Source organism: Paludisphaera soli (assembly GCF_011064595.1).
In the GTDB taxonomy this organism is placed as follows: domain Bacteria; phylum Planctomycetota; class Planctomycetia; order Isosphaerales; family Isosphaeraceae; genus Paludisphaera; species Paludisphaera soli.
In genome coordinates this window covers 1-57,006 of the sequence record NZ_JAALJI010000020.1, presented here as the reverse complement: position 1 = coordinate 57,006, position 57,006 = coordinate 1, and the positions used below count along the sequence as shown (strand labels likewise).

Below are 57,006 nucleotides of genomic sequence, written 5' to 3'. Positions count from 1 at the left end.
CTGCTGGTCAACCAGGCCGGCGGGCAGATCTCGCAGCAACTCAAACTCTACGGGCCGGGCGTCGCGCCGGCGAACGCCTGCGCCTCGGGGGGCCACGCGATCATCCTGGGGGCCATGATGATCAAGGCCGGCGACGCCGACTTGGCCCTCTGCGGCGCGGCGGAGAGCGCGTTCACGCCGGCGATCGTCAACGGGTTCTCGACGATGAAGGCCCTGTTCGGTCCCAAGGCCGGCGACCGCGCCGAGGCCGACCCCTCCCAGGCCAGCCGGCCGTTCAGCCGCGACCGCGCGGGGTTCGTGATGTCCGAAGGGGCCGGCGTGGTCGTGTTGGCCTCCGAGAAGGCCGTCGAAAGCCTGGGCCTGGACGTGCACGCCGAGTTGGCCGGCTATGCGCTCAACTCCGACGGCTTTCACATGGCCACGCCCAGCCCGGACCGGATCCGACGCTGCGTCGCGCTCGCGCTCGAGAAGGCCGGGATCGCCCCGGAGCAGGTCGACTACTACAACGCCCACGGCACCAGCACGACCATCAACGATCAGGTCGAGACCGGCGTCCTGAAATCGGTCTTCGGCGATCACGCCCGGCGGCTGCCGGTCAGCTCGATCAAGGGGGCGATCGGCCACACCCTGGGCGCGGCGTCGGCGATCGAGGCCGCCACGTGCGTCCGCGCGCTACGCGATCAGATGATTCCGCCCACCGTGAACCACCTGCCCGACCCGGAGCTGGACCTGGACTACGTCCCGAACGAGTCGCGGGCCGCCCGCCTCGACACCGTGATGAGCGCCTCGTTCGGCTTCGGCGGGACGAACAACGTGCTGGTCCTGCGTCGCCCCGGCCGCTGACGGCCCGGCCCGGCGCGGAATTTGACGTTGCCAGCGAGGGCCGGGCGTGCCACACTCCCGCCCGGCCGATGCGGGGCGTCACGGCGACGTCGCGCCACGGCCTGGCGCAGCCAAGGGCGAGGTGACGTCGATGGATCGACGCGGGGTCAAGCTCCGGAAGAGGTTCCTGCGGGGGGCGTTGCCGGTGGTCCGGCTGCTCCCCCTGCCCACGGCCGCTCGGATCGTCTCGGGCATCGGCCGATTCGAGCATCGGTGGAACGCGGGCCTGCGGCTCCGGTTCGACGAGGCGGTCGAGCGCGGGGGACGGATCCTGGGATGCGACTGGGACGTCCCGGCCGTGAGCAACCGCCTGGCGGGCAACCACATCCTCTGGCGATCCCGCGACCTGCTGCTCGACGTGGCTTCGGACGAACGCGCGCTGGCCATGTTCGACGTCCAGGGCCGCGAGCATCTCGACGCCGCCCGGGCGCTCGGGAAGGGCTGCATCGTCCTGACCAGCCATTTCGGCGCCCACATGCTGCCGGCCCACTGGCTCTATCGCAACGACTACCCGCTTCGCCTGTACATGGAACGGCCTCGCAGCCTCTCGCGATACATGGCCTCGCGGTTCGAGCGGGAAGGCCCCTTGAGCCAGGACAAGCTGTTCATCTCCCGCAAAGGGGGCCCGACCGACTCGGCCAGCAGCATCCTGCGGGCGGCCAAGGTCCTCAAGTCGAACCTGATGCTCTTCCTGGCCGGCGACGTCCGCTGGACCGGACAACTCACGGCCGAGGCCCGGTTCATGGACCGCACGCTCCGGTTCTCCACGACCTGGATCGCCCTCGGGGCGATGACTCAGGCCCCGATCGTCCCGGTCTTCTGCCGGATGGGCGAAGACTCCCGCTACCACATGGAGTTCCGCCCCCACTTCGTGCTGCCTCGGGACGCCCAGGAGGAGGCGAAGGCCGGCGGCCACGTCCAGGCGTTCCTCGACCTCCTGCAGGAAGAGATCCGGCGTCATCCGGCCGACAGCAACGAATACCTCTTCTGGGAGGACGAGGAGGCCGCGGCCTGACGGCCGACCACGAACCGGCGGGCGGCCGGGCGTGTCCGATCCGACGTGGGAGCCGTCGAGCCCCCGCCGCCAGGCGGGCTTGACGGCCGTCCGACCGTCGCTAGAGTAGCCCTTGACCCGTCCCGATCGCCTCCTCGAACTCGTCCCCGGCCCAAAGATGACACGACCCATCCACCTCAGCGCGGCCACCGCCCGCACCAGCGCCCCCTCGATCAGCAGCCTGATGAAGCTCGCGATCGAACGTCCCGAGATCGTCTCGCTGGCGGCGGGCTTCGTCGATCAGCAGTCGCTGCCGGTCGCGACCACGGCCCACGCCGCCGCCCAGATCCTCGGCGACGCGCCGGCCGGACGCGCCGCGTTGCAATACGGCACGACCATCGGCGACGAGGCCCTGAGGGCGATCCTGATCGAGCGGTTGGAGGTGCAGCACGGGGTCACGCCGGGCGCCTACCGCCGGGCGGTCGATCGGACGGTGCTGACGACCGGGTCGGCGCAGCTCATCTATCTGGTCGGCGAGGCCCTGCTCGATCCCGGCGACATCGTGATCGTCGAGGCCCCGACGTACTTCGTCTTCCTCGGCCCCCTGGAAACCCGGGGCGCCCGCGCGATCCGCAGCCCGATCGACGAGAAGGGGCTGAAGCTCGACGCCCTGGAGGCGACGTTCGACCGACTCAAGGCCGAAGGCTCGCTCGACAGGGTCAAGCTCGTCTACACGATCCCCGAACACTCGAATCCGACCGGCATCAGCCTGGCCGCCGAGCGCCGCAGGCCGCTGGTCGAGCTGGTGCGACGATGGTCGGACGAGGCGGGGCATCGCATCTTCCTGCTGGAGGATTCGGCCTACCACGGGCTCTCGTACGAGCAGGCCGAGACCGAGAGCCTCTGGAGCCTCGACCCCGAGGGGGAGACGGTGATCCTGGCCCGGACCTTCAGCAAGACCTACAGCCCGGGGATGAAGCTGGGCTACGGAGTCCTCCCCGGCGGGCTGGTCGACGCCGTGCTGACCCTCAAGGGGAACCACGATTTCGGGACCTCGAACTTCGTCCAGAAGCTGGTCCGGCTGGTGCTGGCGAACGGGGAGTACGACCAGCACGTCGAACGCCTGCGGGGCGTCTACGCCGGCAAGCGGGACGCCTTCCTCTCGGCGCTGGACCGCCATTTCGAGCCGCTTCGCGACCGCGTGCGATGGACCCGGCCCAGGGGCGGGCTGTATGTCTGGATGACCTTGCCCGAGTCGGTCGATACGGGATTCGACGGGCCCCTGTTCCGACGCTGCCTGGAGCAAGGCGTGATCTACGTCCCGGGGGAGTTCGCCTTCGCCCCGGAGCCGACCGCGCCGCCCCGCAACCACTTGCGGCTGACCTACGGCGTCCCGGACGAGGCCGCGCTGGCGGAAGGTGCGCGCCGGCTCGCCGAGGCCGTCCGCGAGACGCTCGCCGAGGCGGACGGAGGGTCGGGCTGAACCACGCGCGGATCGCCCGGAGCGGCCCCGCCGGATGCGGGGCCCTGGGGCGTGAGGGGCCGCGGATCGAAGAACGAGCCCACCCCCTGGGGGCATGGACGCTGAACCGGGAGGACTCGCCTTGGGTATCCTACAACGCTACGTCTGGGGAGAGGTGTTCCGCGCCTTCGCGATGGCGCTGATCACCATGACGGGCATCTTCGTCCTGTTCATGGTGGCGGCCGAGGCGATGAACAGCCGCATGCTCTCGCCGCGCGACGTGCTCAACCTGATCCCGTACATCATCCCCAGCACCCTCCCGTACACGACCCCGGTGTCGCTGCTGTTCGCGGTGACGGTGGTCTACGGCCGGATCGCCGGCGACAACGAGATCATCGCCGTCAAGACCGCCGGCCTGAGCGTCATGACCGTGATCTGGCCCACCCTCCTGCTCGGCGCCCTCGTCAGCGGCGTGCTCTGGCAGATGAGCCGGACGTGGATCCCGATGAGCGCCCACCAGGCCAAGCTCGTCCTCTTCCGCGACCTGGAGGACGTGGTCTACAAGTTCCTCAAGCGGGACAAGCAGTTCGCGATGCCCGGCAGCCCGTTCTTCATCAAGGTCCTCGACGTCGAGGACCGGGTGCTGATCCAGCCCACCTTCAAGCAGCAGAAGAAGCTGCCGGACGGGAGCGACGCCAACGCCGGGACCATCCAGGCCAAGCGGGCCCGCCTGAAATTCGACCTCGACCGCAAGGTCATCGTCGTCTACCTGGAGGGGGCCGAGGTCCAGAACCATTCCGGCGACCAGGAGGTGACGCTGCTGCCCGACAACGGCCACACCTTCGAGGTGCCGATCCCCGATAAGGACCGCCCGCTCGCGGCCATGTCGATCCAGGAGCACACCAACGACGAGCTGAACGCGGAGCTGGTGAAGTTCCGCGAGCACCTCGCGACCGACCGCCTCCGGGAGGCGATGGGGACGGGCCTGCTGTTCGCCGCCGGCAAGATCGGCGACGTGAAGTGGGAGAACGTCAAGGAGTCGTTCATCAACCACGGCCACTGGCGGAAGAAGTGCGACGAGTTCGAGACCGAGAAGCAGCTCCGGACGTCGATGGCCTTCGGCAGCCTCCTCTTCGTCGTCCTGGGGGCCCCGATAGGCATCCGCTTCGCCAAGCGCGACTTCCTGAGCGCCTTCATGACCTGCTTCCTGCCGATCATCGGCCTCTACTACCCCCTGATGCTGCTTGGCATCAACATGGGCAAGGAGGGGACGATGGCCCCGTACAAGGCGCTCTGGCTGAGCAACCTGGCGCTCGCGCTGCTGGCCGGCTGGGTGTATCCCCGGATCATCAAATACTGATCGGCGTCCGCCGGGAGGCCGTCGCGGACGGTCCCGGTCGTGGAGGGTTGCGGCGTGCGAATCCTGGATCGACAGCGGTTCTGGGCCTTCGGCAAGGCCTACCTGACCTGCTACATCTCGTTCGTCGGCCTCTGGATCGTCCTGGACGCCTTTTCGAACGTGGATGAGTTCACGAAGCGCACGGTCGGCTTCGGCCAGCTCATGTCGGCGATGGGGCGCTATTACCTCGTGCGCCAGGCCGAGTACTTCGACAAGCTCGGCGGCGTGATCAGCATGATGGCCGCGATCTTCACCGTGACCTGGATGCAGCGCGCCAACGAGCAGCTCGCGATGCTGGCGGCGGGCGTGAGCACGCATCGGATGATCCGGCCCGTCGTCGTCTCGTCGATCCTGGTCAGCTTCCTGTCGATCGCCAACCAGGAGCTGATCATCCCCCGGTACGCCGAGGAGCTGCAGAAGTCGCACGCGGACGACGGCACGAGCACGATCGCCGTCCTCTCTTCCCAGTACGACTCGCGGACGCTGATGTTCTCGGGCAAGGAGGCCGACCGCGCGGCCCGGACCATGCTGAAGCGGTTCTTCGTGACCGTCCCCGTGCAGGTCTTCGGCTCGATCCGCGAGATCGAGGGGAAACAGGCCACCTACATCCCCCTCGAAGCGACGCGGATCCCCCTGCGAGGCGGCTGGCTGGTGCGAGGCGCGAAGATCTCGCCGCCGGTCCCGGACGAGGAGCTGGCGAAGCCCGACTCGATCGTGGTGAAGGTCGCCGACCAGAAAGGGTTCCCGCCGCCGGTCGGCGACCCGGGCGCGCTCGAAGGCGACGTGTACTTCGTCAGGACGAGCCTCTCGTTCGAGGCCATGACGAGGAAGACGAACTGGCATCAGTACGGCTCGATGACGGACCTCGTCGGCGGGCTGGTCGACCCCTCCACGGACAGGACCGAGCGGAACAACATCGAGCTGACGATCCACTCGCGGGCGCTGCGGCCGTTCCTGGCGCTGACGCTCATGTTCATGAGCCTGCCGCTGGTCCTCGGCGGATACGGCCGGAACATGTTCATCAACCTCGGGTTCGCCCTGGGCAATTCGGCCCTGTTCTACGGGGCCGGGATCTTCTGCCAGTACCTCGGGGGCGAGGCCGTGCTGTCGCCGGCGCTGGCGGCCTGGCTGCCGCTCTTCATCTTCGGCGCTCTGGCGACCCACCGCTGGGGTCAGATCCGCACCTGAGGCGGCCCGACGTTCAGCTCCTGGACATGTTCCAGATGAGCCATAGGCTGAGCGCCATGCCGAGGCCGTAGCCCACCTCCGCCAGCGAGGTCGCCCCGCCTCGATAGATCAGCGACGAGGCGACCAGCAGCCCCGCAATCACGATCCCGACCGCGAGCGTGTTGCTGGCCCGCGTCAGCTGCCGGACCAGCCTCTCGAAGCCCTGGAGGTCGAACTTGACGTTTAGCTCTCCCCGCTTGATCGACTCCAGCGAATGGCTCAGGAGGTCGGGCAGGAGCGTGGCGATCCGCTGGAGGTCCTCGGCGGTCCCGGCCGCCTGTTCCAGCAGGCGCCGCGGGCCGTAGCGCCGGATCGCGAGCTTGCGGAGGATCGGCTCCAGCTGGCTGGCGATGTCGAATCGGGGGTCGAGGGTGCGGCCGGTGCCCTCGATGGTCACCAGCGAGCGTATCAGGAGCACGAGGTCCGGCGGGATCTGGAGGCGATGCCGGCGGATCATCCCGACCAGCTCGCCGAGCAGGACGCCCAGGTCGATCGTCGCCAACGTCAGATCGCAGTAGGTCTGGACCAGCTCGCCGACGTCGCGCCTCAGCTCCTTCAGGTCGACCTCCTCGCCCCGGACCTCCAGGTCGTCGAGCGCCTTGAGCACCCGGTCCACGTCCTGCGCCAGCAGTCCGATCAGCAGGTCGGCGATCCGCTCGCGGGTCCTCGTGTCGAGCTGGCCGAACATGCCGTAATCGAGCGGGGCCACGATACCGCCGGGCAGCACGCGGAGGTTTCCCGGGTGGGGGTCGGCGTGGAAGAAACCGAACTGGAAGATCTGCTTGATCAGGATCCGCGCCCCCGTGACGGCGACCTGGGCCGGGTCGAGCCCCATCCCGCGCAGCCCCTGCAAGTCGTCGACGCGGACGCCCGCGATGAACTCCATCGCCAGGACACGGGGGGTGGAAAACTCCTCGACGGCGAAGGGGATGTGGGCGGTGGGGTCGGCGGCGAACTGGGTCTGACAGCGTTTGAGCGTGCGCAGCTCGACGCTGAAGTCCAGCTCCCGCTTGATCGTCCGCTCGAACTCCCGGACCAGCGACATCGGCCGGTAGACCGCGAGGGTGGGGATGTGCCGTTCCGCGAGCTGGGCCAGGTTCTTGAGGATGTCCAAATCGGCCGCGACGACCTTGTGGAGGTCTGGGCGGCGGATCTTGAGGGCCACGCGCCGGCCGTCGTGGAGGACCGCCAGGTGGACCTGCGAGATCGACGCCGAGGCGACCGGGACGGGGTCGATCGAGGCGAAACAGGCGTCGAGCGGGCGGTCGTACTCCTCGACCAGGATCGCTTGCGCCTGCTCGAAGGGGAAGGGTCGGACGTCGTCCCTCAGCGCGGAAAGCTCGTTGGTGTAGCTCTCGGGGAGGAGGTCCGGGCGGGTGCTCAGGAGCTGGCCGAGCTTCACGAAAGTCGGCCCGAGGTCCTCGCAGATGAGCCGCAGGCGGCGAGGGCGGTCGTAAAGCGCGACCTCCTCGCCCAGCGCGACCCGTTCCAGGGGCTTGACGACGCTCTCAAGGCGCAGCGCGGCGATGACGTCCTGGTAGCCGTACCGGGCCAACGTGGTGAGGATCTGCCGATAGCGGGGGATGTCTCGGAGATGTCCGACCGTTTCTCGAATCAAGAGTCACCCGGTGGCCGACGGGGCCGTCCGCCAGGGGGACGAGATCGGGGGGGGCGTCCCGGGCGCCCCGCCGACCGTCCGCCTTGCGGATTTCTCACAAATTGATTAAACTCTCGCTTATTGGTCGAATACGATGAGGTCGACCTTGTCCTCTTTGGGGATCTTTCGCATGCCGATCCAAGAACAGGCCGGAATCCACGTCATCGAGTCCCTCGACGATTTCGCCGAGGCCCGCGTGGAGGCCATCGGGTTCATCTATCACGGTACGGTCCCGGTCGTGAAAGGAAAGGGGGCAGGTTCGGTAGCCAACAACCTGCTCCATTTCGCCCGCTGCCCTCGGCTTGAGAAGATCAACGGCGAGGAAACCAAGATCTGGTTCCGGAGCGTCGGGCTGGCGCACAAGCATCTCGACGAGACCGTCGGCGCCAAGCGCTGGAAGTGGTGCAAGTACTGCGAGAAAGAGATCACCCAGCGCGTCCTGGACGAGGTCTGAGCCCGCCGAAATCGCGGTCGCGGCGTCCCGTCCACTCCGAAGCGGCGGGCGCCCCGCTGCGGCTCCCCGCATCCCGGCTTGCGCAGACGATCATTTCGACGGGGTCGCCCCCTGGACGAGCCGCTGGAAGGCGGAATCGCCGCGGAGGTAGTCGAAATCCGCTTCGTCGGCGATCATCCGCCGCATCTCCGGCCTGAGCCGTAGGGCCGTGGCCAGCTCTTCCAGCGCCTTCGCGGCGTTCGCCGCCAGGCTCCAGTAGCACGCGAGATTGTAGTGGATCAGCGGGTTCTCGGGCTCCTGCCGCGAGGCGCGTTCCAGCGCGTCGACGGCCTCGGCCAGCCGGTTCGTCCGCTTGTAGCACCACCCCTGCGCCACGGCGACGGCCACGTCTTCCGGGCGGAGCAAGGCGGCCGCTTCCAGGCAGGCCAGCGCCTCGCGATGGCGATGGAGGCAGCGTAAGGCCTCTCCTTTGAGGAAGTTGGCCTCGAAGGTCATCAGGGGCCATTCCGCCCGGCTCTCGAGGATTCGCAGGGCGTACTGGGGCATCTCGAGCATGAGATAGCCCTCGGCCTCGTCGAGTTGACGCCGGATCCGGGTCGGGGTGGTCGTGCTCATCGCTCTAGACACTCCAGGCGGGACGCGGGCCCGTGCCGGAGTCTCCCGCGAGTGGCCCATCGGATTCGCGGCCTCGACTCCGGCGAAGTCGCCAGGTCGTCGAGTACCAGTGTATCCTACGGTGGGCCCTGGGGCGAAAAAAGGGGCGGGGGAAGACGCCCCACGCCCCGAGACCGGCGACGCCCCGCCGGGAGGCTCAGATCACCGGATTCGCCCCTCGATCGCCCCCCTGGCGGGCGAGCGAGGCGTAACGCGCGAGGTGGGTCCCTTCCTTCTCATTAAGGTCCATCTCGGTGGCGATGAGGTCCGGGATGGAGAGCCCGTCCGTCGACCGACGGGCCAGGGCCAACGCCCGGTTCTCGATCCCCTCGCGATTCTGGAGGCCTTCAAGCCAGCGCGAAGGAATCTCGTCGATCCCGTAGTGGGCCCCGGCCAGGGCCCCCAGGATGGCGCCGGTGGTATCGGCGTCGCCGCCGAGATTGACGATCTCCTGGATCGCCTCCTCGAACGAGTCCGTCGTCAAGAGGACGTACAGGCAGGTGGGGATGCAGGCGGGGGGAAATCCCATCGTCGGACGCTTGCAATCGGGCTCGGCCCCGTGCCGATTGGCCTCCTCGGCCAAGGCGGGCAGGGCCCGCTCGCGGGGGGTCTCCAGCAGGGTCTCGGCGTGGGCCAGGGCCTTGGACATCGCCCGGGCGTGCGGCTCCAGCGAGATGACAACCTCGCCGTAGCCCTCGGTCGTCATCCGGGCCTCGTCCCGGGCCACGTCCGACGCCAGCCAAAGGAGCAGGCTGGGGTCGCGAGGTTCCCCGGCGACCAGCCGGCGCACGCCATGGGCCACGGCCATCGCCCCGCTGAGGCTGCGGACGTCGCGATGGGTCGTCACGCTGGATTCCATGACCGCCCGAAAGAAGCCGTCCGGATCATCCTCGAAGAAGAGGCCGACGGGCGCGATTCGCATGGCGGCGCCGATCCCGGCCTTCATCTGCCCGCTCCATCGGGGCGAGACGCCCCTCTGAAGATCGGCGAGGACCTGCCGGAAGCTGCGTCCGATGCCCCGGTGGACCCCCAGGAACGTCCCCTTGGCCTCGGCCATGGCGACGTAGATTGCGGCGAGCCGCCCCTGGTCGGCGTGGCCGCATTCCAGAAGGACGTCCGCGAGCGCCAGCGCCTGCTGCGTGTCGTCCGAGTATAGGCCGCGCATCCGCCACCGGTAGGGCTTCCGCTTCCAGGCCTGCACGCCGTCGACGTAGTTCTTGACCCTGCCGTAGTGGGTCTTGATCTGCTGGGCCGTGAGCCCTTCGAGCGGCGCCCCCAGGGCGTCGCCGACGGCCAGGCCCAGGAGGCACCCGCGAACTCGGTCGATACGAGACAATTGCGGCATCGTGGCAATGCTCCTCGGGCGCCGACCCGCTTTCCGTCGGCTCGGCGACGTCCCCCGTCGGGACGAACGCAAGATAACCACCTGGATCGACCTAGCCAACCGTTTTCTGGCCCTGGAACCCCACCGGGCCGGGCCTGCGACCACGCCCTGGCACCGGCGGAGCGTGCTGTTTGAGTCACTTAGGATCGATCCGGGCACCCCCCGAATTTTTTGGACCGGGAGGGCTTTTCGTCGAGGACGACGAGCGGGGCTCCTCGAGGGAACCGGCCGGTCGCCGACCCTCGTGTCCGTCGTCGTCCGGAGTCACGGCAAGCCGGGCCGGACGCGGCGCGACCCGGACCTGGGGGGCGTCTCCGCACCTCCAGTTATCGGATCGGCGTCGCACCCGGAGCATACAAGTGGTCGGGGATTCGAGGGGCCTCGCGAGGGTCTCGGGCGCAATCGCGGCGATCGTCGCGACCCGGCGGCCGGGACCTGCACGACGTCGACGTCTCGGATCGCGTCGCGGCGGTTCACTTCTTCAGCGCGCCGCTGACGTGGAACTCGGCGAGCGAGTTCCCCGGGACGTTGCTGGGGACGACCTCCTTGTAGACGTTCGCCTTGCGTCCGTCGCTCAGGACCAGCCGATAACAGCGATCGTGGCTCAACGCCTGGAGCCGATCGGTCGGCATCTCGAAGTAGCCGTCGAAGGCCTTGCGACCCCCCTTGTGGTCATGGCTCGCGAGATACCCGTCGATGTCATCCAGGACGACCTGATCGCCGTCGACCAACGCGCCGCGAATGTGCTCCATCCGTTCCATCGTCGACCTCCCCGGGGCGGAGATCGCAGCCCCGAATGGGCGTAATGCGAATCGGCACCGGACCCACGCGGCGGGCCGCGTCGCACGGGCCCACGCCCCTGTCGGGGTGGTGAGCCTTTGTGGAACGACCCGCGCCCCCCCCATCGAGGGCTGTCCAAAAACGGCCTTCAGCGCCTCGGGGGCCGGGGCCCTCATCGTAAACCGAGGCGGCCGGACGAATAAAAACGGCACATCGTCATATCTGGAAGATCCAGGATCCCCGAGACCGGCGTCGGTACCGGGCCATGGATGCTTCGACTCAACGATGCTTTACATTGCATCCCAGAGCCTTGTTTGTCAAGCCCTGAGGATGTCGATTTCACACCCATGAGGGATTAATCGGCGGGCGTGACCTCGATCAGCGACTGCGACCGGAAGATCGCCAGTTCCTCGGGGAAGGAATGGAACGTCTGGAGGGAGAGCCCGCCGGCCAGGCGCTCGACCCGGATCTGGCTCAGGGGACGCGGCGACATCCGATTGGCGGCGGGGAAGGCGTGGAAAAGCCGCCCTCGGCTTGCGTCGAGGGTCGTCTCCTCGCAAAGGTGACGGAAAACCTCGGGATCGACCTGCTCGACTTCGAGACAGACCTGATAGACGATCCGGCCGCCCGGCCGGAGGACGGTCGACCGCTCGTGGCGGATCGGCGAGTTCAAGAGCAGGCCTTCGAGCGGCAGCGCGTTCCCTCGGACGCCGAGGACTTCCGTGAGCCGCACGCCCTCATGGCCGAAGACGACGGCGTGACCCCCTTCGACGATCCGGACGTCCGCCTGCCATGGGCCGGCCTCGAGGCGCTCGTGCGCCCGGACGGCGAACCACTCGGGGTGTAGCGCGCGGTGGAAGACCTGGAAGGACCTGTCGGCCACACGCGTTCCTTCGGATCTCACTCCCATCTAACCGAGTCCTCCGGCAGGAGCGGCGACCGGGCCGGCGCCGTCGTTTCCGACGCGGGGGTCGAGCGAGGATCCTGATCCTGGAGGGTAGTATAGGCGACCCCGCCCCGACGGGCAAACCGGAGGGTCGGGACGGGCGGGACGGCGTCTCTCCGCGGATTCGCGGGCGCGATCGGTTTCGCCCCCGCCTTGCCTTGACCCTCTTTTCGACGGCTCGTACACTGCGTCGCGAAACGCGGGGGGAGGCCCACTCCCCGGGCCGCATCGCCATGGACCAGGACGGTCAACGCTCATGGGAACCCCGATCACCGCCGAGCCCCCCCTCCCCCTCCGCGCCTGGCGCGCCGTCCGTTCCCGGGGGGGGCGATATGCGTGGCACAAGGCCCTCCGACGCTCGCTCGGCCGCTGGCCCTCGTGGAAACGCCGACTCCTCTACGCCGACCCTCGCGAATACTGGACGCTGCGGGGCGGGCATGACTATTTCCGGGAGCAGGAAGGCCAGGTCGCGCGCACCCTCCGCGCGGAATGGATCGCCGGGCGGATCGCGGCCTATCGACCGACCTCGATCCTGGAGATCGGCTGCGGGTACGGGAAGCTGCTGGGGGCGCTCCGCGACCGGATCGACGCGCCGCTCGCCGGCCTCGATTTCAGCCCGACGCAGCTCGGAGCCGCCCGCGGGTTCCTCGACGGCGCCGAACGGATCGACCTTTTTCTGGGCCGAGGCGACCGGCTCCCGTTCGCCGACGGCGCGTTCGACATGGTGGTGACCTCGGCCGTAATCCTCCACAACCCGCCCGAGGTGGCCGACCGGATCCGTCGCGAGGTCGTCCGAGTGGCGCGGCGGTTCGCCGCGCACAACGAGGAGACCAACCTCAGCTACAACCGGTACGGCTACGACACGGCCGCCTGGTATCGGGCCGAGGGTCGCCGGGTCGCCGAGGTCGGGCCGATCCCGATGGACGCCGACGCCGAGACGTCGCAGTTCTGCGTGGTCCGCCTCGACGGCTGACGCATCCGCCCTCCTCCCCCCTACCCTCGGTGGACTCGGCATGCTCGACCTCGCCTTCGCCTTCCTGCTGACCCTGCTCGCGACCGGCCTCGGCGCGAGGATCCTCCAGCGAATCGGGCTCGACCCCGAGCATCCGGTGGATCGCTTCGGCCTGGCTTTCCCCCTCGGCGCGGGGATCGTGGGGCTGGCCGTCCTCCTGCTCGGCCAGTTCCAGGCCCTGAACGTGCTGGGGCTCGCCGTGGTGCTGGCGGTCGCGGCGGAGGTCGGCCTCCTGGCCGGCGTCCGGCTGACGGCGGCCATCGGGGGTTCGCTCTTCCGAGGCGACGGCGGCGAGGCCCGCGTCACGGGCGTCGATCGCCTGACGCGGGTCTTCCTGCTCGCGACGATCGCGGCGACGGCGATCTCCTCGCTCGCGCCGGTGACCGACGGCGACGCGCTCTGCTACCACCTCCAGGTGCCGAAGGTCTTCCTGATGGAAGGCTCGGCGGTGTACGACCCCGACCTGCACGAGACGGTCTACCCGCTGACGACCGAGATGCTCTACCTGATCGCCCTGGCGTTCCGAGGTCCGATCGCCTGCCGGAGCATCCAGTGGATGCTGGGCCTGGCGATGGCCGCCAATGTGACGGCCCTGGCGCGGCCGAGCCTCGGCAGGCGGGCCTGGTGGGCGGGGGCCGGGGCCTTGCTGGTGCCCGCGGTCACGAACGGCATGGCCGCCCCGCTCAACGACGTCGCCCTCGCCGCCTTCGGGACGGCCGCCATCGCCGCCTGGGCCAGGCTTCACGACGCACCGAGCCGGCGGGCCGCGGTCGTGGCAGGAGTCCTCGTCGGGATGGCGGTCGGCGTGAAATACCCGGCGCTCGTGCTCGCGGGCCTGCTCGGCGTGGGGCTCCTGTTCCGACCTCTGTTCGCCCGCAAGACTGATCCCACGGCCACCTGGCGACGCTCGATGGTCCTGACGAGCTGGTTCCTCCCGGCCCTTTTGGCGGCGGGAGGAGCGTGGTATCTGCGGGCGTACGTGCATACGGGCAACCCGGTGCACCCGTTCTTCCGCTCCTTTTTCGGCTCGGGGCTCGACGAGGTGCTCGACCCGATCAAGCGCCCGCTCCAGGTCACCGCATGGAACATCCTGACGGCGATCGGGCCGCTTAGCCTGGAGCCGCACCGGTTCGACAGCTTCGCCCACCAGTTCGGGCCGATCTTCCTCCTGTTCCTCCCGGCCCTGCTGCTGGAGCGAGCCCCCCGGAGGGTGCTGGGCCTGGTGCTGCTGGGATACGTCTTCCTGATGCTCTGCATGACCCAGCGCCAGAGCATGAGATTCCTCCTGATCGCGGTCGGGCCGTTGTCGATCGGGGTCGCCTGGCTGGCCTCGACCTGGCGCGACCGCCCGACGATCCCGGCCAGGGTGTTGACCATCGCGCTCGTGAGCGTGCTCGGCCTGGAGACCTGCGTAGCCATGGCCCGCGCCGGCCGCGCGGCGGGCTCGGTGCTGGGGACGGAAACCTCGATGCAGTTCCTGGCGCGATGCGAGCCGACGTACCGCGTCGGGCGCTGGATCGGCGAGCACCTGCCGCAAGACGCCCGAGTCATCGGCCAGGATCACCGGGGGTTCTACATCCCTCGCGAATACACGATGGAGCTGGCGCACCGCCGACGCACCGACCTGGGCGAGAAAGGCGAGACCGAAGGGGAGGTCGTCGCGGCTCTCCGTCGCGAGGGCTACACGCACCTCATGCTCTGCCCCCCCGCCGGCGAGAGCGACGTGGAGTTCGACCCGACCCTGGGCGAGTTGCTCGCCCCCTGGCTCGCCTCGCAACGGCCGCTCTACAACGAGGAACTGTCCGACGGCGACGGGCTGGTGCGGAACTACGCGATCTACGACCTGTCCGAGGGAAGCGTCAGGCGATGAGCGTCGATCGTCCCACGCTGAAACAGCTTCGAGCCGTCGTCCAGAAGGGGCGGCATCGCGAGATCGGCAACTGGCTGGCCCGACGCGTCGCCCGGCCCACCGCCGTCTACGGCACCTGGGCGGCCGTCCGGCTCGGCCTCTCGGCCCATCAGGCGACGTCGGCCGCCCTGCTGGCCGGCCTGGCGTCGGCCGCGGCGATCGCGACGGGACACCGTTGGGCCTTCGTCGCCGGCGCGGCCCTCGGCCACATGGCGTTCTGGCTCGACCACGTCGACGGCCAGGTCGCCCGCTGGCGGGGTTCGGCGAGCCTCGACGGCGTTTACTTCGATTACCTGATGCACCACGTCCTCAATATGGCGACGGGCTTCGCCCTGGGCTTCGGGCTGGCCGTGCGTACGGGAAACGTCGGCTGGGCGGGCGCGGGATTCGCGATCGCGCTGGGGTGGACGCTGCTCGGCTTGCACAACGACTGCCGGTACAAGGCGTTCGTCCAGCGGCTCAAGAGCAGCCGCGAGAGCTACCGCGTCGAAGGCGGCGCCGGGGGTCGTCCGGCGCCGGCGCCGGGATGGCCCCGCGTGGGGCCGGGCGTGATCACCTATCCGGCCTACAAGGCCTGCGAGCCCCACGTCGTCTTGCTCGGACTGACGACGCTGGCCGCGATGGCCGTCGCGGCGCCGGGGATTTGGGAGGACTGCTGGCGGGTCGGCGTCGCGGGGATGGCGGCGGCCGCCCCGGCGCTCGCGGCCGCGAGGATCCGTCGGGCGATCGGGAAGGCCGCGACGGAGGCCGAATTCCGTGCCTGGTTCCGGCCGCTCGGCGCGGCTTCCGGGCGTCGCCCCCTGGACGCGGCCGAGGCCGGCGTTGTATCAACAGGTGCGGTGCATCGCGCGACCGAGGCGGCGTGAGGGTCGCGCCGCCGCCGATCGACAGGCGACGCGAGTCCTCGACATGACCGAAAGCCTTCTCGCCCCCAGGGCGCACCTCCCGGAGTTCCCCTCGCGTCGCGACTGGGGGATAGGCGTCGTGGGCGCGGGCTTCATCGTCCGCGACTGCCACCTCCCCGCATATCGCGAGGCCGGCTTCCCCGCCCTCGCGATCACGTCGAGGACCGAGGCGACGGCGCGCGAGGTCGCCGCCCTGCGCGAGGTCCCGCACGTCCATCCGACGCTGGAGGCGATGCTCGACGATCCCCGGATCGAGGTCGTGGACGTGGCCGTCCCCCCCGCCGAGCAGCCCGAGGTGATCCGCCGGATCGTCGGCCACCCCCGCAAGGTCCGGGGGATCCTGGCGCAGAAGCCGCTCGCGCTGTCGCTCGCGGAGGCCCGGGAGTTGGTCGAAGCCTGCGAAGAGGCCGGGATCGTCCTGCAGATCAATCATAACATGCGGTACGACCACTCCGTCCGCGCGCTCCGACATCTGCTGGACCGGCGGGCCCTGGGCGACCCGGTGCTGGCGACGATCGAGCTTCGGGCGATCCCGCACTGGATGCCCTGGGCTCGCGACGGCCGGTCGCTCTCGACGTTCATCATGAGCATCCATCACCTGGACACGATGCGCTACTGGCTGGGCGACCCGGAACGCGTCCTGGCGAGTACGCGGGCGGATCCACGGACCGAATTCCCGCACATCGACGGGATCAATCTGGTGATCCTGGAGTACGCCGACGGCGCGCGCGGCTCCTGCTGGGACGACGTGTGGGCGGGGCCGGCACGCGAGGGAGCCGGCTCGGACCTCGGCGTGCGTTGGCGATTCGAGGGGACCGAGGGGCTGGCCCTGGGGACGATCGGTTGGCCCTCCTGGCCGCGACGCCGGCCGAGCACGATCGACTACAGCACGATCCGCGACGCCGGCGCCTGGCATCGTCCCCGATGGCCCCAGGCCTGGTTCCCCGACGCCTTCGCGGGCACGATGGCCGGACTGCTCCTCGCCCTGGAGTCCGGCCGCGAGCCCGACATCGCCGGCCGCGACAACCTCAGGACGATCGCCCTGTGCGAGGCCGTCCTGACCGCCGCGACCGAACACCGCGTGGTGTGCTTCGACGAAGGCGGCGCATAATAGAGGGTCGAATCGGTTCGTGCGAGATTCGCCGGACCGTGACTTCCCGGAACCGAAAGGATGCCGTCGTTGGAACGACTGGGCGGTCCGACATTGCTGATCGCGGCTTCTCCGCCGATCGAGGCCGAGGGCGGCTTGTTCGGCCTGACGGTCGCGATGGGGTTGGCGACGATCGGGGCGTTGGCGTACGCGTTCCGCCAGCGGGCCCGGCTCCGCAGGCTGGCGGCCGGGTCGGCCGAGGAGTTTCGGCGGCGGACCGAGGCCGAACAGGCCATCCGCGAGACCGAGGCCGTCTACCACTCGCTCGTCGAGACCCTCCCGCAATCGTTCCTGCGCAAGGACCTCGACGGCCGGTTCACGTTCGCGAACCAGCGGTTCTGCAACGAGCTGGGCCATCGCCGGGAGGAGGTCGTCGGCAAGACCGACTACGACTTCTTCCCGCGGCCGCTCGCCGAGAAGTACCGCGCCGACGATCGCTGGGTCGTCGAGAGCGGCCGGGTTCTGGACATCGTCGAGAAGCACGTCACCCCTCGGGGGGACACGCTACACGTCCAGGTGATGAAAACGCCCCTGTATGCGGCCGACGGCGGCCTGATCGGCATCCAGGCCATCTTCTGGGACGTCACCGCCCGGATCCGCGCCGAGGAGCAGCTCCGCGAGAAGAACGCCGAGTTGGAAGGCCTGGCCCGCTCCGAGCACCAGGCCCACGAGGCGCTCAAGCAGGCTCAGAGCCTCCTGGTCCAGAACGAGAAGCTCGCCAGCCTGGGCCAGCTCGTCGCCGGGGTGGCGCACGAGATCAACAATCCGCTGGCGTTCGTCAGCAACAACGTGGCGGTGCTGGAACGCGACCTCCGGGACCTCCTGCGGCTGATCGAAATCTACCGGGCCGACGACGGCCGCACCACGCCCCGCGACCCGGCCGTCGCGACGGAGCTCGCGGAGATCCTCGAACGGATCGACCTCGAGTACTGCCTGGACAATTTCCCGAGGCTGATCGAGCGCACCCGGGAAGGTCTGCGGAGGATCGAGCGGATCGTCAAGGAGCTTCGGCTGTTCGCACGGGTGGACGAGGGGGAGTGGAACGAGGTCGACCTGAATCCCGGCATCGAGTCCTCGATTAACATGGTGAAGGGCTACGCGCGGAAGAAGGGGGTCCAGATCGTCATGGATCTCGGGGCGCTGCCGGCCGTCCGCTGCCGGGCGGCGAGGATCCATCAGGTGATCCTCAACCTGCTGACCAACGCCATCGACGCCTGCGGTGAGAACGGCCAGGTGACCGTCCGCACCGAGACCGAGGCCGACGCCCTGGGCGTGCGCGTGGACATCGACGACAACGGCGGCGGAATCGCGCCGGAGATCCGCGACCGGATCTTCGACCCCTTCTTCACCACCAAGCCGCTCGGCCAGGGGACCGGCCTGGGGCTCTCGATCAGCTACGGGATCATCCAGGAGCACAACGGCCGGATCGAGGTCCAGTCCACCGTGGGCTACGGCTCGTGCTTCTCCGTCCACATGCCCATCGAGCCGTCGCGCTCGCCCTACGGGGCGGCCGCGGTGGGAGGGCCGCCTCGGCCGGGCGCGGGCCGGCCCGTGGTCGAGGAACGGGTGCCGCAGGCCGCGACGCCGACCGACGGAGCGCTCGCGAAACTCACGAACGACCCGTTGGGGGGGCCGGAAGCATGAGGCTGGGATTGATCAATTCCGCGTGGGTGCAGGCGGGCCGGGGGACGGCTTTCGGCATCGAGAAGACGCGCGTGGTCGGGTTCGACTGCATCGACGTCTTCGCCGATCCGCTCGACCTCGACGCCCGGGAACGTCGGCTGATCCGGACCGAATGCGCGCGGGCCGGCCTGCCGATCGTCAGCCTTCCGTGCGTCGCCGTCGGGCTGATCGACTTCAACCCCAGCGTCCAACGATTCCACGCGAGTCGGGTCCGGGCCTATCTCGACCTGGCCTACGAGCTGGAGGCGCGAAACGTCCTGCTGGTCGTCGGCGAGTACATCTGGCAGAAGGAGGTCATCCCGCCCGCCGAGCAGTGGGCGACCGGCGTCGCCCGATTGCAGGAGCTGGGCGATTACGCGGCCGACCTCGGATTGGAGATCGCGCTGGAGTTGGAGCCGTTCGCGATGGCCCTGCTGAACGACGTGCCCAGCATGGTGCGGTTCCTCGACGATGTGGACCGGCCGTCGGTGAAGGCGAACATCGACGTTTCGCACCTCGTCCTCGCGAAGGAGCCGCCCGAATCGATCGAGTCCCTGCGGGGTCGCGTCGCGCACGTCCACATTTCCGACTGCGACGGCAAGGTCCACGGCGATCTCCCGCCCGGCCGCGGCGTCGTCGACTTCCCGCCGTACCTGGCGGCGATCAAGCGGCTGGGGATCGAGGACGCGACCGTCTCGATCGAGCTGGAATACTCCCCCGACCCCGCCCGGATCGTCGAGTGGGTCGAGGAGGCGTATGCGACGACCGCCGCGTTGATGCGCGAAGCCGGGCTCCGCCCGTGAGGGACCGGGCCGGGCTGCCGGCCCGCGTGCTGGTCGTCGCCGGCCTGACGATCCTCGTCTTCTGGCCGGCCGCGGCGACGATTCTGGAGGCCGCGCGGCCCACGACCTCGCTCGACGCCGGCGGCTCCGGCTCGGCGCTCGACCTCGGCGCGACCGTCGCCGTCGCGACCGAGGACGGCGGCCTGGCGAGGCCGGCGAGATTGGCGCTGGAGACCCTGCTCGTGGTCGCGGGGACGGAGGCGCTCGCCCTGCCCGCCGGCGTCCTGCTGGCGTTCCTGCTGTTCCGAACGGACGTCTGGGGGCGTCGGCCCCTGCTCGCGGCGATGGGGCTGGCGCTGTTCGTGCCGCTGCCGCTGCACGCGACGACCTGGCTGGGGGCGTTCGGCGACGCGGGCCGGATGCAGGCGTTCGGCTTGCGGCCGTTCCTGGTGGGGCGGCTGGGAGTGATCGTCGTCACGGCCATGGCCGCCCTGTCCTGGGTCGTGCTGCTCTCCGGCGTCGGACTTCGCCTGGTCGAACGCGAGTTGGAGGAATCGGCCCTCCTGGACATGCCCGCGATCCGCGTGTGGTGGAACGTCTCGCTGCGACGCGCCGCGACGCCGATCGCAGCCGCGGCGCTCGCGGTCGCCGTGCTGGCCGCCGGCGACATGACCGTCACCGATTTGCTGCAGGTGCGGACCTACGCCGAGGAGTCCTACATCCAGTTCACTCTCGGCCGCGGCGCCGGCCGCGCGGCGGCCGTCGCGATCCCGCCGATGCTCCTGCTGGGCCTGGGGATCGCCCTGGTCGGCAGGTCCCTGTCCAGGACCGCCCCGGCGCAGCTCGCGACGGCCTTCCAACGCGCGAAGGTCTGGGAACTCGGCAGCTGGAGGATCCCGGCCGGGCTCGTGCTGATGCTCGTCGTCGGCAACGCCGTGGCGTTGCCGCTCTTCAGCCTCGCGTGGCGAGCCGGGCGCGTCGGCGGCCGGGCCACGCTCGGCGAGGCACCCTCGTGGTCGATCTCGGGCTTTCTCGGGACGCTCGCCTTCGCGGCCGAGGAATGCCGCGAGCCGGTGGCGACCAGCGCGACGCTCGCGGCCGCAGGAGCGACTCTCGCGGTCGTCGTCGCCTGGGGGCTGTCCTGGCTCTCGCGTAGCTCACGGGCCTGGCGGGGGCTCGCCCTGATCGTCGTCTCGCTCATGCTGGCGGCGCCGGGCCCGGTGGTGGGCATGGCCCTGCTGCTGGCGTACAGGTCGATCGACGCGATCTATGACACGCCGACGATCGTGGCGTTCGCGATGGCGGCGCGGGCGTTGCCGTACGCCTTGCTGATCCTGGGGCCGGCGCTGCGGAGCCTGCCGGGCGAGGCATTCGAAGCCGCGGCTGTGGACGGCTGGTCGCCGACGGCGCGCGTGTTCCACGTCGCGATCCCCCTGTCGCGCCGCGCGACCCTGGCCGCGTGGGCCTCCGCGTTCGTGCTCGGGCTCGGCGAGTTGCCGGCCACGAATCTCCTCACGCCGCCGGGCGTCTCGACGATCAGCCTGCTGATTTGGAGCCTCTTGCACACGGGCGTCGAGAGCCACCTGGCGGGGGTCGCGCTCGCGACGCTGGGCGTGGTCGCCGTCTCGGGGGGGGCCGCGTGCTTCCTGCTGGGGAAAAGCGTGTCGCGACCTTCCTGACGAGTGTACGATTCAGGTCCGGAAAGCCTGGGCATGGCTGCGACCCCGAGCGAGGCGTTCGATCATGGCGATGCGATGGGGCCCCGGACCGGTGTTCGTTTCTGAATGGCTCCGCACGTCGCGGCGATGGCAGCTCTACGCAATGCGTTCGGGTTTCGTCGCGATGCTTTTGCTCGGGCTCTCGCTGAGCTGGGGGGGCGGGTCGAACAGGCCCGAAGGTTATTCGATCTCGGAGCTGGCCGATTTCGGCTGGTATCTCTACGCCACGATCGTGAGCATCGAGCTGACCCTCATCCTGCTCGCCGCGCCCGCCGCGACGGCCGGCTCGATCTGCCTCGACCGGTCGCGAGGGGCACTGATCCAGGTGATGGCGACCGATCTGACCGATGTGGAGATCGTCCTGGGAAAGCTCGGCGCCGGGCTGATTCCGGTGGTCGGCCTGGTTTTCTGCGTCTTGCCGGTCATGATGCTGGCCTCGCTGCTGGGGGGTATCGACCCGAGTCTGCTCATCGGGTCGTTCTTCGTCACGCTGGGAACGGCCGTCCTCGTCTGCACCCTGGCTTTCACGCTCTCGATCGGGGGGGGCAAGACGCACGAGGTCGTCGGTACGACGTACCTTATCCTGATCGCCTGGCTGGCTTTGACGCCGCTCGTCGCCGGTTTCCTCCTCGCCGCCGCATTCTCGCTCGCCCCCTCGCAGGCCTCGTCCGGCTTCGTGGAATGGGCGGTGCAATCGGCGGTGGCCGCGAACCCGTATCAGTTGTGCTTTCCGTCGTTCAACGAGCCGATCGAGGACTACGCGATGCGGGTCGCGGGCTTCCTCGGCGTGTGCGGGGCGCTCTCGACGGCGATGGTCGTCGCGTGCGTCGCGACGATCCGCCCCCTCACGCTGAGAGGGCAGGTGAAGTCGGGCCGAAGGACGCGGACCGTGCGCATTCGCTGGCCGAGGCTCCTCCCCAGGCCGTCGCTGGACTCGAACCCGGTCCTCTGGCGCGAGTGGAGCCGCGACGCGCCGTCGCGCTGGGGCCGATTCGTCCGAGGAGGGTACGCCCTGATCGCGATCCTCTTCACCGTGGCGTCGATCGGCCAGACCGGGTCGCTGCTGGAGTTCGGCCTCGGGGCGAATCTGTTCGTGATCGTCGTGGGGTTGCTCCTGCTGAGCGTCCGCGCCGCCACGTCGCTGTCCGAGGAGCGGATCCGGGGGAGCCTGGACGTCCTGCTCACCACGCCGATCACGACCCCGGAGATCGTCGCCGGCAAGTGGTGGGGGGTCTTTCGATCGACGGGCCTGGTCTTCTACCTGCCGATCGCCGCGGGCTTCGTGCGATGCCTGCAGTACGGCCGTTGGGTCAACCTCGCGTTGTTCTTCGTGCTGCTGGTGACCTACGCCGCGATCGTCACGAGTGTGGGCCTCGCGATCGCGGTCTGGGTGTCTCGCCAGGGACGCGCGGCGGGCCTTTGCGTCGGAGCCTACGTGGCCGCCTGCTTCGGCTGGCCCATCCTCTCCGTGATGACGGCCCAAGGCGAGAATTCGATCGGCCCGGTGCTGTTGCTCGGATCGCCGCTGGCCGGCGCGATGATGGGGAGCCTCGCCGTGGCGGAGGGCACCCCGGAGATCTTCTTCACGAGGTCCCTATCCCAACAGATGGCGCTCTGCAGCCTGATCCAGGGGCTCGCCGCGTTGGCGATCTACGCGACCGCGTGCGGGTCGTTCGACCAGAAGCTGGGCCGATCGACGGTTGGCCCCCAGGGGAGCGTCCTGCTGGCCCTGATCCCGCGTTTCGGTCGCGCGAGATAGCCGACGATCGGCGGTCGTCGGGCGAGGCCGGGGCGCGTCAGGCGGCGGCGATCGAGCCGGGATCGGCCAGGCGGGAGACGACGGCGTCGGCGGCGGCCTCGGCGGCGCGGATGCAGTCGGGAATGCCGACCCCGTCATAGGCCACACCGGCGAGGTACAGTCCCGGGTGCCTCGCGGCCTTGCGGCGGATGGCCTCGACGCCTTCGAGATGGCCGAGGACATACTGGGGCATCGAGCGGGGGTGGCGGGCGATGTCCAGGAAGATTGGATCGCCGGAGGCCCCGATCAGTTCGCCGAGCTCGGCGGCGACGATCTGCCGGACGGATTCATCGTCGAGGTCGAACAGCTCGGGCTGCGACTCTCCCCCCATGAAGACGCGGATCAGGGCCGTCCCCTCGGGGGCCCGTTGCGGGAACTTCACGTTCAGGAACGAGGCCGCGAGGATCCGCCGGCCTTCGATCGTCGGCACGACGAATCCGAAACCGTCCAGCGCGTGCCGGACCAGGTCGCGCCGATAGGCGACGTTGACGATGATTGAAGAGGCATAGGGGATGCCTCGCAGCCGTAAGGCCAGCGAAGGGTCGACGCCGTCGATCAGGCGCGCGGTGGCGTGGGCCTCGGTAGTCGCCACCACCACGTCGGCCTCGATGGGCGGGCCGTTGAGCGGCTCCACGAGCCAGCCGTTCCCGTTCGGCCCGCGGGTGATCCGCCGAACTGGCGCGTTGGTCCGCACGGTGCCGGGGCGCAACGTCGCCGCCAGGGCCCGGGGCAGCGCGCCCATGCCGTCGGCCAGCGAGACGTACATGCCGTAGCGAGCGCCCGAGGATTCCGTCTCCAGCCGGGCGTCGGCGTCCTTCCGGCGTCGCCAGGCGGCGCGGATCAGGCTGCCGTGCTCCTGCTCCATCGCCAGGAACTGCGGGAGGGTGGCCTTGAGGCTCAGGTTGTTGGGATCGCCTGTGTACATGCCCCCCACGAGCGGTTGGACCAGCCGCTCCAGCGCCTCACGGCCCAGCCGACGCCGGACGAAGGCCGCCAGGCTCTCCTCCCCCAGCCCTTCCCGGCGCGGGATCAGGGCCTCCGCCAGCAGGCGGAGCTTACCCCTCAGCGACAGGATGGGCGACGAGAGTACCGGGGCCAGCCGATGCGGGGCCATCAGGACGAATCCCTCGGGCGCCGGGGCGAGCTTCCCCCGGCGGACGACGAACGACCGGCGGAAGGTCGGCGCGGCCTCGATGAGCTGGTCGTCCAGATCCAGGCGACGGCAGAGGTCGGTCGCCCAGGGCTTGTTGGTGATGAACGAGTCCGGCCCGCGCTCCAGGGTGAAGCCGTCGCGACGATCGGTCGCGATCACCCCCCCGACGCGATCCTTGGCCTCCAGGACCAGGACCTCGACCGGTCGGCGCAAGGACTTCTCGGACTGCTGGATGCGATTCGCAGCGGCCAGGCCGGAGAGCCCGCCGCCGATCACCACCACGCGGTCCGAGGTCTTGGTCCCCGACGTCCGTTCGATCGTCGCCGTCATCAGGTCGATTCCCTTCCGGGGCTCCCGCGTTCCCAAATCTGCCGCCCAGGCCCCCAGTGTCCCCGATCCGACGCGATTTCGCCAGGGCTTCACTTCACGGAGAATTCATGAACCATCTGGACCAGGGCGCGAACATGGTCGACCGGGGTGTGCGGCAGGATGCCGTGGCCCAGGTTGAAGATATGACCGGGACGCCCCCCCGCCTGGTCGAGGATCCGCCGCGTCTGGGCGGCGATCTCGCTCAACGGGGCGAACAGGGTGATCGGATCGAGGTTGCCCTGCACGGCCACCTCGGGCCCGAGCCGCTCCCAGCACTTGTCGAGCTCTACACGCCAGTCGAGGCCGATCACCGAGCCGCCGGCGTCGCGCTGGAGTTCCAGGAGCGAGCCGGTGTCGGTCCCGAAATGGATCGAGGGGACTTCGGGGTCGATCTGGTCGAACAGTCGACGCATGTGGGGCTGGACGAACCGCCGGTACTCATCGGGCCCGAGCGAGCCCACCCAGCTGTCGAAGAGCTGGACGACCTGAGCCCCGGCGTCCACCTGGGCGTTCAGATATCGGGCCGTGGAGTCGGTCAAGATCGTCATCAGGGCGTTCCAGGCGGCCGGGTGGCTGTACATGAAGGTCTTGGCCTTCTCGTAATGCCGGGAGCCCCCGCCCTCGATCGCGTAGCAGGCCAGCGTGAACGGCGCGCCGGCGAAGCCGATCAGCGGCAGGCCGGAGGGGAGGCCGGCCCGGATCAACCTCACGGCCTCGTAGACGTACCCGAGCGAAGAAACGTCCGTCAGCGGCTCCATGTCGGCCACGTCGGCCGGCTCGCGGATCGGGTTGTGGATGACGGGCCCTTCCCCCTTGGAAAATTCCAAGTGGAAGCCCAGCGGTTCGAGGATCAGGAGGATGTCGGCGAACAGGATCGCGGCGTCGACCCCCAGGGTCTCGGCCGCGAAGATCGTCGTCTCGGCCGCCAGCTCGGGCGACTTGCAAAGCTCCAGGAAGGAGACCTTGGATCGCAGCGAGCGATACTCGGACATGTACCGGCCCGCCTGGCGCATCAACCAGACGGGGGTGGCGTCTACGGCCTCGCGACGGCAGGCCTTCAGGAATCGGCTGTTCCAGAGCTCGTCCGACATCCGTCGGGCTGGCGGGGAGGGATCGCTTGTCATGAATCGGGTCGTTCCGAGGTGGGGCGGCGCAGGGCGGGGACATCCCGACCTTCCATCCTAGCCGCCGACGCCGGGATCGCAAAACCCGCGGTTCCCGGTTTCCGGCCCCGGGTTCGCCTATAATTCGAGTCGACGAGGCCATCAACGCGGCCTCCCCCTCTCCCCAGTTTCGAGGACGACGGACGGTTCCTATGGAGCATGATCAGCAAGCCCGGGACGGGTCCGGGGCAGTGAACGGGTCCGCAAGGGAAGACGGCGTGGCGGCGAACCACGCCGCACGTATCGCGGAAGAGCCCCAGCGTCCCCTATCCTGTCGCAAAAAGCCGCGGGACCGCGGCGCGGACCGCGAGAAGACCGAGGATGAGCAACTCCTGAACCGGGAGACCACCAGCGAGCGACGCGGCCCCACGCCGCTGATGCCCGAGCTGGGGGCCTTCACGCACGAGGAGTCGTGGCGCGTCCTGCGGATCCAGGGCGAGTTCGTCTACGGGATCAACGCCCTGGCCGAGGTCGGCGCGGCGGTCAGCGTCTTCGGGTCGGCGCGGACGCACGAGTCCGACCCGATGTATCAGGACGCGAGGCGGCTCGGGGGGCTGCTCGCCGAGGCCGGCTTCGCCGTGATCACCGGCGGCGGGCCGGGGATCATGGAGGCGGCGAACCGGGGCGCCCAGGAGGCCGACGGATACTCGATCGGCTGCAACATCCAGCTCCCATTCGAGCAGGACGGCAACCCGTACACCGACCTGTCGATCAATTTCCGCTACTTCTTCGTCCGCAAGACGATGTTCGTCAAGTTCTCGGACGGGTTCGTCATCTTCCCGGGGGGCTTCGGGACGCTCGACGAGCTGTTCGAGGCCCTGACCCTGGTGCAGACCCGGAAGATCAACCGGTTCCCGATCATCCTCTATGGATCGGCCTACTGGAAAGGGCTGATCGACTGGATCGTGGCCTCGCCGCTGGAACGCAAAACGATCTCCCCGGAGGACATGAATCTGCTGTTCGTGACGGATTCGCTCGAAGAGATCCGCGACCATCTCGTAGAATGCTATGAAACTCGCTGCTGGGAGGCCTGGAAGAAATCCGTGGGGGCCAGCCTTGACGCCGACCCTCCCGGCGGCCCGGCCGCCGCCGTCGACCCGACCAAGGCCGACGCCCAGTGAGACGCATGGCATGGTAGGTATCGCGAGGGATCCATCGCCGATGAGAGACGCCAAGACGCCGGACGCGCGGCCCACCGCAGTCGCCGAGACCGGCTTCCCCGGGCTCGACGAGAGCCTTGAGACGGGCGGGCCCGCCGAGGCCCTCGACCGGCTCGTCGCCGACCTGGACGCGGCCGGGAATTACCGGCTCCTGCTGGACGCACTCCTCCTCAAGGCCCGATTCGAGCTGGGATTGCCGCTGATCCAGGTCGGCCGCTACGCCGATCTGCCCGAGGCCGATCGGCTCCGCTTCGAGGAGCGGTACATCGACGCCCTCCGCCGGGTCGGCTCGAGATTCCTGGAGTCGGGCGACGTGCCAACCGCCTGGGCCTACTTCCAGGCGATCGGCGAGCCCGGCCCGGTTACCCGTGCCCTGGAGGACTGTGAGACCCCCGAGGAGCCGGACAAGGTCGGCGTCCTCATCGACGTCGCCTTCCACCAGGGGGCGAACCCGGTCCGGGGCTTCGAATGGATCCTCCGCCACTACGGCCCCTGCTCCGCGATCACCTCGCTGGAACAGATGGGCCCCTCGGACCCCGCCGTCCGAGCCGCCTGCGTGGGCCGGCTCGTCCGCCATCTGCATGAGCAGCTGGTCGAGAATATCCGGGCCGACGTCGTCCGACGGGGCCAGCCCCAATCCCCCGCCGGCGCCTCGCTGGCGGAGCTGATCGCCGGCCGCGACTGGCTGTTCACCGACGACGCCTACCACACGGACGTCTCCCACCTGACCACCGTGGTCCGCTGGTCCGTCCTGGAGACCGATCCCGAGATCCTCGGTCTCGCCGTCGACTTGACCGAATACGGCCGACGGCTCTCGGATCGCCTTCAGTACGACTCGGCCCCCCCGTTCGATCGGACCTTCGAGGACCACCACATCTACCTCAAGGCCCTGATCGGCCGCGACGTCGACGAGGCTGTCGCCCACTTCCGGGGCAAGGTCGCCGACCCCGGGGCGATGGACGAGGAGGGTCCGGAATCGACGCTTCCCGCGCAGGTGCTGGTCAACCTGCTGATGCGGCTCGACCGCCGTGACGAGGCGGTCGAGGTCGCCACGAAGCACCTACTCAATGTCCCCGACGCGATGCTCGCCTGCCCGCCCGTCGCCGAGCTGTGCCAGCGGGCCGGTCGGTTGGACCGACTCGCCGAGCTGGCCGTCCAGCTCAATCACCCCGTTCACTACCTCGCCGCCCGGCTCCAATCCGGCCCCCGCACGCCCGACTGAGAGACTCGCCGCCGGCCGGCTTACGCAAAAGCCGGTCGGATCGGCCGCCCTCGCCCTTTCGATAGAGCATAATCAAGGTGGGACGCGGGGACGCCGCCCATCGACCACCCCGCCGCTGGCGACCGCAGGCCACGGTCCGCGTGAAACCGACTCCGACATCGCGAGGCTGCGACCGATGAGACGTCTCCTGGGGGCGATCCCGACCGTCCTGCTGTTGACCGGCCTTCTGGTCGGTTTCGACGATCCCCCGCCCGCGGTCCCCCTGTTCGACGGGAAATCGTTGGAGGGCTGGGTTCCCGAACACACCGAGGCATTCGCCGCGCACGACGGCGTGCTGGCCAGCAAGCCGGGCCACGGCTGGCTGAGATCGGCCAGCTCGTTCAAGAACTTCCAGCTTGATCTGGAGTATCGCATCCTCAAGGAAGGGTCCGAGGGGGGCCTCCTGATCCGGGCCGCAGCCGAGAGCGCCGCGGCCGAGCCGCACTGGACCGCCAAGGGTTATCAGGTCCCCATCACCGACGGCGACGGCAACCTCGTCCTTTTCGGACACGGGACGGCGCCGCCCCGATTCGAGCGCAAGGCCGACGCCCTAAAGGCGGCGGCGAAGCCGCCGGGAACGTGGCAGAAGCTCTCGCTCAAGGCGACCGGCGATCGGATGGAAATCAGCCTCGACGACGTCCTCATCACCCTCGCCGAGGGAGTCGACCCGGCCCCGGGCCACATCGGCCTATATGACAAGGCCGGCCATTACGAGTGGAAGAACATCACGATCCGCGTTCAGCCCGATTGAGCGACGGAATCCGTCCCGTCGCCTTCCTCGTCCCACCGCAGCCCCATCGCGGCCAACTCGCTGGCGGAAAAATCCTCGAAGCGGCCGAGGAGGAAATCCCGGCCCCAATCCTCGTTCTCGATGGCCTCGAGCGGGGGCAGGATCGGGCCTTCCGGCAACGCCGCGAGGATTGCATAGGCCTCGGCAACGCCCAGCTCGACGACCGGCTTCAGCGCCATCGGTGATCGGCCCCGGGAGTCGCCTGGGTGGATACGGTGATGGGCGCCAATCTCCAGACGCCCCGGCCCGACGTGATCCAGCGGTAGCCGGGCGGGGCGGACCAATCCAGGTCCCTCTCGCCGCCGCCCCGTCGCCGCGCCTCCTCGGCCAGCACGCCGGCCTCCTCGGCTCCCGCGGCCATGTAGATGAAGACCGCGAGAGCGACCTGGAAGAAGCTCAGGGTGAGCAGGCTGTAGATGCCGAAGCCCACCGCCAGCGCCCGTCCCACGCTCGCGGCGAAGGTCGTCGCCCGGGCGCGGCCGATCCACCCCCCGAGCAGCGCGCGGAGCACGCGGCCGCCGTCCATCGGGAAGGCCGGGATCATGTTGAACGCGGCGAGCACGAGGTTCATCGCCAGCAGCTCGACCACGAACCGACCGGCCCCGATCGATGTGAAAAGCCCGAGCGTCAGGTAGAGCCCGGCCGCAATCGCGAGGTTCACCGCCGGTCCGGCCAGTGCGATCAGCAGCTCGGCGCCTGGAGCGCGGGGCATTCGCGTCAGCCTGGCGACGCCGCCGATCGGATAGAGCGTGATGTCGGCCGTGTCGATCCCGAACCGACGGGCGGCCAGGGCATGGCCGAACTCGTGGAGCAGCACGCAGCCGAACAACGCGAGCAGCAAGGGGAGTCGCGTCGCGGCGGCCGGGAGGAGCAGGATCAACAAGAAGGTCGGATGCAGGAAGACGTCGATCCCCGCGATCCGACCCAGTTTCCATGACTTGAACATCAGCGACCCGTTTCCTTCTCGATCGACCATTCGGGCGTCGGCGGACTACCTTTGGGGCACACCCCTAATTCGACGCCGACCCCCCGAATGTTCGCCGGAAACGCGGCTCAGCCGTACAGCGGGCCGAACGTCGAGCAGGCCCGATAGTCGGCCGCCTGGGGCTCCAGCGCTCCGAAAAGTCCCCAGGCGCTGGGGCGGAAGAGCTTGTGGGCCGGGACGTTGTGCATCGCGACCGGGATCCGCAGCATCGAGGCCAGGGTGATCAGGTCCGCACCGATGTGGCCGTAGCTGATCGCCCCATGGTTCGCGCTCCAGTTCGCCATGACGCTGTAGACGTCCGCGAACGGGCCCTCGCCCGTGGTGTTGGGCACGAACCAGGTGGTCGGCCAGGTGGGGTTGGTCCGCTCGTTGAGGGCTTCGTGGACCGCGGGCGGGAGGTCGACCGAGTAGCCTTCGGCGATCTGGAGCACCGGGCCCAGGCCCTGGACCAGGCTCAGGCGGTTCATGGTCATCGGCATCCCCCCCTTCGAGAGATAGCACGACGAGTAGCCGCCGCCCCGGAAGTACTCGCGGACCGCCGGGGGCCAGGTCGTCGCCTTGAGGCAGCGATCGACCTCGTCGTCGCTGATCTCCCAGAACGGCTTCATCGCCGGCTTGCCGTCGCGGGTTTGCTCGCCCGAGCCGTCGAGCGTGGCCGCTCCCGAGTTGATCAGGTGGATGAAGCCCCCCGCGGCCGGGCCCGAAAGCTCGACGCCCGTAACTCGCTTGACGGCCTCGGGGCTCCAGAACGTCCGCACGTCGGCGAAGATCTGCGCCGTGTTCATCAGGAGGTAGCCCAGCAGCATGCCGACGCCGTTGAGGCTGTCGTTCTCGGTGGCGAACATGAACGGCATGCGGACGCCGTTCCAGTCGAACGAGGACGTGAGCATGGCCTCGGGGAAGTCGCCGTTGGGGGAGTGGTCGGTCCACGCCCGCTGGCCCTGGAATCCGCCCGAGATGGCGTTGCGGCCCAGGGCCTCCTCGCCGAATCCCAGGGCGTCGAGCCGGGGATTGCCGATCATCAGGTCGCGGAAGATCATCGTCATCTTGACGACGGTCTTCCAATCCTCGGCCTTCTCGGTCGGGGACTTCTGCGATGCAGGCGGGTTGTAGTCCTTGCCCTCCTTGCAGTGGGCCTGCACCCAGGCCAGGGCTCGCTCGAATTCCTCGGGATCGTAGATTTTCTCCTCGATGCGTCGCGTGACCTCGCTCATGTCGACGGACTCGACCCGCATCCCGAGGTGGCGTTCGAAGAGAGGCTGGTCGACGATCGAACCGGCGATGCCCATGGAGACGCCGCCGATCGCCAGGTAGGACTTGCCGCGCATCGTCGCGACGGCGAGCCCCGCCCGGGCGAACGCGAGCAGCTTCTCCTGCACGTCCTCGGGGATCGAGGCGTCGCCGGCGTCCTGGACCTCGCGGCCATAGATGCCAAAGGCCGGAAGGCCTTTCTGGTTGTGCGCGGCGAGGACCGCGGCCAGGTAGACCGCGCCGGGCCGCTCGGTGCCGTTGAAGCCCCAGACGGCCTTGGGGATCAGCGGGTCCATGTCCATCGTCTCGCTGCCGTAGCACCAGCAGGGCGTGACGGTCAGCGACACGCCGACGCCCTCGCGGGCGAACTTGTCGGCGCAGGCGGCGGCCTCGGCCACGCCGCCGATGCAGGAGTCGGCGATGACGCACTCGACCGGCTCGCCCGTCGGGTGCCGGAGTTGGGAAGACAGGAACTCCGCGGCGTTGCGGGCCATCGCCATGACCTGATCGTCCAGCGACTCCCGCACACCGCGACGGCGGCCGTCGATCGCCGGGCGGATGCCGATCTTGGGGAGGCGACCGATCCAGGGACTCTTCACGCTCGAACTCATGGTCCGCTTCCTCTTCGCGTTCGGAAAGGCGCGCGAGGAGTCGCGGCGGGAGCCCCGCGACCGGTCCATCGCGCGAACTCCTCCCTTGTACAGCCCCCGAGGAACCGACGGAATGGCGCGGCGGGGCGAAGGCCCGGAAACGGGCGGCGACATGCTTCGGGCGGCCCGATCAGCGTTCGAGGATGCCCGGACGCGGCAGGCTGTAGCCCTTCACGGCCACCTCGATCTGCGGCCAGTTCTGAGCGGCCGTGACGACCTCGTAGCCGCGGGAGTCCACGACGATCGTGTCCTCCGAGCGGGCGGATCCGACGCTCGGGCTCCAGCAGACCGCCATGTTCGGCTCCAGTCGCATGGAGCTGTCCGGCGTAAGCAGAGCTTCCCGAGGCGAGTAGCCGATTAGAACCCCCTGGTAGTCGAGGGTCCACTCGTGGGGGGCGTCAAACTTCTCGTAAATGCGGCGGGCGCGGCGGAAGACTTCGGAGATGACCTCGCCGGGGCGGGAGAAGTAGATGCAGGTCGCGTCCACCATCGCGGCCAGCGAGTGGCTCCGCCGAAACTCCTCCTCGGGCGGGCCGAACGAGACGGTGCGGGTCACCGAGGCGCAGAGGCCGTGGCGGCGCCCCGTCACGGCGATCGTCGCCTTCCGGAGGATCGGCGCGGCCTTGTACGTGGGCTGGCGATACCGGGCCAGTCGGTCGTCGCTGGCGACCCGGAGGTCGACGGGCGTCACCCCTTCGCGGATCAGGCGATGCGCCAGGTGTCCGGCGACATCGGCCTCGCGTTCGCCCCGATCGAAGTTCCGGCAGGTCGCCTCGACCGCCAGGGCCAGCGTCCGCCCCAGTTCCCGGAGACGCTGGCGCTCAAGCGGCGTCAACTGCCGGCGCAGGTCGCGCAGGGGGTCGAGCGTGCGACGCCATGGGGACGGGGTCTCCGTCGCGAGATCGGTCGCGACCTTCTTGTTATGGGACAGCTCGGCCACGACTCGCATGGGGTCGTCGAACCAGGGCCGCTCCTTGAGCTGGAAGCCCAGGCCGGCCACCTCCTCCTCGAACACCCGGCAGCTCTGCACGTTATCCGCCAGGACCGCCCGGCAGTTCCGGTTGATGAAGAGGAGGATCGAGCCGTTCTCGGAGCAGACGTCCTGCCCCAGGTCCCCGCCGGCCGTGAACCAGGCGATCGAGTCGGCCCGGCCGAGGATGACGGCGTCCTGATTAGTGCGATCCAGGAACTCGCGGACCCGCTGGTGCTTGGCCTCGACGTCGTCGCGCCGGAGCTTCCGTTCGAGGTCCTCATGATCGCCGGCGGGGTCGGGGACGTCCGGGAGGGAATCCTCGGCCGGACGATCGGCGGCCGTCTCGCGAACCCGATCGTAGACCTCGGGGTCCGAGACCTGTCCGCCAAGCAAACCGATCGGCCCGCCGATGTAAAGTTCGGTCGACACGGAGTCACCCCCCCCGGCCAAGACAAACCCTCCACCGCCCCCAGGAAAAAGGGCGATTCACGAGGGCTCCGAGTGGTTTTGTATCTTAATGACTTCGGGAATGGTGTCTCTTATCGTTCCACCCCGAGTCCGCATTTGCAAGAAAGTTCACCGACAAAAACGAAAATCCAGACTATGGGCTGGGGCGGGCGGGGGCCCTCGCATCGAACGGTGACGAACCACCGGCCTCGCCTCCCCCATCGATCCAAATTCGCTTCAGGAAGTCCAGGATGACGGGGGACAGATCCTGCGGGGCCGGTTCGCCGAGGTTCGGCTCGAAGCCGTGACGAACTCCCGGCAGTTCGAGGAGTTGACAGGTTACGCCCGAATCTCTTAGTCGTTCACGCATCTTGCGTGCCTGTTCGATGGGAACCCAGGCATCGTCGTCGCCGTGGATCAGCAAGAAAGCGGGGCCGCCTGTCGCAACCTGATCGAGCGGAGAGGCCCGGCTCGCCCGCGCGGGCGCGGCGGCCGGATCCGCTCCCAGGAACATGCGCGAGGGCTCATGGACCTGGCGTCGCGACGCCGCGAGGTCGATCAACGACGTGGGCGAGGCGAGGCACACCGCCGCCCGGATCCGAGGGTCGCGCTGGGCCGCAAGGGCTGCGAGCATCCCGCCGGACGATGTCCCGAGCGTCGCCACTCGGGTCGGGTCGAGGCCTAACGAGGGTGCCTCGCGGATCAGCCGATCGACCGCCGCCAGCACGTCGTCCAGGGCCCCGTCCCAGCTTGGCGCGCCGGGGCGAGCGAGTCGATAATCGATCACGGCGACGGCGACGCCGGCCCGTGCGATCGGCGCGAACTGGGCGCGATACTCCTGCCTCGATCCCCCCGACCAGCTTCCGCCGTGGACCGCCACCAGGATCGGCCGAAGGGGCGAGGACGCGCCGACCGCCGGGAGCAGGAGGTCCAAACTTTCGGAGCCGTCGCCGGCCGATCCGTAGCGGACGTCGCGTACCAGGACCACGTCTTCCGGCAACCGATCCGAGGCCGACGGACGGGCCGGGAACACGGCCCAGAGGCCGACCGTCGCGAGGGACGGCGCCAGCCAGCCGATCGCGCGTATCGAGCAGACGATCAAGTTCCACCCCCGGCTCGTCTCGGCATCGCGCCGTGCGGCCTCGAACTCTGGAATTCCCTTCAGGAGCCGGATCTATGGCGGAACAGGGACCGAGGCTCACGCTGCTCCAGCGTCGCGAGATCGAGGCCCAGATCGTCGGCCCGCTGATCCGGGGCTTCGCCGATGCCTTCGGCCGTGAGGCGACGCTCGACGTGCTGAGAAACGTGATCGTCGACCTCGCCCGCAAGAGCGGGGCCGACCTGGCGCGAGCCCTCGGCGAGCAGTCCCTCGAAGCGTTCACCACCAGCCTCGACCGCTGGAAGGAGGACGACGCCCTGGAGATCGACCTGCTCGAAAGCACGCCCGACCGGCTTTCGTTCAACGTCGTCCGCTGCCGCTACGCCGAGATGTATCGACGCCTCGGGCTCGAAGACCTTGGTTCCACCCTCTCGTGCCAACGCGATTTCGCCCTGGCGGAGGGCTTCAGCCCCGACATCCATCTGAATCGCACCCAGACGCTCATGCAAGGTGCCCCCCACTGCGACTTCCGATTCCGTCGCGAGCCGGACGGGGGCGACTCGGGCTGAGCCGAGGCCGCGTCGGAGTTCTGGACTTGTCGACGTTGTTATAATCCTTCAAAGATTCGGAAGCCCCGAGGACGGCGGCCTTGAGGTCGTCGACCGCCTCGCATTCGTCCCGGGACCGGGACGTCGGCCCCCCCGCGGCGACCCCACCCCGATGCCAACCACCTTCGTCGGCAATCCCGCCCCCCTCTTCGACCTCCCCCGCACGAGGCTTCCCGAGCCGTTCCGGGAGCGGTCTCGACTGCTGGACTATCGGGGGCGTTGGCTCGTCCTGGTCTTCTACCCGCGCGACTTCTCGATGGTCTGCCCGACCGAGCTGATCGCGCTGAGCCAGCGTCGCGAGGAGTTCGCGGCCCTCGACTGCGAAGTGCTCGCGATCAGTTGCGACACCGTCGAGTTGCACGAGCGCTGGATGACCACCCCCAAGGCCCAGGGGGGGCTCGGCGGCCTGAACTTCCCGCTGGCCAGCGACCTCGACGGCAAGGTCTCCGAGGCGTACGGCGTGTTCGAACCCCGCCAGAACCTGGCGGTTCGGGGGACGTTCATCGTGGATCCCAAGGGCCTGATCCAGTATCAGGTCGTCCACAGCCTGAGCGTGGGCCGTCGCAGCCAGGAGGTCCTACGCGTCCTCACGGCCCTGCAATCCGGCGGGCTATGCCGGGAAGATTGGATGACCGACGGCTCGCATCTCGATCCGTACACGATGCTCGGCCCGGGCAACATCTTCTCGCACTACTACATGGAATCCGAGATCGGCGTGGGGACGTTCGCGCGGGTCTACCTGGCGCGGGACCTCCAGCTCGATCGGCCGGTGGCCCTGAAGGTTTTCAGACGCGACTGCCCCGTGACGCCGAGCACGGTGCTGGCCGAGGCCCGGTCGGTCGCCGCGTTGAACCATCCCAACATCTGCACGATCTACGCCGTGGACGACACGGCGGGACTGCCGGTCATAGCCATGGAGTACGTCCAGGGCCGCTCGCTGGCGCACCACCTGCGCGACTCGGAGATGCGGATGGACGAGCGGCTGAGCGTCGCCCGGCAGATCGCCGGCGGCATGGCCGCGGCCCACGACGCCGGGATCGTGCACGGCGACCTGAAGCCCGAGAACATCATGGTCGGCGGCGACGGCCTGGTGAAGGTGCTGGACTTCGGCCTCGCCCGGCGCATCCACCGGGTCAATCTGGTCAACCCGGACGAGACGAGCGAGCTGGGCCTGGCCGAGTCCGGCGACGGCCTCTTCGGGACCCCGCGCTACCTGGCACCCGAGCAGACCCGGGGCGAGCCCGCGACTTTCGCCAGCGACGTCTTCGCCCTGGGCGCGGTGCTCTACGAAATGGCCACCGGCCGCCCCGCCTTCGCCGAGGGGAACGTCCTCCAGGTCATGGACCGGATCCGCAACGTCGACCCCGAGAGGATGGCCTCGGAGGCGGGCGAGCCTTTCACCTGCCTGCTCCGCAGCATGCTCCTGCCCGACCCCACCGAACGCGACCTCGACATGCGACGGATCGTCGCCGAGATCGACGCCGTCTGCGAGTCGGTCTGACTCGCCCCGCCCCCAGCCCCCCGATCGGAGTTCCCCGTGCCCCGCCCCGCCGAACCGATCCTCGCCATCTTCGACCACGACGGCGTGCTCGTGGACACCCTGAAGCTCCACCAGGATTCCTGGACGATGATGGGCCGGGAGACCGGCCTCGGGGTCACTCCCGAGTTCATCCTGGAGACCTTCGGGATGACCAACGCCACGATCCTCCGCAAGATCCTGGGCGATTCGCTTCCCGACTCGGACGTGGCCGCGTACTCGGATCGCAAGGAATCCGCCTACCGCGACCTGGCGCGGGGTCGGATCACGCTGATGGCCGGCGTCCGGGGATTGCTCGACGAGCTGACCGAGGCGGGCGTCCTGCTGGCGATCGGGTCCAGCGGCGTCCGGCCGAACCTGGAGCTGACCGTGGCGGAGTGCGGCCTGCACGGCCGATTCGAGGCGATCGTGGCGGGCGAGGACGTGACCCGGGGCAAGCCCGACCCGCAGGTGTTTCTGCTCGCCGCCGAGCGGGCCGGCGTGGCGGCCTCGCGCTCGGTCGTCTTCGAGGACGCCCCTGTGGGCATTCGCGCGGCCAAGGCCGCCGGGATGCTCGCGGTCGGCGTCACGTCCAGCCACTCGGCCGAAGCCTTGCGAGAAGCGGGGGCCGACGAGGTCGTCGCCCACCTCGGCGAGTTCGACGCCCGGACGCTCATCGCCCGGCTCAGTCCTGGCGATAGGTCGGGAACTCGCCGCTGAACCCGACGTTCCCCGGCGCGACGCCGGCCAGCCTCAGGACCATCCGGCGGATCAGCTTGCCGAGCATCGGCGTCGCCTTGCGGCCGGCCTCCAGCACGTCCTCGTGGCGGATCGGCGAGGCCGCCACGCCGGCCGCCGCGTTCGTGACCAGGGCCAGCCCCAGCACCTCCATCCCGGCCTGGCGTGCGACGATGGCCTCGGGCACGGTCGACATCCCGACCACGTCGGCTCCGAGCGTGCGCAGCATCCGGATCTCGGCCGGCGTCTCGTAGCTCGGGCCCGCGAGGCAGGCGTAGACGGCGGAGACCAGGTGGACGCCCAGCCGCTTGGCCTCCTCCTTGGCGGCGGTCCGCAGCCGCTTCGAGTAGACCTCGGACATGTCCGGGAACCGCGCCCCCAGACGCGGGTCGGCCGGCCCCCGGAGCGGGTTGGAGCCGATCAAGTTGATGTGGTCCGAGAGGCAGACGAGGTTCCCCGGGCGCAAGTCGGCGCGGATGCCCCCGGTGGCGGCCGTCAGGATGACCGTCTGCACCCCCAGTCGCTGGAGCATCCGCATGGGGAAAGTGATCGCGCGGAGGTCGTGGCCCTCGTAGTAGTGGAATCGCCCCTGGAGGATCAGGGCCGAGGCCCCGCCGTCGACCGAGCCGATCACCGCGTTGCCGGCGTGGCCGTCGACGGTGACCGTCGGGAAGTGCGGGATCTGGGAGTAGGGAACCACCATGCGATCGGTGAACCGCTCGACGAGGCCGTTGAGGCCGGACCCCAGCACGACGGCGACCTGCGGGGGATGATCGCCGACGACGCCGCGGAGGGCCTCGGCCGCTTCGTCGGCCTTTTTGACCAGATCGGAATGGTGGGACGACGCGCTCATAGCAAGACTCCCGCGATGCAGGCGGAGAGGAAGTTGGCCAGGGTCCCGGCGAGCAGCGCGCGGCCGCCCAGCCGAGCCAGGTCGCGCCGGCGCTCCGGCACCAGAGCGCCGATGCCGCCGATCTGGACCCCTATGGAGCTGATGTTGGCGAACCCGCAAAGGGCGAAGCTGGCGATCACGAAGGACCGGTCCATCAGGTCGTGCCTTATGCCGTCGAGCCGCTCGAAGGCGACCAGTTCGTTGAGCACCGTGCGAGTCCCCAGCAGGCCGCCGATCCGTCGGCAGTCCTCCCAGGGGACCCCCAGGAAGTAGGCGACCGGCGCGAGGGCCCAGCCGAGCAGGTCCTCCAGCTTGAAGCCGAATCGGCCCAGGCCGAGGTCGACCAGGGCGACCAGGCCGACAAAGGCGATGAGCACCGCCGCGATGTTGAGCGCCAGGTTGAGGCCGTCGCGCGTCCCCCGCGAGGCGGCGTCGAGGATGTTGGCGTCCTCGCGCTCGTCGGAGATCCGCACACCCCCCAGCGTCTCCGGGGAGCCGGTCTCGGGGACGAGGATCTTGGAGAGCAGGATCGCGCCGGGGGCCGTCATGACCACGGCCGTCAGGACGTGCCGGGGCTCGACGTTGTACGCGAAGTAGGCCGCCATCACGCCCCCGGAGACGTGGGCCATCCCCGCCGTCATGACCGTCATCAGCTCGGAGTTCGTGAGCCTCGCCAGGTACGGCCGGATCGTCAGCGGGGCCTCCGTCTGGCCCAGGAACAGCGACGCGGCCACGTCGAGCGATTCCGCGCCGCTGACGCCCATCAGCCACGCCATCGGCACGGCGATGATCCGCACGAGCCACTGCATGACTCCCAGGTGATAGAGCACCGCGAAGAGCGCTGCCACGAAGATCACGGTGGGGAGCACCCGGAAGGCGAAGACGAACCCCGCCGGCCCCCCGGAGTCGACCAGCTGCCGGCCGAAGACGAACCGCGACCCGTCGAGGGCGCATTCGAGCACCGCCTCGACGACGCGCCCGGCCTCGCGGAGCAGGCGCACGCCCAGGGTCGAGCGGAGGACGACGATCGCGAACAGCCACTGGAGCGCGAGCCCCCAGAAGACGATGCGCGGGGAGATCGCCGATCGGTCCTGGGAGAGATAGACCGCGATCCCCAGGATCAGGGCGATCCCCAGGAGGCCCCGGAGCCGATCGGCGAGGTCGTAAAGGTCGAGATGCCGCGCGGCCGTGAAACGGACGCTCCAAGGCCCGACTGTGAGGCGATAGCCCTTGCGGACCTCGCCCGGCCCCGCGGAATCGCCCCCATCCTCGGGGTCGAGGGGTTCCCGGCCCTCGAGCGCCGGCTGGCGGGATGCGAAGGCGATCTCGTCCGCCCGGGTCGAGCCCGCCGGGGTCAGGCAGGCCGTCGCGACAGTCCAGACGAGGAGGAGCCTTCGCATCGGCGTACTCGTGGTGCAAGAAGAGGTTCGGAGGGCCGGGGGTTCACGCGATCTCGGCGACCAGTCGTTCCACGATCAGGTCGGGGGGCGTGGTCGGCTCATCCGACCAGTGGTAGGCGTCCTCGATCATCGAGAGGGCCTGATCGAGCCTCGCCTCGTCGTTGACGAGCAGGGTGCAGAGGGTCTCGCCGGACTCGACGCGGTCGCCGACCTTCCGCCGGAACACGACCCCGACGGCCGGGTCGATCTTCGAGTCCACACGCTCCCGACCCGCGCCCAGGAGCATGGTCGCCACGCCGATGGGCCGGGCGTCGAGCCGGGCGACCCAACCGGCCCGGTCGGCCTTCAGCTCGATCGTCCGCCTCGGCTGGGGCAGGAGCCCCGGGTCGTCGACTACCCGGGCGTCGCCCCCCTGGGCCGCGATCAGGACCCGAAAGCGCTCCAGGGCCGAGCCATCCGCGATGGTCCGCTCGCAGATCCCGCGCGCCTCCTCGATGCTCGCGGCTCGGGACGCCATGAGGATCATCTCGGCGGCCAGGTCGAGCGAGAGCGAGGTCAGGTCGTCGGGCCCCGCCCCCTTGAGGCAGGCGAGACACTCGGCGACCTCCACCGCGTTCCCCACGGCCAGGCCCAGCGGCTGGTCCATCCGGGTGATCAGGGCGACCATCTTCTTGCCCATCCGTCGACCGACGTCGCACATCGTCTCGGCGAGCTTCCAGGATCGCTCCAGGTCCGGCAGGAACGCCCCGTTGCCGGTCTTCACGTCCAGGACCAGGCCGTCGATCCCCTCGGCCAGCTTCTTCGACATGATGGAGGAGGCGAGAAGCGGGATGGCCTCGACGGTGGAGGTGGCGTCGCGAAGCGCGTACAGGAATTTGTCCGCCGGGGCGATCTCGGCCGTCTGGCCGATCAGGACCAGGCCGGTCTCGCGGAGGATCTCCTTGTAGCGGTCGAGCGTCACGTCGACCTGGAAGCCGGGGATCGACTCCAGCTTGTCGAGCGTCCCCCCCGTGTGGCCGAGCCCGCGGCCCGAGACCATGGGCACGAGCACCCCGGCCGCCGCGGCGATCGGCGCGAGGATCAGCGAGGTCTTGTCCCCCACGCCGCCGGTGCTGTGTTTGTCCACCTTCGCGCCGGGGATCGACGAGAGGTCGACGACGATGCCCGACCGCATCATCGCGTCGGTCAGTGCGACCGTCTCGGAGCGGTCCATCCCCTTCAGGACGATCGCCATCAGCAGGGCGGACCACTGGTAGTCGGCCACGTCGCCGCGGGCGATGCCGCCGACCATCCACGCGATCTCGGCGGCCGAGAGCGCCTCGCCGTCGCGTTTCTTCCGGATGACGTCCACCGCGCGGAGCATGGCGGGCCCTCCCCATGGAGTCGAATGCATTCGAAGGAGTCAGGCGCGATGCGCGTCGTCGTGCTCGGCCAGGGTGGCGAACTGGCGGTCCCCGGCGTCGCCGAGGCCGGGGTAGATGAAGCCGATGTCCGTGAGCCGCTCGTCGATGGCGCCGACGTGGATGGGGACGTCGGGCATGGCCTCTACCATCCGGGCGATCCCCTCGGGGGCGGCGATGAGCGAGATCAGCTTGATCCGGGGCACGCCGGCGGCCTTGAGGATCTCGCAGGCGCGCACCGCCGATCCGCCGGTCGCGAGCATGGGGTCGACGACGAAGCCGACCGTGAGCTTCGGCCGCTTCGGGAGCTTGTTGTAATACTCGGTGGGCCGCAGCGTCACCTCGTCGCGGAAGAGGCCGATGTGCCAGACCTCGGCGTCGGGGAGCAGGTCGATCATCCCGTCGGCCATGCCCAGCCCGGCACGCAGAACCGGCACCACGCCGACCACGTCGGCGAGGACGAAGGCCCGCGCCGGGCCGAGCGGGGTGTCCACCCGGATCTCGCGCGTGGGGAGGTCGGCGGTCGCCTCCTGGGCGAGCATCGACGCGAGCGACCGCACGAGCGAGCGGAACTCGGGCGGCCTGGTGCGGGCGTCTCGCAGGGCCGCGAGCTTCTGGTGGACGATCGGATGCGACGACGAATAGACCGAAGGCACGCGTGACCCTCCTGCGACGAGGATGGATGCCCCGCGGGGCGGAAGACCCGATGAATCGGGGTTGGGACCGGCCGGGCGACGCGTCTCGCCTCTGGAGAGCCTCCGGCGCGGTCGCTCGGTCGCGAGGGGAGTCGCGATCTCCAGCATTCTGGCCGATCCGGCCCGCCGAGAACAGGGGCCTGAGCCGGCGACTTCGCGCAAGCCCGGTGCCGACCGTTGTGATCGCGTCGACCCGCCGCTAGAATCGGCCGCGCGACCGGGCCTCTCTTGCCGCCGGTCCCGCCCATCCAGGAGACGGAAGCACCATCATGAATCGCAGGGACGTGATCCGTGGCATCGCGCTGGCCGGCGCTCTCGGCGCCCCCGACGTCGCCTCGCCCCGGGAGCCCGGCCCAGCCTCCCGCGTCGAGCGCGACGGCCTGCGGTTCTGGCTGGAGACCTCGCTGCGGCGCGTCTATCCGACCTCGCCGCCGGGCGACGCCGGTTCGCTCGTCATGATCGCGGCTCGAGGCGAGAACCTGTCGTTCCAGGCTTGCTTCCGGAACGCCAAGACCAACTCCGCGCTCGTCCGCTGCGAGGTCGCCGCCCCCGATGGCTGGCGGGCCCGCGTGCGTCGCGTGGGCTTCGTGCCGATGCAGCATCTCGACACCTACGTGCCCCGTGACGAATTGGAAGGCGTCGGGTTCATCCCCGGCCTCTGCCCCGATCCGCTTTTCCCGGAGCCGACGGCGCACGTCGGCCCGGAGGCGAACGGCGTCTTCTGGATCTCGCTGCGGACGCCGGAGGGGACGGAGCCCGGCGTCCACGAGGTCCGCGTTCGGATGACCCTGGAGAACGAGTACGGCTACACCGATTTCGTCCGCCCCGAGCCCTGGACCGTCGAACTCCCCGTCCGAATCGACGTCCGTCCGCTGGTCGTCCAACCTCGTCGGGATTTCCCGGTGACCAACTGGATCTCGGCCGACTCGATCTGGGAATGGCACCGGATCGCGCCATGCGGCGAGGAATTCTGGAAGCTGGCCGAGGCCTACCTGAGGGACCTCGTCGAGCACGGCGTCGACGTCGCCTACACTCCGCTGTTCAACATCCGCCACGAGATCCTGGAACGGCCCGCGCAGCTCCTGAAGGTCCGTCGCACCGAACCGGACCGCTATGAATTCGACTTCAGCGACGTCCGCCGCTGGGTTCGCATCGCGAAGGAGGTCGGCGCGAGGCGCATCGAGTGGCCGCACTTCTTCACGCCCGCCCCCACGAGCGCACGGCATCCGCAACGGATCTTCGAGCGCGATTCCGAGGGCTTCGGCCCGATGCTCTGGGCGCCCGAGGTCGCCGCGACCTCGGACGTCTATCGCGCGTTCCTCGGCCAGTTCCTCCCGGCGTTCAAGGAGTTCCTCGAAGAGGAGGATGTGCTCGATCGGTCGCTCTTCCACTGCGCCGACGAGCCCGACGGCGACGTGCAGATGGCGGACTATCGAAATGCCCGCGCCCTGCTGACCGAACTGGCCCCGTGGATGCGGGTGATGGACGCCATGAGCGATCCCCGGTTCGCCACGGAACGGCTCTCCGACATGCCCATTCCCAGCATCGCCACCGCGCCGGCCTTCACCGCGGCCGGTTGCCCGGCCTGGGCGTACTTCTGCTGCGGCCCCAGGGACCGGTTCCTCCAGCGCCTGCTCGACACCCCGCTCTCCAAGATCCGCATGGCGGGCTGGCTCTTCTACAAGCTCCAGGCCCGGGGCTTCCTGCACTGGGGCTACAACTACTGGTTCGTCTTCTGCACCAGCAAGATCGGCGACCCGTTCCAGGACGCATCGGTCGGGGCCTGGCCGGGGATGCCCTACGGCGACGCCTTCGTGGTCTACCCTGGAGCCGATGGGCCGATCGACTCGATCCGCTGGGAGGTGTTCGCCGACAGCCTGCAGGACTACGCGCTCCTGCAGTCCGCCGGGGTCCGTCCCGACGACCCGCTCCTGGCCTCGATTCGGGACTATGCAAACTTCCCGAAGACCGCCGGATGGCTCGCCGAGGCCCGCCGAGAAGTCCTCTCGCGGGCGTGAGCGGCCGTCGGCCCCGGGAGCCCATCCGTCGGTCAGTCCGCCTGCCCCCAGACCCGGGGTGAGCGGAACCCCGGCGGCTTCGGCGCGGCTCTGGGCGGGACGGCCTGCACCGCGAGGGCCTCATAGGCAGCTCGCAGCTCGGCCACCTTCTCGGGACGCTTGGCGGCCAGATCGACCTTCTCATTCGGGTCGTCGGCCAGGTTGAACAGCATCACGCGGTCGGCCGCGGCGCCGGCGGCCGGCCGGATCTCGGCGTCGCCCTCATCGCCGTCGCCCCCGCCGCCGCCGGGCGGGCCCACGATCAGCTTCCAGTCGCCGGCGCGGAGGGCGCCATTGCGGGGGGTCGTGTTCAGGAGGATCGCGTCGTGCGGCGACGCCTTCCCCTCGGCGATCGTCGGCCAGGCGTCGCGGCCGTCGAGAGGCGTCGGCTGCTCGGCCGTCGCGCCGGCGAGCTTGAGGAACGTCGGATAGAGGTCGACGATGTGGAGAGGGGCGTCCACGACCGAGCCCGCCCGGATCCGCCCCGGCCAGGTGGCGAAGGCGGCCACGCGGACGCCGCCCTCGAAGAGCGTCCCCTTGGAGCCGCGCAGGGGGCCGTTGCTGGTGACGCGGCCTGGGGCCGGGCCGCCGTTGTCGCTGGAGAAGACGATCAGGGTGTTCCCGCCGATCCCCTTCTTCTCGACCGCCCCGGCGATCCGACCGACCTCTTCGTCCATCGCCGCGAGCATCCCGGCGTAGGTTCGTCGCGGCTCCTTGAGGCCGGCGTACGGCTCCTTGTAGCGGGCCGGGACCTGATGCGGGGCGTGGACGGCGTTGAACGGGACATACAGGAACAGCGGCTTCGCGGCGTCGTGCTCCTCGATCACGCGGACGGCCTCGCGGCCGATCAGGTGCGTACTGTAGCCGGCGTCGCGGTTCTCCCGGTCGTCGCGGTGCCAGTCGTGGCCGCCGTCGCGCTCGTGGGTGTCGTAGTCGAGGGCCCCGTTGTAGTGGCCGTACTGGTGGTCGAAGCCCCGGCGGGTCGGCAGGTACTCGGGGCGGAAGTGGCCGAGGTGCCACTTGCCGGCGATGGCCGTCTCATACCCGGCCTCCCTCAATGCCTGCGGCAGGGTGCGCTCGTCGAGCGGCAGTCCGTACTGCGCCCAGGGCCGCACGACGCCCACCTGAAGGCCGTGCCGCATGGGATAGCGCCCGGTCAGGAGGGCCGCCCGGGTCGGCGAGCAGACCGGCTGGACGTAGAAGTTCTCCAGCCGGGCCCCCGCCGCCGCCAGCTTGTCGAGGTTCGGGGTCTTGATCTCCGAGCCGTGCCAGCCCACATCGCCCCAGCCCAGGTCGTCGGCCAGGATGACGACGATGTTCGGCCCCCTCGGCGACTCCTCGGCCCGGACCAAAGTCCCTGCGACGAACGACGCGAGCAGGGCCCCGAGGATCTTCGAGGCTCGGCTCGGGTTTCCCACGAGCGACGGAAAGGCGGATCGCATCAAACGCTCCCTCGATCTCGATCGAACATCACGCGACCGCCCCGGCGGCCGACCAGCAGGAAACACCGCAGGTCACGCAAGGTATCGCGCCCCGGTCTCGCTCGTCGAGGAGGTCCCGCGACGAGAGCTTCCCGGGTCTTGATCAGGCGCCCCGGGCGAAGCGGACTTCCAGTTCCCGAGCCAGATCCGCGCGCCGCCGAGCGTCGGGCATGGGGTTGACGCTGGGCGGAGGCACCTCGTCGTAGGTCCGGCCGTCCAGTTCCCGGCCGGCCTTGCCCTTGCGGACGCCTCCCCACTGCTTGAAGAAGAACCGGACGCCGGCGGCGACGGACCGATCGCGGAGGCTGGCGACCCATTCCTTCGCCAGCGGCCGCGCGCCGTGGCCGCTCTCGCCGCCGACGATCATCCAGTGGACTCCAGAGAGGTCGACCGCGCCGAGATCCTCCAGCAGTGGCTCGACCGAGAGAAACCGGACGGCGGCCGGGGCTTGGCGGAGGTGCTCGATGCGGGGCAGGCCGTGGCGGCGGTCCTCGACGCTCACGCCCCACCAGACGTGCGACCGATCCGCCAGGTCGCGCAGGCCGCCCGCCAGCATCGCGGCCAGCCGCTCGGAACGCTTGGTCAGGACCTGATACGTGTGCCAGTCGGCGACCCGCATGACCTCGGCGACCTAACCCACGTAGTCGTCGGGCACGCCCATGTGGAACAGGTCGCTCATGGAGTTCACGAAGACCATCCTGGGCCTCGTCCACCGCAGGGGGTCCAGGAGCTTGTGGGGAACCATACGCAGGTCGAAGCCCTGCTCGTAGGGGTGGCCGGGAACTCCCCGGAAGCGTTCGGCGAACGTCTCGGCGTAGCAGTGGGCGCATCCGGGCGTGATCTTGGTGCAGCCTCGGACGGGGTTCCAGGTTGCGTCGGTCCATTCGATCTTGGTGTTGTCGCTCAACTCCGGCTCCCTCTCGCCCTTGTCGATTTCAGGGCTTTCGAGCATTGTACAGGCGGCGAGGATCGCGGCGAACTCATGGATAGAGGACTTGTCCGGGCGTCAGCCGCCGAACTACACTTGTTCCCTTGACGACGGATCGCCCGGTCCTCCCGGATCTGCAGCGAGGTGGAACGCCCATGACCTTCCAGTTCGCCGTCCTCGGCAGCGGCTCGAAGGGCAACTCCGCGCTGTTCCGCCAGCAGGGCGCGGGGATCTTGATCGACGCCGGCCTCGGCGTGCGGTCGCTGACCGAGCGACTGATGAGCGTGGGGGCGGACTGGTCGAACCTCGCGGCCGTGGTGCTGACGCACACCCACGGCGACCACGTGGACACGAGCATTCTTCGAGGCATGGCGAAGCGGGGAATCCCCCTCTACTGCCACGAGGGTCATCATCGCAACTTGCAACGTGACGCGGGATTCCAGCAACTCGACGCCCTGGGCCTGGTCCGGATCTACGACGAACGGCCGTTCCTCGCCCCGAGCGGATTCCGGGTCGAGCCAATCACCGCCTGGCACGACGGCGGGCCGACGTTCGGCTTCCGCATCGAGGCCGGCGCGGGGCGGAAGCACCGCGGGGTCTCGGTCGGCTACCTGACCGACACCGGAACCTGGTGCGACGCCACGGCCGAGGCCCTCGTCGACGTCGACGTGCTGGGGATCGAGTTCAACCACGACGTGATGCTCCAGCGTACCTCCGGTCGCCACCCGGCCCTGATCGCTCGGAACCTCGGCGACCGGGGGCACCTCTCGAACCGCCAGGGGGCCGAGCTTGTCTCGGCGATCCTCGAACGCTCGCGACGCGATCGGGTCAGCCATCTGGTCCTGCTCCACCTGAGCGACCAGTGCAACCGGCCTGAGCTGGCCTTGCGCGAGGCGGGCGACGCGATCCGGGAGAGCGGCCGTCAGGTGCTCGTCCACGCGGCGCGCCAGTCCCCCGCCCATCCCGATCTGACCTTCGGGCCTTCGCGATCGACGTTCGATTGGCGGTCCCACGGCTCGTCCGCCCGAACCGCCCGCCCCGCCCGGTCGCGATGGCGGCCTTCGGAAGCCTGCGGCTTCCTCCCGGGGCTGAATCTGGAGATTCCTTGACCGTCGTCGCCCGACGGCCGGAGAGCGTCCGTGAGCGAGTACCTCCTCAGCGACGTGCACCTGCGCGAGGATCGGCCCGAGCGGTCCCGTCGCCTCGTCCGACTCCTCGAACGCCTCGAGCCGTCCGACCGGCTCCTGATCGCCGGCGACCTCTGCGACTTCTGGATGGGCTCGCGGACGTCGCACGAAGAACTCGCCCGCGATCCGGCCCTGTCCGCGCTGGCGGCCTTCCGTGCGAGTGGCGGGGCTCTCAGCATCCTCCCCGGCAACCACGATCTCTGGCTCGCGAAGTTCTACAAGAAGGCGCTCGGAGCCACGATGCTCGCCGAGCCGGTCGAGATTACGACACACGGCTTGCGGATCCACGTCGTCCACGGCCACCTGCTGGGCGCCCGCCGGAAGTGGAAGGCCAGCCTGGAGTCTCGTGGGTTCTTCCGGGCCTTCGGACTGATCCCCGGGCCGGCGGCGAAGGCGCTCGACGCCGTGCTCGAAGCCAAGAACCAGCGCGGGCTGGATGAGGACGAGCGTCGCCACCTGAAGATGTATCGCGACTACGCGGACGGGCTCGACGACGGGATCGACGTCGCCGTCTTCGGCCACGTCCACCGCGCCGTCGACCTACCCGGACGTCCCCGCCTGATCGTCCTCGGCGGCTGGCAGCACCGGCTGAGCTACCTCAAGGTCGACGCCGCCGGCGCGAGCTTCCACATCGAGGGCGATCACCCGATCGTCCCCCAGGCCCCACCGGGCCATGGCCCGAACCGCAACGAGGCGAGCCACGCACCCCTATCATGAAGTTCGATCATCACCTCCATACGTCCCGCCACTCCCCCGACAGCGTGATGGACCCCCTCGCCATGATCGAGCGAGCCCGCGAGATCGGGCTCGACGGCGTGGTCATCACCGAGCACGACCACCAGTGGGAGGCCGACGAGCTGACCGAGCTGGCCGCCCGAGCGGGGGGGCTCAAGGTCTTCTCCGGCGTCGAGGTCTCGGCCCGCGAGGGGCATTTCCTCGTCTACGGCCTGCCGGACCTGGAGGACGTCGGGCCGGGCGTCAAGGTCGGAGAGCTGCTCAAGGTCGTGGATCGTCGCGGGGCGGCGATCGTCGCCGCGCACCCGTTCCGCTGGTTCCAGCCGTTCGACCGGATCGTCGCCGAGCACGGACCGGCCTTCCACGGGGTCGAGTTCGTCAGCAACAACGTCACGGCCGAGACTCGGGCCCAAGCGCTCGCGCTCCTGGAAACCTCGCCGATGCCCCGCACCGGGTCGAGCGACGCCCACGACGTCGCCGCCCTCGGCTGCTACTTCAGCGAGTTCGACGACGCCATCGAGTCCATGGCCGACTTCGTCGCCGCCCTCCGCCGGGGCCGCGTCCGTCCCCGGCATCGAGACGGGGCCAGGCTCACATCGGGCCCGGTCTGAAGACCGATGCGTCCGTCCGGCCGCCCGGGACGGGGAGGTTCGCCTTCCGCCGCCGCTCCCAGTAGGCCTTGAGGCGACCCTTCGTTTCGAGCCGAAGCGTCCCGCGGACGGCGTCCAGCTCGCGTCGGAAGGCCAGCAGTTCCGGGAGCGTCGGCTTGCGCCGGGAGAACTCCTCGGCCAGCGGGAGGAGCCTGCGATAGGCCGCGCGCGTCGGCCCCGCGTCCAGCACCGGGGCCTGTGTGCGCAGGAGCTGCGCCAGCCCCTTCGCGTCGCCAGGCCGATCGGTCCAGAGGCGCGTCGTGAGGATGACTCGGTAGGCGGTGAGGTGGGCGTCGAGTTCCCGGCGTTGCTCGACCAACGCGCGAGCCGTTCGATCCTGGCGATCGTGGCGGGCCTGCGCCAGGCCGCCCGCGATCAGGACCAGGCCCCATGCCACGCCCGCCCCCCAGGTCCAGGGACGTTTCCTCCCCGCGAGCAGCCGGGAGTGCGCCAGCCCGATCGGCAGCCCGGCGATGGCCCCGCCGGCGTGGCCCCAGTTGTCGATGTAGCGCGGGAAGGCCAGTCCGAGAGCCCCGGTGATCGCCAACGCCTTGACCATCTGCCAGGTCAGCTCGCGATCGCGGGTCGTCCGCGAGACCCAGCCGGCCGTCGCGCACAGGCCGATGAGCCCCATGATGACCACCGACCCGCCGCCGGAATGGACCAGCGGATTCGACCCGAGCCAGCGTCTCGCCATCACCGACAGCAGGTTGCCCCCCACGCCCGTCGTCCCGTAGATCGCGATCAAGGTCCAGGGGCCGTACCACGACTCAAGCATCGTCCCCAGGAGGTAGAACGCGAACAGGTTCATCCCGATGTGGACGACGCTGTAATGGACGAAGTTGCAGGTGACGAGCCGCCAGTACTCCCCGTTCGCCAGGTCCCGGAGAGTCAGGTCCCCGAACCGACCGCCGTCGCCGATCCCCAGGACCAGGATGCGCCAGGCCGTCGGGGCGGGTTCGGCCCGGAGCTGGAGGGCGACCATCGCGATGAAGACGACCAGCCAGCTCGCGCAGAAGAACGCCGTCGCCGGGTAGTCTCGCAGCTCGCGGAGGATCGGTCGGGGGTTCATGCTGGGCTCGGGGGGGCCGCTGGGGGCGCCTCGGGCGCGACGCCCGGGTCGGACGGAGATTCTACCCGACCGCCGGCCGCTTGCGACCGGATCGTCCGGTCGAGCCGATCGCGGAGATCACGCCACGCCCCCTCACCGAGAGCGGGGGCCAGGCCGCCCGTCGTAAGCGCGGTCCCGAGAGGCACCCAGGTCTTGCAGCCCATCTGCTCCGGCGTCGCGATCAGATCCAGGGGCTCGGCCCGGTTCCAGACCCGGACGCCCAGCACCCAGAGCCCCGGCCGGCGGTAGTGGAAGCGTTTGTGGATGGTCTCGGACGTCCAGACGTGGAACGGCTCCAGGGAGTCCAGTTCCTCTTCGCGATCGATCAGGCGGATCGAGTCGACGACGGCCAGCGAGCGGATCGGGATGACGTCGGGCTCGGCGGGGGCGGGATGCGTCGCGGTCGGCGAGACGCGGAGCCCCTGCTGCGACTCGTGGAGCCGGGTCGGATAGAGCCAGAAGGCGCGATGCTCGGGCGTGAAGACGCCCCCCTCCTCGGCGATCCCCCCCTTGCGAAGGATGAGGGTCTGGGCGCCCGAGGCCAGCGCCTCGCAGACGCCCGCCCATTCCTTGAAGCCGATCGCGCATTCGGGGGGGAGATCGCTCATAGCTCCGACTCGTCCTTCGGCGTGCGCGTCATCAGGTCGACGACCGCCGCGCGTGGGGGCTTGCCCTCGAAAAGGACCTGATGCAGCTCGTGCGTGATCGGCATGTCGACGCCCATCTGGATCGCCAGGGCGTGGACGCTCCGGATGGTGGGGACCCCTTCGGAGACGTTCGGCATGTCGGCCAGGATCGCCGGCAGGGCCTCGCCCCGGCCGATGCGAAGCCCGACCTCGCGGTTTCGACCGAAGGGGCTGTAGCAGGTGGTGACCACGTCGCCGACGCCGGCGAGGCCGTAGAACGTCTCGACCCGGCCCCCCAGGCGGACGCCCATCCGGGCGATCTCGACGAGGCCCCGGGTGAGGAGCGCGGCCTTGGCGTTGTCGCCGATCTCCAGGCCGTCGCAGACCCCGGCGGCGATCCCCAGGATGTTCTTGAGCGCCCCGGCGACCTCGGCCCCGATCGCATCCGAGTTGCGGTAGACCCGGAACGTCTCGTGGGAGAACTCGCGCTGCACGGCCTCGCAGAGCGCCGACGAGGCCCCGGCGACGACCAGCGAGGCGGGCAGACCGCGCGCCAGCTCCTCGGCGTGGCTCGGGCCGGTCAGGATGGCCGTCTCGCGAGGGCCGAGGGTCTCGACCAGGATCTGCGACGGCCGGGCGAACGTGCCGAACTCAATCCCCTTGACCACGCTCAGCGCGGGCACGTCGGCGGGCGCGGCGGCGGCCAGGCTCGCGAGCGTCTCGCGGAGGTACGAAGTCGGGATCGCCGCCAGGATCAGCTCGGCGCGGTGCAGGACCTGGGCCGGGTCGCCGAGGATCCGGACGGCCTCGGGGATGCGGACCTCGGGCAGGTGCCGGGCGTTGACGCGGGTCGCGGCCATCGCGTACGCCCGGTCAGGCTCGCGGACCCAGAGGCGGACCTCGACTCCCGAGCGGGCGAGGACCATCGCCATCGCCGTGCCCATGCCGCCGCCGCCGAGGACGGCCACGCGGTCCATGTCAGCCCTCCCCCCCATAGGCCTGGTCCAGCAGCTCGACCGGGTGGACGACCTCGATCGAGCCGCCGCGTTCGCGAATCTGGCGGGCGATCTGCAAAGTGCAGCCGATATTCCCGCTGGCGACGATCGCCGCGCCGGTGGCCTCGATATTGTCCAGCTTCCGACGGCCGAGGCGGGCGGACATCTCGGGCTCGGTCAGGTTGTAGGTCCCCGCCGCCCCGCAGCAAAGCTCGCTCTCGACGAGCGGGACCAGCTGCAGGCCAGGGATCATCCCTAGGAGCTGGCGAGGCTGGTTGCGGATCTGCTGGGCGTGGCAGAGGTGGCAGGCGTCGTGGTACGTCACCTTGGCGTCGATCGGATGGGTCGGAGCGATCGGGCCGAGGGCCACGAGGAACTCCGACACGTCCTTGATCTTGGCGACGAACTTCGCGGCCCGTTCGTGGTCTTCGGGGGGGAGGATGTGTTCATACCCCTTGAACATGGCCCCGCAGCCGGCGGCATTGATGACGATGGCGTCCAGTTCGTCGGGGTCGAACGCCTCCAGGTTCTTCATCGCCAGTTCCAGCGCGGGGGCCTCGGCGCCCGAGTGGTAATGGATGGCGCCGCAGCAGGCCTGGCCCCGGGGGACGACCACTTCGCAGCCGTTGCGCTGGAGGACCCGGGCGGTGGCGGCCGTGGTCTGGGGGGTCATCACGTCGGTCACGCAGCCCAGGAACAGGCCGACGCGCGCCCGCTTGGGACCGATCGCGGGAAGCACCTCGGGGAGGTTTGACGCCGGCTGCAACGTCGGCACCATCGCGGCCATGTTGCGGAGCGTCGGCGGCAGGAGCTTCAGCAGGCCGCTCCGCTCGATCAGCCGCATCAGGCCGAGCTTCTGGAGCACCCGCACCGGCAAGAGCGCCGCCCGGACGCGGTTCGCGTACGGGAACAGGCGGTGGAGGATCAGCCGCTGGAGCGGGCTGAGCCCGGCCCCGGCGGGGACGTCCTGGAGCATGGCGATCTTGAAGGGCTCGATCAGCTTGCCGTACTGGACGCCCGACGGGCAGGCCGTCTCGCAGGCCCGGCAGTCGAGGCAGAGGTCCAGGTGGCGGCGGACCTCGGGACTCATCGCCAGGCGGCCGTCGGTGACCGATCGCATCAGGTAGATCCGACCGCGCGGGCCGTCGTTCTCGTCGCCCGTCTCGACGTAGGTCGGGCAGCTCGCCGTGCAGAGCCCGCAATGGATGCACTGCTGGAACAGCGGGTAATCGATGCGGTCGGCGAGCCAGGCCAGGTCGACGCCGGGATTCGCGACGCGTTCGGCGGGGGCCTGCGGGGCGACGGGATGGTTCCCAGTTGTCTGCATAATCTTATCCGTCCTCGCCCACGAACCGGCCGGGATTCATCACGCCCTCGGGGTCGAGGGCTCGCTTGACCGCCCGCCCCAGGGCCCAGTCCTGGCGGGACTCGCCCCAGACGGGGATGCGGGCCTTCCAGGGCGTCGGGCATCGGGTCACGATCAGGTTGCCGCCGCCGCGGACGGCCTCGGCCCGCTTGCCGGCGATCGCCGCTTCCGCCTCGTCCCCGCCCCATTCGCCCAGTGCCTGCATCCGCACGACGCCGACGCCCGCGTGGGCCTGCAAGGCCCAGCGCTCGGCGGGGAGGTCCGCCAGGAACGCGGCGACTTGGGACGGCCGCAGGCTCGCCGAGCACGCGAACGGCCCGGGCGTCTCGACCTGGAACTCGGTCAGCGCCGTCCAGAGCGGCGCGGTGGCGTCGTCGCGGAGCACGTCGAAATCGGCCCGCTCGGCCTCGACCCGGAACCGGTCCACCTGCCAGTCGACCGAGTTCGCGTCGTCCTCGATCCCCACCACGAGAGTCCAGGCGTCCCGTCCCAGGCCCACTGGGCCGCCGACGAGCCGCGCGGCGGACGGGCTGAGGAAGTCGAACGCCACCGGCCGGAGGGCCGACGAGGCGAGCGCGGCGAGCCGTTCGTCGAGCTTCGCCGGGTCGTCGACCGGCAGCCAGATCAACGCCGAGGCCCCGGGGAGCGGCCGGACCTTCAGGGTCGCCTGGGTGATGACGCCGAGTGTCCCCATCGAGCCGGTCAGAAGCTTGGGGAAGTCGTAACCGGCGACGTTCTTGACGACCCTTCCGCCCCCCTTGACCTCGACGGCGTTCGAGGTCACGAATGAGACGCCGATGATCGAGTCGCGCGGCCGACCCAGGCCGAAGCGTCGCGGCCCGCAGACGCCGGTCGCCAGCGCGCCGCCGAGGGTCGCCCGGTCGGGCCAGGGTACGTCGATCAGGAGCCGCTGATTCTTCTCGGCGAGGATTCCGCGCAGGGTCGAGACGGTCATCCCGGCCCGGACCGTGATGGTCATGTCGGCGTGGGGGTAGTCGATGACCTCGTCCAGCGCCGAGACGTCGACCGCCGCGCCGGGACGGCCGGGGGGTCGGCCGTAGTCGAGCGCCGTCCGGCCCCCCTGGGGGTAGACCGCGCCCCCCTGCTCCACCTCCTCGCGGACGGCGTCGCACAGGGCGTCCACGGTCGTCGGGCGATGCAATCTCGTGGCGCACCGGTCGTCGCCGAGCGGGGCCGCGTCGGGGGCGTCGGGCCAAACGGGGGCCTGGACCTGCCGATTCACGATGCGCTCCCGGGAGCCTGGCTCTCTGGGCCGGCGTAGTAGCGGACGTCCTCGCCGGAGAGGATGCGTTCGGCCATCTCCTGCACGGCGCGGATGGCCTCGACGGTCGGCTCGTCGAAGGCCCCGGGCCAGGCTTCGGTGAGCAGCACCTGAGATTCGAGGGCCAGGCGATGGACGGCGTAGGCGAGCCGGCGGTTGAGGCCGTCCGCGCCTCGGTTCTCCGATTCCAGAGTCCGAAGGGCCTCCAGGAGCTCCGAGGCCGAGGCGGGCGGGACGGATTCGCCTCGGCGCAGGTGAGGGAGGAAGCCTCGGGGGTCGCCCCCTTCGGGACCGACGTGTTTCCAGACGATGTCCATGGCGGTTCCGTCGGGGGTGGAGATCTCGGGGGTCGCCTCGCGGGCGACGACCGGCTCGGGCCGGGGGCCGGTCTCGACCCGGATCGTCAAGGGCGAAGGGGGGTCCAGCGCGGGGGCGCCGCGACCGTCAAGCGCCGCCGGTTCGTCGGGCGGCGGCAGGAACACGAGGGGGACGGTCATGGCGGTCGGAGGCGGCTGGGGGGCGTGGTGGGGTTCGTCGCGGCGGTCGCGCCACTCGGCGAGGTACTCGGCGTCTCGGGCGATCTCGTCCAGGCCCCGCAGGGGGCCTCGGTCGGCCTCGACCTTCGCCACCTTCCGGCGCACGCGTTCGTCTTCCAGGGCCCGGGAGAGCATGTTCGTGCAGTACTCCTGGACCGAAGGGGACTGATCCAGGTTGGCGAGCAGCTCGGCCAGGTCGAGCAGGCTCCCGGGCAGGTAGAGAGTCAGGCGCTGGGTCTCGTCCTCGTAGCCCGGCAGCTTGTGCTCGCCCGAGCGGTACACGGGCGGCAGGCGACGCCACCGCGAGAATCGATTCCGCTCCCCCACGTTCGCCATGCCTTTCCGACGTCGCGGTCGTCGCCGCGACGAGTTCTGGGGGCGTCGGCCCCGGTTCGATCCGCCCATCATAGTCCCCGCCCGACATCGAACGAAAGGCCGCCGTCGGTCAGGCCGAGGCGTGCCGCCCCGGCTTGGTGCGCTCGATGCAGTGGCCGCCGATCGGCAGCTTCTTGGCCGGGCTGCAGCGGCCGTCGGGGTTGAGCGCGTCGTGGACGGCCGTCATCGCCGCCAGGTCGTCCGGGGTGAACAGTTTGGGCATCATGGCGAGCTTCTCCACGCCTATTCCGTGCTCGCCGGTCACGCTCCCGCCCAGCCGGATGCACTCGTCGAGGATCTCGACGCTGGCGTCGAGCGCCCGGCGGACCTGGTCCGGGTCCTGCTCGTCAAAGAGGATGATCGGGTGCAGGTTGCCGTCGCCGGCGTGGAAGACGTTGGCGATCCGCACCTGCTGCCGCTCCGACACCCCTTCCATGAAACGCAGGATGTGCGGCAAGGCCGTGCGGGGGACGACGCCGTCCTGGGTGCAGAAGGTCGGGCTGACCCGGCCGATCGCGCCGAAGGCCATCTTGCGGCTCTTCCAGATCGCCTTGTACTCGGGCTCCTCGCGGGTCCGCCAGCCGATCGACTTCTCGACCTTGCCGCGATGGGTCTGGACGATCTCGGAGATGGCCTGGGCCTCGTGGTCGAGCGCCGCGTCGAGCCCGTCGACCTCGATGATCAGGACGGCCCCGGCGTCGACCGGGAAGCCGAACTTGAACGCGGCCTCGACGGCCCGGATCATCAGGTTGTCGATCATCTCGAGCGCGGCGGGGACGATCCCGGCGGCGACGATGCCGCTGACCGCCTCGACCGAGTCCTCCACCGTGTCGAAGACGGCGAGCAGGGTCCGCCCGGCCTCCGGGTCGCGGCTGAGGTTGACGATGACCTTGGTGACGATTCCGAAGGTCCCCTCGCTGCCGACGATCAGGCCGGTCAGGTCGTAGCCGGGCTGGTCCTCGACCACGCCGCCGACCTGGACGACCTCGCCGTCGGGCGTCACGATCTCCAGCCCCCGGACGTGGTTGACGGTCACGCCGTACTTGAGCGTGTGCGGGCCGCCCGCGTTCGTGGCGACGTTCCCGCCGATCGTGCAGGCGGTCTGGCTCGACGGGTCGGGGGCGAAGTGGACGCCCGTGCCGACGAGCGAGCGGGTGAGCCAGACGTTGACCACCCCGGCCTCGACGATCGCGTAGCGGTCGCGGGTGTTGATCTCCAAGATTCGCTTCATCTTCGTCAGGCCGATCATGACCCCGCCCCCCACCGGCAGGGTCCCCCCCGCCAGGCTGGTGCCGGCCCCTCGGGGGACGAACGGGACGCCGTGGCGGTTGCAGATCTTGACCACGGCCACCACGTCCTCGGTGCAGGTCGGGAAGACCACCACGTCGGGGACGGCCTTCTCGATGACGTAGCCGTCGCACTCGTAGACCACCAGCTCGTCGCGGTTGAACAGGACGTTCTCGGCCCCGAGAGCCGCCGTCAGGTCGGCGACGAGCCGGGCGGCGGTTGAGGACGCCGACGACGGGACGGCGGTGGCGGTCATGATTCGTGATTCCTGGCGGAGAGTTCGGTCGATCGGGGCCGAGCACGGACGGACGGCTCGTCGGGCGGTCTCGCACATTCTACCCCCCTCACCGGCCGCTCGCCACGAAACCCGATCGTGCTCGCTGAGGTTCCTCCGCCCCGCCCGACGCTCGGCCAGAGACCGCGCGAAAGGCTCCCAGGTGTGAAATGGCTTCCTTCGGGACCGTCGACAACGAACCCAATCGACGCAAGGTTCGAATATTGATAACCTTACTGACCGCAGCGTAGCCAAAGGAGCACTTGGGCGGCTTCCGTCGTAGTAAGGGCATGAGACCCGTCGAAACCGCCCAGGAGTTGGAACGTCGCCGTCGCCACGCCGTCGAGCTGATGTGGCGGGGGGAGTCGCCTACCGTCGTCGCCCGCATCCTGGGCGTCGGCGGGACTTCGCTGTACCGCTGGCTCGCCCTGGCCGAGAAGGCCCCCGAGGCGCTGGCCGCCAGGCCCATCTCGGCCCCCGGCCCCGGCTGACCGACGAGCAGCGTCGGGAGTTGGAGCGAGTGCTGCTGGAGGGCGTCCGGGCCCACGGCTGGCCCAACGACCTATTGGAGCGCCGGCCGGGTCGCCGAACTCGTCCGTCGTCGCTTCGGCGTCGATTACCACGTCGAGCACGTCCGCAGGATCCTCCGACGGCGGCTCCGCTGGAGCAGGCAGCGGCCGCAGAAGTAGTCCCGGCAGCGGGATGAGGAGCGGATCGCCCACTGAAGGGCCGAGGAGCTTGCTCGGATCCCCGAGGAGGCTCGCGAGCGGCGGACCCACCTGGTCTAGATT

General features: G+C 69.7%; 49 protein-coding genes and 2 pseudogenes (1 of these 51 only partly in view). 26 read left to right on the top strand and 25 right to left on the bottom strand.

What is annotated here, in order from left to right:
* From G6O68_RS21935 to G6O68_RS21915, 5 genes are all read left to right on the top strand, one after another.
* A protein-coding gene (locus tag G6O68_RS21935) for a beta-ketoacyl-[acyl-carrier-protein] synthase family protein (protein ID WP_165250790.1) crosses the window boundary here: on the top strand, positions 1-843 show its 3' portion. It extends 417 nt beyond the left edge of the window; 843 of the gene's 1,260 nt are visible here — the last part of the coding sequence; its start codon lies beyond the left edge, outside the window; it ends in the stop codon at positions 841-843.
* Positions 844-973: 130 nt separating this feature from the next.
* Positions 974-1,897: a lysophospholipid acyltransferase family protein gene (locus G6O68_RS21930; protein ID WP_165250789.1), complete on the top strand. Its 924-nt coding sequence runs from the start codon at positions 974-976 to the stop codon at positions 1,895-1,897.
* 157 nt (positions 1,898-2,054) lie between these two features.
* Positions 2,055-3,359 (top strand): aminotransferase-like domain-containing protein, encoded by a 1,305-nt coding sequence (locus G6O68_RS21925; RefSeq protein ID WP_165250788.1) that lies wholly within the window; start codon positions 2,055-2,057, stop codon positions 3,357-3,359.
* Between the two features lie 121 nt (positions 3,360-3,480).
* Positions 3,481-4,698 (top strand): LptF/LptG family permease, encoded by a 1,218-nt coding sequence (locus tag G6O68_RS21920; RefSeq protein ID WP_240911437.1) that lies wholly within the window; start codon positions 3,481-3,483, stop codon positions 4,696-4,698.
* Between the two features lie 54 nt (positions 4,699-4,752).
* Positions 4,753-5,925, top strand: coding sequence for an LptF/LptG family permease (locus G6O68_RS21915; RefSeq protein WP_165250786.1), 1,173 nt, complete (start codon positions 4,753-4,755; stop codon positions 5,923-5,925).
* 13 nt (positions 5,926-5,938) lie between these two features.
* Here G6O68_RS21915 and G6O68_RS21910 read toward each other — a convergent pair whose 3' ends face one another.
* The gene (locus G6O68_RS21910; RefSeq protein ID WP_165250785.1) at positions 5,939-7,582 is read right to left on the bottom strand and encodes an ABC1 kinase family protein; all 1,644 of its coding nucleotides are present in this window, start codon (positions 7,580-7,582) and stop codon (positions 5,939-5,941) included.
* Between the two features lie 169 nt (positions 7,583-7,751).
* Between G6O68_RS21910 and G6O68_RS21905 the strand changes: the two genes are divergently transcribed.
* Positions 7,752-8,075, top strand: coding sequence for a hypothetical protein (locus G6O68_RS21905; protein ID WP_165250784.1), 324 nt, complete (start codon positions 7,752-7,754; stop codon positions 8,073-8,075).
* Positions 8,076-8,165: 90 nt separating this feature from the next.
* Here the strand turns inward: G6O68_RS21905 and G6O68_RS21900 are convergent, their stop codons facing one another.
* From G6O68_RS21900 to G6O68_RS21885, 4 genes are all read right to left on the bottom strand, one after another.
* Entirely contained in the window at positions 8,166-8,690 is a 525-nt protein-coding gene (locus G6O68_RS21900; protein WP_165250783.1) for a TPR end-of-group domain-containing protein, read from the bottom strand.
* 196 nt (positions 8,691-8,886) lie between these two features.
* Positions 8,887-10,074 carry an ADP-ribosylglycohydrolase family protein gene (locus G6O68_RS21895; protein WP_165250782.1) on the bottom strand — a complete coding sequence of 396 codons (1,188 nt, stop codon included), beginning with the start codon at positions 10,072-10,074 and terminating at the stop codon, positions 8,887-8,889.
* Positions 10,075-10,586: 512 nt separating this feature from the next.
* Positions 10,587-10,874, bottom strand: coding sequence for a hypothetical protein (locus tag G6O68_RS21890; RefSeq protein ID WP_165250781.1), 288 nt, complete (start codon positions 10,872-10,874; stop codon positions 10,587-10,589).
* 374 nt (positions 10,875-11,248) lie between these two features.
* Complete coding sequence (locus G6O68_RS21885; protein WP_240911436.1) at positions 11,249-11,776, bottom strand: DUF2617 family protein; 528 nt, start codon at positions 11,774-11,776, stop codon at positions 11,249-11,251.
* A 319-nt stretch (positions 11,777-12,095) separates the two neighbouring features.
* Between G6O68_RS21885 and G6O68_RS21880 the strand changes: the two genes are divergently transcribed.
* From G6O68_RS21880 to G6O68_RS21845, 8 genes are all read left to right on the top strand, one after another.
* Positions 12,096-12,812, top strand: a complete 717-nt coding sequence (locus G6O68_RS21880) for a class I SAM-dependent methyltransferase (RefSeq protein WP_165250779.1) — start codon at positions 12,096-12,098, stop codon at positions 12,810-12,812.
* 40 nt (positions 12,813-12,852) lie between these two features.
* Positions 12,853-14,721: a 4-amino-4-deoxy-L-arabinose transferase gene (locus G6O68_RS21875; protein WP_165250778.1), complete on the top strand. Its 1,869-nt coding sequence runs from the start codon at positions 12,853-12,855 to the stop codon at positions 14,719-14,721.
* A complete protein-coding gene (locus tag G6O68_RS21870) occupies positions 14,718-15,626 on the top strand; it encodes a CDP-alcohol phosphatidyltransferase family protein (protein WP_206108179.1) in 909 nt (302 codons plus the stop codon). Before G6O68_RS21875 ends, G6O68_RS21870 begins: the two co-directional genes overlap by 4 nt.
* A 43-nt stretch (positions 15,627-15,669) precedes the next feature.
* Complete coding sequence (locus G6O68_RS21865; protein ID WP_165250777.1) at positions 15,670-16,776, top strand: Gfo/Idh/MocA family protein; 1,107 nt, start codon at positions 15,670-15,672, stop codon at positions 16,774-16,776.
* Between the two features lie 69 nt (positions 16,777-16,845).
* Positions 16,846-18,459 carry a PAS domain-containing sensor histidine kinase gene (locus tag G6O68_RS21860; protein WP_165250776.1) on the top strand — a complete coding sequence of 538 codons (1,614 nt, stop codon included), beginning with the start codon at positions 16,846-16,848 and terminating at the stop codon, positions 18,457-18,459.
* Positions 18,456-19,280, top strand: a complete 825-nt coding sequence (locus G6O68_RS21855) for a sugar phosphate isomerase/epimerase family protein (protein ID WP_165250775.1) — start codon at positions 18,456-18,458, stop codon at positions 19,278-19,280. The genes G6O68_RS21860 and G6O68_RS21855 overlap by 4 nt, the downstream gene beginning before the upstream one ends.
* Entirely contained in the window at positions 19,277-20,938 is a 1,662-nt protein-coding gene (locus G6O68_RS21850) for an ABC transporter permease (RefSeq protein WP_165250774.1), read from the top strand. The genes G6O68_RS21855 and G6O68_RS21850 overlap by 4 nt, the downstream gene beginning before the upstream one ends.
* Positions 20,939-21,002: 64 nt before the next feature.
* Positions 21,003-22,736 carry an ABC transporter permease gene (locus G6O68_RS21845; protein WP_165250773.1) on the top strand — a complete coding sequence of 578 codons (1,734 nt, stop codon included), beginning with the start codon at positions 21,003-21,005 and terminating at the stop codon, positions 22,734-22,736.
* 37 nt (positions 22,737-22,773) lie between these two features.
* Here the strand turns inward: G6O68_RS21845 and hemG are convergent, their stop codons facing one another.
* Both hemG and hemE read right to left on the bottom strand, forming a co-directional pair.
* Positions 22,774-24,258, bottom strand: a complete 1,485-nt coding sequence (gene hemG, locus G6O68_RS21840; RefSeq protein ID WP_165250772.1) for a protoporphyrinogen oxidase — start codon at positions 24,256-24,258, stop codon at positions 22,774-22,776.
* An 89-nt stretch (positions 24,259-24,347) separates the two neighbouring features.
* Complete coding sequence (hemE, locus tag G6O68_RS21835; RefSeq protein WP_240911435.1) at positions 24,348-25,421, bottom strand: uroporphyrinogen decarboxylase; 1,074 nt, start codon at positions 25,419-25,421, stop codon at positions 24,348-24,350.
* Positions 25,422-25,678: 257 nt separating this feature from the next.
* On the opposite strand from hemE, the gene G6O68_RS21830 reads away from it, so the two are divergent.
* From G6O68_RS21830 to G6O68_RS21820, 3 genes are all read left to right on the top strand, one after another.
* The gene (locus tag G6O68_RS21830) at positions 25,679-26,581 is read left to right on the top strand and encodes an LOG family protein (RefSeq protein WP_240911434.1); all 903 of its coding nucleotides are present in this window, start codon (positions 25,679-25,681) and stop codon (positions 26,579-26,581) included.
* 40 nt (positions 26,582-26,621) lie between these two features.
* The gene (locus G6O68_RS21825) at positions 26,622-27,842 is read left to right on the top strand and encodes a hypothetical protein (protein ID WP_206108178.1); all 1,221 of its coding nucleotides are present in this window, start codon (positions 26,622-26,624) and stop codon (positions 27,840-27,842) included.
* Positions 27,843-28,017: 175 nt separating this feature from the next.
* The gene (locus G6O68_RS21820) at positions 28,018-28,632 is read left to right on the top strand and encodes a 3-keto-disaccharide hydrolase (protein WP_165250770.1); all 615 of its coding nucleotides are present in this window, start codon (positions 28,018-28,020) and stop codon (positions 28,630-28,632) included.
* Here G6O68_RS21820 and G6O68_RS21815 read toward each other — a convergent pair.
* The 5 genes from G6O68_RS21815 to G6O68_RS21795 all read right to left on the bottom strand — a co-directional run bounded on the left by G6O68_RS21815 (position 28,620) and on the right by G6O68_RS21795 (position 34,079).
* Entirely contained in the window at positions 28,620-28,850 is a 231-nt protein-coding gene (locus G6O68_RS21815; protein WP_165250769.1) for a hypothetical protein, read from the bottom strand. The two genes, G6O68_RS21820 and G6O68_RS21815, sit on opposite strands and share 13 nt — an antisense overlap.
* Positions 28,841-29,617 carry a site-2 protease family protein gene (locus G6O68_RS21810; RefSeq protein WP_165250768.1) on the bottom strand — a complete coding sequence of 259 codons (777 nt, stop codon included), beginning with the start codon at positions 29,615-29,617 and terminating at the stop codon, positions 28,841-28,843. Before G6O68_RS21810 ends, G6O68_RS21815 begins: the two co-directional genes overlap by 10 nt.
* A gap of 107 nt (positions 29,618-29,724) precedes the next feature.
* Positions 29,725-31,518, bottom strand: coding sequence for an L-fucose isomerase (locus tag G6O68_RS21805; protein WP_165250767.1), 1,794 nt, complete (start codon positions 31,516-31,518; stop codon positions 29,725-29,727).
* Positions 31,519-31,687: 169 nt separating this feature from the next.
* A complete protein-coding gene (locus G6O68_RS21800) occupies positions 31,688-32,959 on the bottom strand; it encodes a M24 family metallopeptidase (RefSeq protein ID WP_165250766.1) in 1,272 nt (423 codons plus the stop codon).
* A gap of 172 nt (positions 32,960-33,131) precedes the next feature.
* Entirely contained in the window at positions 33,132-34,079 is a 948-nt protein-coding gene (locus G6O68_RS21795; protein WP_165250765.1) for an alpha/beta hydrolase, read from the bottom strand.
* Positions 34,080-34,153: 74 nt separating this feature from the next.
* On the opposite strand from G6O68_RS21795, the gene G6O68_RS21790 reads away from it, so the two are divergent.
* From G6O68_RS21790 to G6O68_RS21780, 3 genes are all read left to right on the top strand, one after another.
* Positions 34,154-34,645, top strand: a complete 492-nt coding sequence (locus G6O68_RS21790; RefSeq protein WP_165250764.1) for an L-2-amino-thiazoline-4-carboxylic acid hydrolase — start codon at positions 34,154-34,156, stop codon at positions 34,643-34,645.
* A 151-nt stretch (positions 34,646-34,796) separates the two neighbouring features.
* Positions 34,797-36,185 (top strand): protein kinase domain-containing protein, encoded by a 1,389-nt coding sequence (locus tag G6O68_RS21785; RefSeq protein WP_165250763.1) that lies wholly within the window; start codon positions 34,797-34,799, stop codon positions 36,183-36,185.
* 36 nt (positions 36,186-36,221) lie between these two features.
* Positions 36,222-36,920 carry an HAD family hydrolase gene (locus tag G6O68_RS21780; protein WP_165250762.1) on the top strand — a complete coding sequence of 233 codons (699 nt, stop codon included), beginning with the start codon at positions 36,222-36,224 and terminating at the stop codon, positions 36,918-36,920.
* Here G6O68_RS21780 and G6O68_RS21775 read toward each other — a convergent pair.
* Genes G6O68_RS21775 through upp form a run of 4 tightly spaced genes read right to left on the bottom strand, consistent with a single transcriptional unit; the run spans position 36,886 to position 41,286 of the window.
* Complete coding sequence (locus G6O68_RS21775) at positions 36,886-37,791, bottom strand: purine-nucleoside phosphorylase (RefSeq protein ID WP_165250761.1); 906 nt, start codon at positions 37,789-37,791, stop codon at positions 36,886-36,888. The two genes, G6O68_RS21780 and G6O68_RS21775, sit on opposite strands and share 35 nt — an antisense overlap.
* Positions 37,788-39,230, bottom strand: coding sequence for a NupC/NupG family nucleoside CNT transporter (locus G6O68_RS21770; protein ID WP_165250760.1), 1,443 nt, complete (start codon positions 39,228-39,230; stop codon positions 37,788-37,790). The genes G6O68_RS21775 and G6O68_RS21770 overlap by 4 nt, the downstream gene beginning before the upstream one ends.
* Positions 39,231-39,273: 43 nt before the next feature.
* Positions 39,274-40,593, bottom strand: coding sequence for a thymidine phosphorylase (locus G6O68_RS21765; protein WP_165250759.1), 1,320 nt, complete (start codon positions 40,591-40,593; stop codon positions 39,274-39,276).
* A gap of 39 nt (positions 40,594-40,632) precedes the next feature.
* Positions 40,633-41,286 carry a uracil phosphoribosyltransferase gene (gene upp / locus G6O68_RS21760; RefSeq protein ID WP_165250758.1) on the bottom strand — a complete coding sequence of 218 codons (654 nt, stop codon included), beginning with the start codon at positions 41,284-41,286 and terminating at the stop codon, positions 40,633-40,635.
* Positions 41,287-41,594: 308 nt separating this feature from the next.
* Between upp and G6O68_RS21755 the strand changes: the two genes are divergently transcribed.
* Positions 41,595-43,343 carry a DUF4091 domain-containing protein gene (locus G6O68_RS21755; RefSeq protein ID WP_165250757.1) on the top strand — a complete coding sequence of 583 codons (1,749 nt, stop codon included), beginning with the start codon at positions 41,595-41,597 and terminating at the stop codon, positions 43,341-43,343.
* Between the two features lie 32 nt (positions 43,344-43,375).
* Here G6O68_RS21755 and G6O68_RS21750 read toward each other — a convergent pair whose 3' ends face one another.
* Positions 43,376-44,824 (bottom strand): arylsulfatase B, encoded by a 1,449-nt coding sequence (locus G6O68_RS21750; protein WP_165250756.1) that lies wholly within the window; start codon positions 44,822-44,824, stop codon positions 43,376-43,378.
* Between the two features lie 142 nt (positions 44,825-44,966).
* Positions 44,967-45,770 (bottom strand): annotated as a pseudogene (locus G6O68_RS32960) (DUF5131 family protein).
* 176 nt (positions 45,771-45,946) lie between these two features.
* Here G6O68_RS32960 and G6O68_RS21740 point away from each other — a divergent pair.
* Genes G6O68_RS21740 through G6O68_RS21730 form a run of 3 tightly spaced genes read left to right on the top strand, consistent with a single transcriptional unit; the run spans position 45,947 to position 48,324 of the window.
* On the top strand, positions 45,947-46,900 hold the full coding sequence (locus G6O68_RS21740) for an MBL fold metallo-hydrolase (RefSeq protein ID WP_165250755.1): 954 nt from the start codon (positions 45,947-45,949) through the stop codon (positions 46,898-46,900).
* Positions 46,901-46,930: 30 nt separating this feature from the next.
* Positions 46,931-47,695: a UDP-2,3-diacylglucosamine diphosphatase gene (locus G6O68_RS21735; protein ID WP_165250754.1), complete on the top strand. Its 765-nt coding sequence runs from the start codon at positions 46,931-46,933 to the stop codon at positions 47,693-47,695.
* Positions 47,692-48,324, top strand: a complete 633-nt coding sequence (locus G6O68_RS21730) for a PHP-associated domain-containing protein (protein ID WP_240911433.1) — start codon at positions 47,692-47,694, stop codon at positions 48,322-48,324. The genes G6O68_RS21735 and G6O68_RS21730 overlap by 4 nt, the downstream gene beginning before the upstream one ends.
* On the opposite strand, the gene G6O68_RS21725 is transcribed toward G6O68_RS21730, so the two are convergent.
* The 7 genes from G6O68_RS21725 to G6O68_RS21695 all read right to left on the bottom strand — a co-directional run bounded on the left by G6O68_RS21725 (position 48,305) and on the right by G6O68_RS21695 (position 56,197).
* Complete coding sequence (locus G6O68_RS21725) at positions 48,305-49,435, bottom strand: rhomboid family intramembrane serine protease (RefSeq protein ID WP_165250753.1); 1,131 nt, start codon at positions 49,433-49,435, stop codon at positions 48,305-48,307. The two genes, G6O68_RS21730 and G6O68_RS21725, sit on opposite strands and share 20 nt — an antisense overlap.
* Entirely contained in the window at positions 49,432-50,082 is a 651-nt protein-coding gene (locus G6O68_RS21720) for a DUF1802 family protein (protein WP_165250752.1), read from the bottom strand. Before G6O68_RS21720 ends, G6O68_RS21725 begins: the two co-directional genes overlap by 4 nt.
* On the bottom strand, positions 50,079-51,077 hold the full coding sequence (locus G6O68_RS21715; protein WP_206108175.1) for an NAD(P)H-dependent glycerol-3-phosphate dehydrogenase: 999 nt from the start codon (positions 51,075-51,077) through the stop codon (positions 50,079-50,081). Before G6O68_RS21715 ends, G6O68_RS21720 begins: the two co-directional genes overlap by 4 nt.
* A 1-nt stretch (position 51,078) precedes the next feature.
* Positions 51,079-52,422 carry a heterodisulfide reductase-related iron-sulfur binding cluster gene (locus G6O68_RS21710; RefSeq protein WP_165250750.1) on the bottom strand — a complete coding sequence of 448 codons (1,344 nt, stop codon included), beginning with the start codon at positions 52,420-52,422 and terminating at the stop codon, positions 51,079-51,081.
* A gap of 4 nt (positions 52,423-52,426) precedes the next feature.
* Entirely contained in the window at positions 52,427-53,704 is a 1,278-nt protein-coding gene (locus G6O68_RS21705; RefSeq protein WP_165250749.1) for an FAD-binding oxidoreductase, read from the bottom strand.
* The gene (locus G6O68_RS21700; protein ID WP_240911431.1) at positions 53,701-54,615 is read right to left on the bottom strand and encodes a hypothetical protein; all 915 of its coding nucleotides are present in this window, start codon (positions 54,613-54,615) and stop codon (positions 53,701-53,703) included. The genes G6O68_RS21705 and G6O68_RS21700 overlap by 4 nt, the downstream gene beginning before the upstream one ends.
* Positions 54,616-54,724: 109 nt before the next feature.
* A complete protein-coding gene (locus G6O68_RS21695; RefSeq protein WP_165250748.1) occupies positions 54,725-56,197 on the bottom strand; it encodes an FAD-binding oxidoreductase in 1,473 nt (490 codons plus the stop codon).
* 308 nt (positions 56,198-56,505) lie between these two features.
* On the opposite strand from G6O68_RS21695, the gene G6O68_RS21690 reads away from it, so the two are divergent.
* Both G6O68_RS21690 and G6O68_RS33620 read left to right on the top strand, forming a co-directional pair.
* Positions 56,506-56,706 carry a helix-turn-helix domain-containing protein gene (locus G6O68_RS21690; protein ID WP_165250747.1) on the top strand — a complete coding sequence of 67 codons (201 nt, stop codon included), beginning with the start codon at positions 56,506-56,508 and terminating at the stop codon, positions 56,704-56,706.
* Between the two features lie 78 nt (positions 56,707-56,784).
* Positions 56,785-56,904 (top strand): annotated as a pseudogene (locus G6O68_RS33620) (winged helix-turn-helix domain-containing protein); the annotation flags it as partial.
* Between the last annotated feature and the right edge of the window lie 102 nt (positions 56,905-57,006).

Bases quoted from the DNA above. Each gene is read 5' to 3' on its own strand.
- G6O68_RS21930 (WP_165250789.1), top strand. From the start codon at position 974: ATGGATCGACGCGGGGTCAAGCTCCGGAAGAGGTTCCTGCGGGGGGCG.
- G6O68_RS21925 (WP_165250788.1), top strand. From the start codon at position 2,055: ATGACACGACCCATCCACCTCAGCGCGGCCACCGCCCGCACCAGCGCC.
- G6O68_RS21905 (WP_165250784.1), top strand. From the start codon at position 7,752: ATGCCGATCCAAGAACAGGCCGGAATCCACGTCATCGAGTCCCTCGAC.
- G6O68_RS21900 (WP_165250783.1), bottom strand. From the start codon at position 8,690: ATGAGCACGACCACCCCGACCCGGATCCGGCGTCAACTCGACGAGGCC.
- G6O68_RS21895 (WP_165250782.1), bottom strand. From the start codon at position 10,074: ATGCCGCAATTGTCTCGTATCGACCGAGTTCGCGGGTGCCTCCTGGGC.
- G6O68_RS21890 (WP_165250781.1), bottom strand. From the start codon at position 10,874: ATGGAACGGATGGAGCACATTCGCGGCGCGTTGGTCGACGGCGATCAG.
- G6O68_RS21880 (WP_165250779.1), top strand. From the start codon at position 12,096: ATGGGAACCCCGATCACCGCCGAGCCCCCCCTCCCCCTCCGCGCCTGG.
- G6O68_RS21875 (WP_165250778.1), top strand. From the start codon at position 12,853: ATGCTCGACCTCGCCTTCGCCTTCCTGCTGACCCTGCTCGCGACCGGC.
- G6O68_RS21870 (WP_206108179.1), top strand. From the start codon at position 14,718: ATGAGCGTCGATCGTCCCACGCTGAAACAGCTTCGAGCCGTCGTCCAG.
- G6O68_RS21865 (WP_165250777.1), top strand. From the start codon at position 15,670: ATGACCGAAAGCCTTCTCGCCCCCAGGGCGCACCTCCCGGAGTTCCCC.
- G6O68_RS21855 (WP_165250775.1), top strand. From the start codon at position 18,456: ATGAGGCTGGGATTGATCAATTCCGCGTGGGTGCAGGCGGGCCGGGGG.
- G6O68_RS21845 (WP_165250773.1), top strand. From the start codon at position 21,003: ATGGCGATGCGATGGGGCCCCGGACCGGTGTTCGTTTCTGAATGGCTC.
- hemG (WP_165250772.1), bottom strand. From the start codon at position 24,258: ATGACGGCGACGATCGAACGGACGTCGGGGACCAAGACCTCGGACCGC.
- hemE (WP_240911435.1), bottom strand. From the start codon at position 25,421: ATGACAAGCGATCCCTCCCCGCCAGCCCGACGGATGTCGGACGAGCTC.
- G6O68_RS21825 (WP_206108178.1), top strand. From the start codon at position 26,622: ATGAGAGACGCCAAGACGCCGGACGCGCGGCCCACCGCAGTCGCCGAG.
- G6O68_RS21820 (WP_165250770.1), top strand. From the start codon at position 28,018: ATGAGACGTCTCCTGGGGGCGATCCCGACCGTCCTGCTGTTGACCGGC.
- G6O68_RS21815 (WP_165250769.1), bottom strand. From the start codon at position 28,850: ATGGCGCTGAAGCCGGTCGTCGAGCTGGGCGTTGCCGAGGCCTATGCA.
- G6O68_RS21810 (WP_165250768.1), bottom strand. From the start codon at position 29,617: ATGTTCAAGTCATGGAAACTGGGTCGGATCGCGGGGATCGACGTCTTC.
- G6O68_RS21805 (WP_165250767.1), bottom strand. From the start codon at position 31,518: ATGAGTTCGAGCGTGAAGAGTCCCTGGATCGGTCGCCTCCCCAAGATC.
- G6O68_RS21790 (WP_165250764.1), top strand. From the start codon at position 34,154: ATGGCGGAACAGGGACCGAGGCTCACGCTGCTCCAGCGTCGCGAGATC.
- G6O68_RS21785 (WP_165250763.1), top strand. From the start codon at position 34,797: ATGCCAACCACCTTCGTCGGCAATCCCGCCCCCCTCTTCGACCTCCCC.
- G6O68_RS21775 (WP_165250761.1), bottom strand. From the start codon at position 37,791: ATGAGCGCGTCGTCCCACCATTCCGATCTGGTCAAAAAGGCCGACGAA.
- G6O68_RS21770 (WP_165250760.1), bottom strand. From the start codon at position 39,230: ATGCGAAGGCTCCTCCTCGTCTGGACTGTCGCGACGGCCTGCCTGACC.
- G6O68_RS21765 (WP_165250759.1), bottom strand. From the start codon at position 40,593: ATGCTCCGCGCGGTGGACGTCATCCGGAAGAAACGCGACGGCGAGGCG.
- G6O68_RS21755 (WP_165250757.1), top strand. From the start codon at position 41,595: ATGAATCGCAGGGACGTGATCCGTGGCATCGCGCTGGCCGGCGCTCTC.
- G6O68_RS21750 (WP_165250756.1), bottom strand. From the start codon at position 44,824: ATGCGATCCGCCTTTCCGTCGCTCGTGGGAAACCCGAGCCGAGCCTCG.
- G6O68_RS21740 (WP_165250755.1), top strand. From the start codon at position 45,947: ATGACCTTCCAGTTCGCCGTCCTCGGCAGCGGCTCGAAGGGCAACTCC.
- G6O68_RS21730 (WP_240911433.1), top strand. From the start codon at position 47,692: ATGAAGTTCGATCATCACCTCCATACGTCCCGCCACTCCCCCGACAGC.
- G6O68_RS21725 (WP_165250753.1), bottom strand. From the start codon at position 49,435: ATGAACCCCCGACCGATCCTCCGCGAGCTGCGAGACTACCCGGCGACG.
- G6O68_RS21720 (WP_165250752.1), bottom strand. From the start codon at position 50,082: ATGAGCGATCTCCCCCCCGAATGCGCGATCGGCTTCAAGGAATGGGCG.
- G6O68_RS21715 (WP_206108175.1), bottom strand. From the start codon at position 51,077: ATGGACCGCGTGGCCGTCCTCGGCGGCGGCGGCATGGGCACGGCGATG.
- G6O68_RS21710 (WP_165250750.1), bottom strand. From the start codon at position 52,422: ATGCAGACAACTGGGAACCATCCCGTCGCCCCGCAGGCCCCCGCCGAA.
- G6O68_RS21700 (WP_240911431.1), bottom strand. From the start codon at position 54,615: ATGGCGAACGTGGGGGAGCGGAATCGATTCTCGCGGTGGCGTCGCCTG.
- G6O68_RS21695 (WP_165250748.1), bottom strand. From the start codon at position 56,197: ATGACCGCCACCGCCGTCCCGTCGTCGGCGTCCTCAACCGCCGCCCGG.
- G6O68_RS21690 (WP_165250747.1), top strand. From the start codon at position 56,506: ATGAGACCCGTCGAAACCGCCCAGGAGTTGGAACGTCGCCGTCGCCAC.